This window comes from Bradyrhizobium sp. (assembly GCF_052389815.1).
In the GTDB taxonomy this organism is placed as follows: domain Bacteria; phylum Pseudomonadota; class Alphaproteobacteria; order Rhizobiales; family Xanthobacteraceae; genus Bradyrhizobium.
The window spans coordinates 172,568-228,169 of record NZ_JBQTHN010000005.1; the positions used below are offsets into that span (position 1 = coordinate 172,568).

The 55,602-nt window shown below is 63.9% G+C and carries 55 protein-coding genes and 1 tRNA gene (2 of these 56 only partly in view); 31 read left to right on the forward strand and 25 right to left on the reverse strand.

Annotated features, from left to right (window positions below):
• Together ACT4OC_RS01630 and ACT4OC_RS01635 are read left to right on the forward strand one after the other, a co-directional pair.
• Positions 1-2,392, forward strand: the final stretch of a protein-coding gene (locus tag ACT4OC_RS01630; RefSeq protein ID WP_444837256.1) for an AAA domain-containing protein. Its footprint begins 3,650 nt before the window's first position; the window shows 2,392 of its 6,042 coding nt (coding positions 3,651-6,042); its start codon lies off the left edge, out of view; its stop codon occupies positions 2,390-2,392.
• Complete coding sequence (locus tag ACT4OC_RS01635) at positions 2,389-3,744, forward strand: hypothetical protein (protein WP_444837257.1); 1,356 nt, start codon at positions 2,389-2,391, stop codon at positions 3,742-3,744. Before ACT4OC_RS01630 ends, ACT4OC_RS01635 begins: the two co-directional genes overlap by 4 nt.
• A 270-nt stretch (positions 3,745-4,014) precedes the next feature.
• Here the strand turns inward: ACT4OC_RS01635 and ACT4OC_RS01640 are convergent, their stop codons facing one another.
• The gene (locus ACT4OC_RS01640; RefSeq protein WP_444837258.1) at positions 4,015-5,310 is read right to left on the reverse strand and encodes a hypothetical protein; all 1,296 of its coding nucleotides are present in this window, start codon (positions 5,308-5,310) and stop codon (positions 4,015-4,017) included.
• 122 nt (positions 5,311-5,432) lie between these two features.
• On the opposite strand from ACT4OC_RS01640, the gene ACT4OC_RS01645 reads away from it, so the two are divergent.
• Complete coding sequence (locus tag ACT4OC_RS01645) at positions 5,433-6,053, forward strand: hypothetical protein (RefSeq protein ID WP_444837259.1); 621 nt, start codon at positions 5,433-5,435, stop codon at positions 6,051-6,053.
• 200 nt (positions 6,054-6,253) lie between these two features.
• On the opposite strand, the gene ACT4OC_RS01650 is transcribed toward ACT4OC_RS01645, so the two are convergent.
• Both ACT4OC_RS01650 and ACT4OC_RS01655 read right to left on the reverse strand, forming a co-directional pair.
• Positions 6,254-7,132: a hypothetical protein gene (locus ACT4OC_RS01650; protein ID WP_444837260.1), complete on the reverse strand. Its 879-nt coding sequence runs from the start codon at positions 7,130-7,132 to the stop codon at positions 6,254-6,256.
• Between the two features lie 26 nt (positions 7,133-7,158).
• Entirely contained in the window at positions 7,159-7,488 is a 330-nt protein-coding gene (locus tag ACT4OC_RS01655; protein WP_444837261.1) for a hypothetical protein, read from the reverse strand.
• Between the two features lie 869 nt (positions 7,489-8,357).
• On the opposite strand from ACT4OC_RS01655, the gene ACT4OC_RS01660 reads away from it, so the two are divergent.
• Positions 8,358-9,686 (forward strand): hypothetical protein, encoded by a 1,329-nt coding sequence (locus tag ACT4OC_RS01660; RefSeq protein WP_444837262.1) that lies wholly within the window; start codon positions 8,358-8,360, stop codon positions 9,684-9,686.
• 295 nt (positions 9,687-9,981) lie between these two features.
• Here ACT4OC_RS01660 and ACT4OC_RS01665 read toward each other — a convergent pair.
• A tRNA-Gln gene (locus ACT4OC_RS01665) sits at positions 9,982-10,056 on the reverse strand.
• A 436-nt stretch (positions 10,057-10,492) separates the two neighbouring features.
• On the opposite strand from ACT4OC_RS01665, the gene ACT4OC_RS01670 reads away from it, so the two are divergent.
• The 13 genes from ACT4OC_RS01670 to ACT4OC_RS01730 all read left to right on the forward strand — a co-directional run bounded on the left by ACT4OC_RS01670 (position 10,493) and on the right by ACT4OC_RS01730 (position 25,348).
• Positions 10,493-12,271: an acyl-CoA dehydrogenase gene (locus ACT4OC_RS01670; protein ID WP_444837263.1), complete on the forward strand. Its 1,779-nt coding sequence runs from the start codon at positions 10,493-10,495 to the stop codon at positions 12,269-12,271.
• 312 nt (positions 12,272-12,583) lie between these two features.
• Positions 12,584-13,345 carry a crotonase/enoyl-CoA hydratase family protein gene (locus ACT4OC_RS01675; protein ID WP_444837264.1) on the forward strand — a complete coding sequence of 254 codons (762 nt, stop codon included), beginning with the start codon at positions 12,584-12,586 and terminating at the stop codon, positions 13,343-13,345.
• Between the two features lie 126 nt (positions 13,346-13,471).
• Complete coding sequence (locus ACT4OC_RS01680) at positions 13,472-15,136, forward strand: bifunctional metallophosphatase/5'-nucleotidase (protein ID WP_444837265.1); 1,665 nt, start codon at positions 13,472-13,474, stop codon at positions 15,134-15,136.
• 66 nt (positions 15,137-15,202) lie between these two features.
• Positions 15,203-16,129, forward strand: coding sequence for a histone deacetylase family protein (locus tag ACT4OC_RS01685; protein ID WP_444837266.1), 927 nt, complete (start codon positions 15,203-15,205; stop codon positions 16,127-16,129).
• A gap of 76 nt (positions 16,130-16,205) precedes the next feature.
• Entirely contained in the window at positions 16,206-16,457 is a 252-nt protein-coding gene (locus ACT4OC_RS01690) for an exodeoxyribonuclease VII small subunit (protein WP_444837267.1), read from the forward strand.
• 128 nt (positions 16,458-16,585) lie between these two features.
• Positions 16,586-17,908, forward strand: coding sequence for a hypothetical protein (locus ACT4OC_RS01695; RefSeq protein WP_444837268.1), 1,323 nt, complete (start codon positions 16,586-16,588; stop codon positions 17,906-17,908).
• Positions 17,909-18,229: 321 nt separating this feature from the next.
• Complete coding sequence (gene dxs / locus ACT4OC_RS01700; RefSeq protein ID WP_444837269.1) at positions 18,230-20,155, forward strand: 1-deoxy-D-xylulose-5-phosphate synthase; 1,926 nt, start codon at positions 18,230-18,232, stop codon at positions 20,153-20,155.
• A gap of 175 nt (positions 20,156-20,330) precedes the next feature.
• Positions 20,331-20,882, forward strand: a complete 552-nt coding sequence (locus ACT4OC_RS01705; RefSeq protein WP_444837270.1) for a nucleoside 2-deoxyribosyltransferase — start codon at positions 20,331-20,333, stop codon at positions 20,880-20,882.
• Positions 20,883-20,884: 2 nt separating this feature from the next.
• On the forward strand, positions 20,885-21,637 hold the full coding sequence (locus ACT4OC_RS01710; RefSeq protein WP_444837271.1) for a TlyA family RNA methyltransferase: 753 nt from the start codon (positions 20,885-20,887) through the stop codon (positions 21,635-21,637).
• Positions 21,630-22,868, forward strand: a complete 1,239-nt coding sequence (locus tag ACT4OC_RS01715; protein WP_444837272.1) for a class I SAM-dependent RNA methyltransferase — start codon at positions 21,630-21,632, stop codon at positions 22,866-22,868. The genes ACT4OC_RS01710 and ACT4OC_RS01715 overlap by 8 nt, the downstream gene beginning before the upstream one ends.
• Before the next feature lie 12 nt (positions 22,869-22,880).
• On the forward strand, positions 22,881-23,705 hold the full coding sequence (locus ACT4OC_RS01720) for a nucleotidyltransferase domain-containing protein (protein WP_444837273.1): 825 nt from the start codon (positions 22,881-22,883) through the stop codon (positions 23,703-23,705).
• A gap of 213 nt (positions 23,706-23,918) precedes the next feature.
• Positions 23,919-24,950, forward strand: a complete 1,032-nt coding sequence (locus ACT4OC_RS01725; protein WP_444837274.1) for an Acg family FMN-binding oxidoreductase — start codon at positions 23,919-23,921, stop codon at positions 24,948-24,950.
• Between the two features lie 11 nt (positions 24,951-24,961).
• A complete protein-coding gene (locus ACT4OC_RS01730) occupies positions 24,962-25,348 on the forward strand; it encodes a hypothetical protein (protein ID WP_444837275.1) in 387 nt (128 codons plus the stop codon).
• A 15-nt stretch (positions 25,349-25,363) separates the two neighbouring features.
• Here the strand turns inward: ACT4OC_RS01730 and ACT4OC_RS01735 are convergent, their stop codons facing one another.
• Entirely contained in the window at positions 25,364-26,215 is an 852-nt protein-coding gene (locus tag ACT4OC_RS01735) for a DUF1194 domain-containing protein (RefSeq protein ID WP_444837276.1), read from the reverse strand.
• Positions 26,216-26,348: 133 nt separating this feature from the next.
• Between ACT4OC_RS01735 and ACT4OC_RS01740 the strand changes: the two genes are divergently transcribed.
• Together ACT4OC_RS01740 and clpS are read left to right on the forward strand one after the other, a co-directional pair.
• Complete coding sequence (locus ACT4OC_RS01740; RefSeq protein WP_444837277.1) at positions 26,349-26,570, forward strand: hypothetical protein; 222 nt, start codon at positions 26,349-26,351, stop codon at positions 26,568-26,570.
• Positions 26,571-26,607: 37 nt separating this feature from the next.
• A complete protein-coding gene (gene clpS / locus ACT4OC_RS01745) occupies positions 26,608-26,913 on the forward strand; it encodes an ATP-dependent Clp protease adapter ClpS (RefSeq protein ID WP_444837278.1) in 306 nt (101 codons plus the stop codon).
• A gap of 9 nt (positions 26,914-26,922) precedes the next feature.
• Here the strand turns inward: clpS and ACT4OC_RS01750 are convergent, their stop codons facing one another.
• From ACT4OC_RS01750 to fabI, 5 genes are all read right to left on the reverse strand, one after another.
• Entirely contained in the window at positions 26,923-27,246 is a 324-nt protein-coding gene (locus ACT4OC_RS01750) for a PRC-barrel domain-containing protein (RefSeq protein ID WP_444837279.1), read from the reverse strand.
• 77 nt (positions 27,247-27,323) lie between these two features.
• Complete coding sequence (locus ACT4OC_RS01755) at positions 27,324-28,511, reverse strand: adenylate/guanylate cyclase domain-containing protein (RefSeq protein WP_444837280.1); 1,188 nt, start codon at positions 28,509-28,511, stop codon at positions 27,324-27,326.
• 68 nt (positions 28,512-28,579) lie between these two features.
• Positions 28,580-29,665: a chorismate synthase gene (aroC, locus tag ACT4OC_RS01760; protein WP_444837281.1), complete on the reverse strand. Its 1,086-nt coding sequence runs from the start codon at positions 29,663-29,665 to the stop codon at positions 28,580-28,582.
• Between the two features lie 179 nt (positions 29,666-29,844).
• A complete protein-coding gene (locus tag ACT4OC_RS01765; protein ID WP_444837282.1) occupies positions 29,845-30,444 on the reverse strand; it encodes a histidine phosphatase family protein in 600 nt (199 codons plus the stop codon).
• A gap of 10 nt (positions 30,445-30,454) precedes the next feature.
• Entirely contained in the window at positions 30,455-31,267 is an 813-nt protein-coding gene (fabI, locus tag ACT4OC_RS01770; protein ID WP_444837283.1) for an enoyl-ACP reductase FabI, read from the reverse strand.
• 186 nt (positions 31,268-31,453) lie between these two features.
• On the opposite strand from fabI, the gene ACT4OC_RS01775 reads away from it, so the two are divergent.
• Entirely contained in the window at positions 31,454-31,942 is a 489-nt protein-coding gene (locus ACT4OC_RS01775) for a sigma-70 family RNA polymerase sigma factor (RefSeq protein WP_444837284.1), read from the forward strand.
• 54 nt (positions 31,943-31,996) lie between these two features.
• Positions 31,997-32,782, forward strand: coding sequence for an anti-sigma factor family protein (locus ACT4OC_RS01780; RefSeq protein ID WP_444837285.1), 786 nt, complete (start codon positions 31,997-31,999; stop codon positions 32,780-32,782).
• A 332-nt stretch (positions 32,783-33,114) separates the two neighbouring features.
• Here ACT4OC_RS01780 and ACT4OC_RS01785 read toward each other — a convergent pair whose 3' ends face one another.
• Positions 33,115-34,065 carry a DnaJ C-terminal domain-containing protein gene (locus tag ACT4OC_RS01785; protein WP_444837286.1) on the reverse strand — a complete coding sequence of 317 codons (951 nt, stop codon included), beginning with the start codon at positions 34,063-34,065 and terminating at the stop codon, positions 33,115-33,117.
• A 107-nt stretch (positions 34,066-34,172) separates the two neighbouring features.
• Complete coding sequence (locus tag ACT4OC_RS01790; RefSeq protein WP_444837287.1) at positions 34,173-34,580, reverse strand: RT0821/Lpp0805 family surface protein; 408 nt, start codon at positions 34,578-34,580, stop codon at positions 34,173-34,175.
• A gap of 108 nt (positions 34,581-34,688) precedes the next feature.
• Here ACT4OC_RS01790 and pdxH point away from each other — a divergent pair, with 108 nt between their 5' ends.
• A complete protein-coding gene (pdxH, locus tag ACT4OC_RS01795) occupies positions 34,689-35,330 on the forward strand; it encodes a pyridoxamine 5'-phosphate oxidase (RefSeq protein WP_444837288.1) in 642 nt (213 codons plus the stop codon).
• A 96-nt stretch (positions 35,331-35,426) separates the two neighbouring features.
• Positions 35,427-36,176 carry an SDR family NAD(P)-dependent oxidoreductase gene (locus tag ACT4OC_RS01800; protein ID WP_444837289.1) on the forward strand — a complete coding sequence of 250 codons (750 nt, stop codon included), beginning with the start codon at positions 35,427-35,429 and terminating at the stop codon, positions 36,174-36,176.
• Between the two features lie 124 nt (positions 36,177-36,300).
• Here the strand turns inward: ACT4OC_RS01800 and ACT4OC_RS01805 are convergent, their stop codons facing one another.
• A complete protein-coding gene (locus tag ACT4OC_RS01805) occupies positions 36,301-36,522 on the reverse strand; it encodes a hypothetical protein (RefSeq protein WP_444837290.1) in 222 nt (73 codons plus the stop codon).
• Positions 36,523-36,741: 219 nt separating this feature from the next.
• The gene (locus ACT4OC_RS01810) at positions 36,742-37,719 is read right to left on the reverse strand and encodes a magnesium transporter CorA family protein (protein WP_444837291.1); all 978 of its coding nucleotides are present in this window, start codon (positions 37,717-37,719) and stop codon (positions 36,742-36,744) included.
• A 334-nt stretch (positions 37,720-38,053) separates the two neighbouring features.
• Here ACT4OC_RS01810 and ACT4OC_RS01815 point away from each other — a divergent pair, with 334 nt between their 5' ends.
• Entirely contained in the window at positions 38,054-38,740 is a 687-nt protein-coding gene (locus ACT4OC_RS01815; RefSeq protein WP_444837292.1) for a L,D-transpeptidase, read from the forward strand.
• A 31-nt stretch (positions 38,741-38,771) separates the two neighbouring features.
• On the opposite strand, the gene ACT4OC_RS01820 is transcribed toward ACT4OC_RS01815, so the two are convergent.
• Complete coding sequence (locus ACT4OC_RS01820) at positions 38,772-39,836, reverse strand: extensin family protein (protein WP_444837293.1); 1,065 nt, start codon at positions 39,834-39,836, stop codon at positions 38,772-38,774.
• A gap of 84 nt (positions 39,837-39,920) precedes the next feature.
• On the opposite strand from ACT4OC_RS01820, the gene ACT4OC_RS01825 reads away from it, so the two are divergent.
• The gene (locus tag ACT4OC_RS01825; RefSeq protein WP_444837294.1) at positions 39,921-41,549 is read left to right on the forward strand and encodes a fatty-acid--CoA ligase; all 1,629 of its coding nucleotides are present in this window, start codon (positions 39,921-39,923) and stop codon (positions 41,547-41,549) included.
• Positions 41,550-41,587: 38 nt separating this feature from the next.
• On the opposite strand, the gene ACT4OC_RS01830 is transcribed toward ACT4OC_RS01825, so the two are convergent.
• Complete coding sequence (locus tag ACT4OC_RS01830; protein ID WP_444837295.1) at positions 41,588-41,812, reverse strand: RSP_7527 family protein; 225 nt, start codon at positions 41,810-41,812, stop codon at positions 41,588-41,590.
• A gap of 91 nt (positions 41,813-41,903) precedes the next feature.
• Here ACT4OC_RS01830 and ACT4OC_RS01835 point away from each other — a divergent pair, with 91 nt between their 5' ends.
• On the forward strand, positions 41,904-42,800 hold the full coding sequence (locus tag ACT4OC_RS01835) for a LysR family transcriptional regulator (RefSeq protein ID WP_444837296.1): 897 nt from the start codon (positions 41,904-41,906) through the stop codon (positions 42,798-42,800).
• Positions 42,801-43,040: 240 nt separating this feature from the next.
• Positions 43,041-43,892, forward strand: coding sequence for a DUF1499 domain-containing protein (locus ACT4OC_RS01840; RefSeq protein ID WP_444837297.1), 852 nt, complete (start codon positions 43,041-43,043; stop codon positions 43,890-43,892).
• A gap of 66 nt (positions 43,893-43,958) precedes the next feature.
• On the opposite strand, the gene ACT4OC_RS01845 is transcribed toward ACT4OC_RS01840, so the two are convergent.
• The 4 genes from ACT4OC_RS01845 to ACT4OC_RS01860 all read right to left on the reverse strand — a co-directional run bounded on the left by ACT4OC_RS01845 (position 43,959) and on the right by ACT4OC_RS01860 (position 49,235).
• Positions 43,959-44,879, reverse strand: a complete 921-nt coding sequence (locus ACT4OC_RS01845) for an MBL fold metallo-hydrolase (protein WP_444837298.1) — start codon at positions 44,877-44,879, stop codon at positions 43,959-43,961.
• Between the two features lie 109 nt (positions 44,880-44,988).
• Positions 44,989-46,203 (reverse strand): acyl-CoA dehydrogenase, encoded by a 1,215-nt coding sequence (locus ACT4OC_RS01850; protein WP_444837299.1) that lies wholly within the window; start codon positions 46,201-46,203, stop codon positions 44,989-44,991.
• A 62-nt stretch (positions 46,204-46,265) separates the two neighbouring features.
• Complete coding sequence (gene ribB / locus ACT4OC_RS01855; RefSeq protein WP_444837300.1) at positions 46,266-47,342, reverse strand: 3,4-dihydroxy-2-butanone-4-phosphate synthase; 1,077 nt, start codon at positions 47,340-47,342, stop codon at positions 46,266-46,268.
• Positions 47,343-47,510: 168 nt separating this feature from the next.
• A complete protein-coding gene (locus ACT4OC_RS01860; protein ID WP_444837301.1) occupies positions 47,511-49,235 on the reverse strand; it encodes a cation:proton antiporter in 1,725 nt (574 codons plus the stop codon).
• A 121-nt stretch (positions 49,236-49,356) separates the two neighbouring features.
• Between ACT4OC_RS01860 and ACT4OC_RS01865 the strand changes: the two genes are divergently transcribed.
• From ACT4OC_RS01865 to ACT4OC_RS01875, 3 genes are all read left to right on the forward strand, one after another.
• The gene (locus ACT4OC_RS01865; RefSeq protein WP_444837302.1) at positions 49,357-49,833 is read left to right on the forward strand and encodes a DUF3124 domain-containing protein; all 477 of its coding nucleotides are present in this window, start codon (positions 49,357-49,359) and stop codon (positions 49,831-49,833) included.
• Between the two features lie 57 nt (positions 49,834-49,890).
• The gene (locus ACT4OC_RS01870; protein ID WP_444837303.1) at positions 49,891-51,132 is read left to right on the forward strand and encodes an aminotransferase-like domain-containing protein; all 1,242 of its coding nucleotides are present in this window, start codon (positions 49,891-49,893) and stop codon (positions 51,130-51,132) included.
• Positions 51,133-51,291: 159 nt separating this feature from the next.
• Positions 51,292-51,501, forward strand: coding sequence for a hypothetical protein (locus ACT4OC_RS01875; protein WP_444837304.1), 210 nt, complete (start codon positions 51,292-51,294; stop codon positions 51,499-51,501).
• 92 nt (positions 51,502-51,593) lie between these two features.
• Here ACT4OC_RS01875 and hpaD read toward each other — a convergent pair whose 3' ends face one another.
• Positions 51,594-52,448, reverse strand: coding sequence for a 3,4-dihydroxyphenylacetate 2,3-dioxygenase (gene hpaD, locus ACT4OC_RS01880; RefSeq protein WP_444837305.1), 855 nt, complete (start codon positions 52,446-52,448; stop codon positions 51,594-51,596).
• Positions 52,449-52,754, reverse strand: a complete 306-nt coding sequence (locus ACT4OC_RS01885) for a helix-turn-helix domain-containing protein (protein ID WP_444837306.1) — start codon at positions 52,752-52,754, stop codon at positions 52,449-52,451. It lies immediately after the preceding gene.
• A 273-nt stretch (positions 52,755-53,027) separates the two neighbouring features.
• Here ACT4OC_RS01885 and ACT4OC_RS01890 point away from each other — a divergent pair, with 273 nt between their 5' ends.
• Complete coding sequence (locus tag ACT4OC_RS01890) at positions 53,028-53,258, forward strand: hypothetical protein (protein ID WP_444837307.1); 231 nt, start codon at positions 53,028-53,030, stop codon at positions 53,256-53,258.
• Positions 53,259-53,346: 88 nt separating this feature from the next.
• Here ACT4OC_RS01890 and ACT4OC_RS01895 read toward each other — a convergent pair whose 3' ends face one another.
• The 3 genes from ACT4OC_RS01895 to ACT4OC_RS01905 form a co-directional block, all read right to left on the reverse strand.
• Complete coding sequence (locus ACT4OC_RS01895; RefSeq protein WP_444837308.1) at positions 53,347-53,745, reverse strand: hypothetical protein; 399 nt, start codon at positions 53,743-53,745, stop codon at positions 53,347-53,349.
• A 119-nt stretch (positions 53,746-53,864) separates the two neighbouring features.
• A complete protein-coding gene (ccoS, locus tag ACT4OC_RS01900; protein WP_444837309.1) occupies positions 53,865-54,026 on the reverse strand; it encodes a cbb3-type cytochrome oxidase assembly protein CcoS in 162 nt (53 codons plus the stop codon).
• A protein-coding gene (locus tag ACT4OC_RS01905; protein WP_444837310.1) for a heavy metal translocating P-type ATPase crosses the window boundary here: on the reverse strand, positions 54,026-55,602 show its 3' portion. It continues 616 nt past the right edge of the window; only the last 1,577 of its 2,193 coding nucleotides appear in the window; its start codon lies beyond the right edge, outside the window; the stop codon is at positions 54,026-54,028. The genes ccoS and ACT4OC_RS01905 overlap by 1 nt, the downstream gene beginning before the upstream one ends.

The following is a 55,602-nucleotide window of genomic DNA, read 5'->3' on the forward strand; positions in this document are numbered from 1 at the left end:
AAGCGGCCTACGATGGATGAACCCGCTACATTGGATGCGAAAGCGCCGTGTGCAAGGCTTCCTTTCATCATTGCAGCTCCCGCAAGATATCCATGGAGTCAGCTCGCTTTATTACGCGGCCGAGCTTGAGCTGGCCGTGCGCGGACCGAGACGCGAACTGGCGGAATACTTTATGATCCTTTTCGGCCGAGCCCCCAATCTTGATGTGTCGCCTGGAAAGCTCGCCGATTTCGCCGAAAGCATTCATTCGTTTCTCGCCGGACTAAGCGGTCACAATTCGCTCATCGATCGGTGTCCGAGCCTGGCCGATCTCGAAAGAGCCGTCGCGACCGGAAGAATCGAAGAACTCGCCTCATTCTTTGAACGAGGCGATCGAGCGCTCCGAAGGCATGAGGCGAGAGAGGAAAGCCGCGCCTCGCTGAACCGGCTCAGGACCTACTTCGACGAACTCTGGCTCGGATCGAGACGCTCGGCGATAGAGAATGGACGCTCGAACGCGAGCGCCGTTGCCCAGATCGTGCAGGCCTTACCGATGCTCACCAACTACCAGGAATTCCGGCTTCGATCCGCGCGCCTCGACGACAAGGAGCGTGCCATCTTCACCATTCTCAGGTCCAGGGAATCCGAGTTGTCGAACTTACCGACTGACGACCTAGATTCCTGTATTCGCGCCACGATAGGGCGCGAGGCTCGTCTGGAATGGAAAGCGTCAATGGAATACCAAAATCCAGACGTACTGTTCGACGGCAATGAGGTCGAGACGAAGGTAAAGTCACTGGCGGAAGCCGACACGCAGATCCGGCACTACAACAGAGAGCTTCTCGTCCAAGGTATAGATGCCGGAAAAGTGCGTCCGACATCCGAATGGGATGCGATCACAAGACTGCGCGGCCCGAGAGCACTGCGATTGCGCGAATTCATCGATCGCTCCGTTCCGCTCGGTCTCCTCGCTCTCCGCCCGGTCTGGCTGATGACGCCGGACGTCGCCAGCCGCGTGCTGCAACCTCGAGCCGGGCTCTTCGATACCGTCATTTTCGACGAGGCTTCACAGATGCCGGTGGAATATGCCCTGCCATCCCTGTTCCGGAGCAAGCTTGTCGTCGTCAGCGGCGACGAAAAGCAGATGCCACCAACCTCCTTCTTCGCGAGCAAGGTCGAAAACGACGAAGCGGCGATCTTCGACGGTGAAGAACCCGAAGAAGGGGCGACAGAAGAGGAGCGCGAGGCGTTCGCCGAGACCTGGAATCGACGTGAGATTAAGGATTGTCCCGACCTTCTTCAGCTTGCCCGTTCGGTGCTCCGGACCCGTACTCTGCAGGTTCATTACCGATCGAAGTATCGGGAGCTCATTTCCTTCTCGAACGCATCGTTCTACGCCAATGGCCTCAGCGTCCCCGTACGCCATCCCGAAGAAACCATTCGAAAGCTCAAGCCCATCGAAGTGGTCCGTTCGGAGGGCACGTACAAGAGCCAGACGAACCAGAAGGAAGCGGCCGATGTCGTGGAATACCTCTCCGAGCTTTGGGATGATCCTTCACCTCCATCGATCGGGGTCGTTACGTTCAACCGCAAGCAGGCCGATGCCATCGAAGATGCTTTGGAAGATCGTGCCGAGAACGATGAGGCATTTCGCGACGCATTGATGCGCGAGCGCGAGCGTACCGAGAATGGCGAGGATATGGGCTTCTTCGTCAAGAACGTGGAGAACGTGCAAGGCGACGAGCGTGACGTCATCGTCTTCTCGACGACATTCGGTCGCAACGAGCATGGCACTTTCCGCAAGAGCTTCGGCGCGCTGGGGCACGCAGGCGGCGAACGGCGCCTAAACGTCGCTGTAACGCGTGCCCGAGAGAAGGTGGTCATCGTCACGTCCATGCCGATATCAGAGATATCGGATTTATTGACGAGACGGAGCGGTCCCAGGGTTCCACGCGACTATCTGCAAGGCTACCTCGAATATGCCAGGACCGTCTCCGATGGCTTAGGACAGTCGGGCAAGACTCTCTTGGAGAGGATGGTGACTGAACAGCATGCCCATCACGAAGAGGGCAATCACGAGGACGACGGTTTCACCAAATCCGTCGAAGCCTTCCTGGAGGCGAATGGCTGGAAGCCCAGCAGGGCCCGCGACGGCGGCGCATTCAGCATCGATTTTGCGGTGACCGATCCCCGGACCGGTCTCTACGCGATAGGCGTGGAATGCGATGCACCACGCCATCGATTGCTGGAGAGGGCTCGCGCCCGCGAGATCTGGCGTCCCAAGGTGTTGGGAAGAGCCGTCCCTTACGTGCACCGGGTTTCGTCGTATGCTTGGACTCACGCCGGAGACGCTGAACGACTGCGGCTCAAGAATGCCGTAGAAAACGCGCTCCGTGGGGGAGAATTGCAATGAGCGGACCCAAAGCATTCAGGATCGTTACCCGCGCCGAAATCATCGCCATCTGTCGTCGCAGTCTCGCCCGGCTCGACGCCGCGATAGAAACCTGGGCTTCCGCCGGTAGACGCAATGGGACGATCGAGCAGCAGGACATCGAAAAGGTCACAGCGCGACGGGACGAGCTTCGTCGCTTGCTCGACGCCGACCGCTTCGTCGAATTACAGAAACAAGTCGCGGGCGAGATCGCCTTCCTCCAAGCGGACTCCGAACGCCGGGTCGAAAGGGCCGCCGAAATCGTGGCCCGCTCGAAGCGCGATTTAAGACGTTCCAAAACCGCAGCCGAGGCGTTGCTGCATAGATTGCATGTTCTGAAAGTCGATATACCCGCCGATATCCGAAGCGAGCTCAGTGGATCGACCGCATCTTCAGAGCGCCTGGAAGCGGCCATGGCCAAGGCGCTGATGTTGCTTCCTTCTCAGGAGGCACCAGATGCCACGACAGATCGGCAACGGCAGCTTGCCGCCAAGCTCAGCGCTGGGGAGCGCCGCGAAACGTTGCAAGAGTGGCTCTTCCGACAACCGCGGGAGATGGAGGATCCGGCCTTGGCGCGCGTCGATGCCCTTCTCGGCGAGCTGCGCGGGCTTGGGATCGATTCCGGCCCATTTTCGGCCCACGTTGCGGCTCTGGAAGCAGAGCCACCGGCGAGAAGATCGCTAATCGCGGATAGTCTTCTGTTGGACCTGGCTACGGCCGTCAAGGATGGCCGAGCCCGTACACGACTGGTGAACCAGCTTCGCGAGCGACGCGCTGAACTCTCGGAGATGAAGTCACCGGAGGCGGCATCGCTGCTGGCCGAAATCGATAGTGCGCTTGCGATACCTTCGGCCAGTGACGAGCAAGAACTCGTCAAGCGAGCCGACTTTCTCATTGAGGAAGAATTCAAGGCGATGGCGGCCGAAGAGCGCAGGCGTGCTGTGCTCGAGGGACTCGCCAGCCTAGGGTACGAGGTGTCCGAGGGAATGGCGACCGCTTGGGTACAGAACGGTAAGATCGTTCTGCGTAAAGCAGCCAATCCTGGCTATGGAGTGGAGCTTTCGGGCGGATCGAAATCGGATCTTCTCCAGGTTAGGGCCGTGGGCATTGGCAGTTCGGCCGAACCTCGTGATGCCAACCGTGACCGGGACATGGAAACGATTTGGTGCGGCGAGTTCGATCGGCTGAAGGGATTGGTCGCAAAAGCAGGTGGAAATGTTTCGATCGAGTCCGCTCGACCTGTTGGCCAGTTCCCTCTAAAGATCGTGTCAGATCCGGGTGCAAGCCATGAGGCGGTGGTGGTCGAAAGATCACATCGATCACTACCTTACTAGCCAGCTTTGACTAGGCCGCTGGGTCGATGGATCGCGATTCGCACAAAACTTGTGCGGGCCCGGCCACACTGACAGCGAGGGGCTTGTCGTCGGCCGCACCAGTTTCGCACCAGAAACGACCTCATCAAAGCGTAACGAACGCGATCGAACTCAAACGAAAATGCAGCAAAATCAACGAAGGCGATCGATAGTCTGCCGCTCATAACGGTCTGGTTGCAGGTTCAAGCCCCGCGCAGCGCTCCATCCAAACCCTGATACTCCTTTACTGTGCTATTTCAGGCGGCATTTCTCCTTCGCCTCCTCATCATCCCGATCTATGGGGAGCTGGCAATCCAATCTGTTTGCAAGTGAGCGAAGTTTCTTATTCAGTTCGGGTAAGGACCCGGTCTTTCGTCCTGCATGGGCAGCAATGAACGCCGGATACAACGGAGCGTCAGGAACTTGGAAACCGCCGCGAGCAGGCAACAAATACCGCGATGGATAAGGCCATTCAGGGGTGAGAATGGACAAGTACACGTCCTGTGAAACAAGACGCCGAATAAACTTCAGTGCCAACTCTTTCTTCAATCCAGACAATCTTGCGTCGATTGCCAAGGCATCGACCCAACCAACACCGGCCTCCGGGGCAGAAACGCGAAAGCTCGGCAACGCGCGCACGGCAATTTCATCTTCTGGGACACACCCTGAGGAAGAGAGGCAATCGTCCACGAACTCACGCAATCCATAGTGAATAGACTCAGAATAGCCAACGAATGCAGAGGCCTGCCCCCGTACGAATGCCCGCGCGTAGAATCCTACCTTGTCATGCAGCTTGTCGCTTCGGCAGTAGCCAATGGGACACATGGCGAGCATATCCTGTAGACGATCAACCGCATCAGCGTTGATAGGTTCACCTTCCACGATATGCCTTTGGGCACCATCCACTCCGACAATCGAGACAAGCGAGGTGAAATACCATTCACCAATTGTCGATTTGCCTTTTAGATCCACAAAAAGAGATTGACCGCGGCGGTGCAATAACGTCCTGAGTTCGCCCCATGTCTTGACCTCTGCTAGTTCAGTATCCGTTTTGCGGTAGAACAGAAAGTTGCCGCACATCCAATGAGGCACGGCAAAGGTCTGACCGTTACGTGTGACCGCCTCTATACTTTCACGCAGGAAATCGTTGAACGGCAACTCTATGGCCGCGATCTTGCCTCGGGCAATAAAATCCGAAAGCAGAATGGTATCTATTTCATAGATATCTGCATCGACGTAGAGAAATCCTTCCTGCTTGGTGGGGTCATCATTGTAATATTTGTCAGTCGCGTTACTCGACGAAACGAGCACAACGTTTACACCAGGGTTTTCACACTCGAAGAGCGATTCAATCTTGTGAAAAAGAGCAAGCCGATCAGGTGTATAAGGATAAAGAGCAACGCGCAGGGTCTGCGGGACGGCAGGCTCTTCAGCATTAGGGAGCGTGCAATCGCGGGGGCTTTCGGCCCGCGTTAACGAAGGAAGCATGAAAAAAAGTAAGCCAACAAATAAAACGCAGTTGGCAAGAGCGCTCGCTACAATCCTCATAATATACCTGCCACCGCAGTGGACGTCACAGTGTTGCAACTTTCGGTTTATTCTGTCAAGCTGAGCGCGTGGCCGGCACATCGGAATTGTTTACACGTCGAGAGGGGAGCCCTCGAAAATCGATGAAACAACTCCTGTTGATCTGCCTGTCTGCGCTCTGGACATCGTCAGCATTTGCCGACGGCTCGGCCGAAATAATCTACAAGGACTGCCGAAGTCGCGACAAGGTAGCGCAGTGTTTTGTAGAGAGAGTTCTAGAAGTTTGCTCCCCGCGAGATTTGTCATGCTCAACCGCAATTGGCGAGCAGGTTTCGAAGCTTATTCATCAATGTGTATCTGAGGAGCTGAGGAAACCGCTTCCCGGAGCGACCGGCGCTTGGCACATTCAGGGGACGACTGTCAGCGGCGGAAATTTTGCAGCTCTGCTCAGGCTGTCTTTCATCATCGGAAATCCCTATGTGCCATTCCATAGCTTGATAATTTCGGTCTTTGCCGATCGAGGCCATGTGCTGGTTGATGGCAAGCGCGTTGAGCTGCACTCCGGACCGACACATCTGCTAGACCAGCCTCGAACTCCGAAGCGGCCGAGCCTCATTGCGCAGATCGAACCGGCTAAGATAGTTTCAATACAAGCGCATGATAGCGATAAGTACATTGATGTCGCGTCCGCGGGATTCGTGACCGCGTATCTCGCGCTAGAAAGAGCTCACGAAAGTTGCGGCTTTGCTATCGAAGGAAAATAATTTTTGAAGCGTTCGACGGATACTTCTCGACGGCTCGGCGACCTAGCTTGTATTACTCGGCGCAGCTGATAAATCATCTCCCTTTCTTTACCTTCTGCTCTTGGTTGCCGCGTTTGGACGCGTAGACGACATATTCGGCCTGCGTCGCCCTAAGCAGAAAGAACGTGCGGTAGATCGTCCCCGCACTGTGCAGTCTGCCGCTACGTGGCGCACGAAGCGGACAGGAGGTAATCCACGTTGCCAGCCACAATCGCTGAAAAATCTACATCCATGGAGCCGCCGCCAAGCATAGGTGCGGTTCCCGACATGTTGTAATTCACGCCCGGAATTTTCCGGCCGGCCTCATTGATCGCGTCAATCGAGCGTTTCATGCCATGGAGAGCCTTGCAGAGCATGGCCGCTTCAAAGCCGGGACGACATTGCGCTAGCCGAAAGCAAGCAGCGACCTTGCCGTAGGCATCGTCGGCCCGTGCGGCAGCGCTGGCAAGAACGCTATTGGCGCGCTTAAGACGGCCCGTTCCGGCGAGATCTGCGAGCTGCTGGCTGATCTGCTCGCCGTTCAAGCGCTGCCGCGCGAGCCTGCTAACAAGGTCATCAAGTTCGGCCTTGCTCATTGGCGGTCGTAGCTCGGCCGCCGCTTCGGCCACTATTTGCGCGCCATTAGACAAGGTATTGATTGCGCTCATGTAGTCGGAGTTGGGAGGAGCGAGAATCTCCCGTGTCAGGTTATCGGCGCGGATCATCTGCTGGTAGACATCGTAAGCCGCCTTAATGCCGACCATCGCAACGGTACCGCAGAGGGCAAGGAAACCGACAAAGATGAAGGTGTGGATTCGCATCCGTAGGTATTGTTCGCCGGTAAGCCCCCGCGGAACATCTACGCGTCCTATTTCGGCTTTGATCGCGGCGAGCCGGTCACCTTCAGGGAGTAGCTCGATGCGCTTCATCAGTTCGCGAAAGCGGTTCACGCGATACGCAATGATGGCCCAAGCGACGAGGGTTGCGAGGTAGGCGATTAGCGCCAGAGGACTTGCGGCTGCGCTAGGGATCGCCCTTATAAACGCTAAAATGACGTCCATTTTGAAGACCTCGTGGCCAAAGCCCACTAACGCGGTCGCACGGCCTCCTGCGCCGTCCAGTAACAGCTAGCGCGTTCTGATTCCTTTATGCATATCCATCGACCCCGCGTCTCGCCGACCGACAAAATTTCATTGCTCCGAAGAAAGATGCATTCGCGGGTAGCACCCGTCTCGAAATAGAGGCGCTTATAGCCTTGGTCGTTATCATTGCGCTCGAATTCCTCAAACTTTTCGACGGTCGCGGGGTCTTTGCACGCTGCATAGGCTTTAGTTACGATCACTTCGGCGGCGCGAGCTGGGCCATGGCAGACCAGCGCGGACGTCAAAACAGCTATGGAAGCTGTAAGCCGGTGCATGACGCTTCTCCGTTTGGCTGGCGCTACACTAGCACACGGTCAGGTGGTAGTGCATCGATTTCCACAACGACCCGGGCTGAAGGTTGTATGCGGCGCGCGCCCTTCTTAGGTCATTGCGACTAGTTTTGAACCGTTCATCCCGCACTGACAGCGCGCTGGGCAGGCGAAAATCAGGTCACTATCTGCCCATTGACGATTCCCGCTCATCGGCGACATCCAAGGCGTCAGCACTCGCCGAGATCGTAACCACATCGCTTCCCAACAACGAGCAGCTCCGGCTGCACATGGGAAAGCTCGGTTCGACAAACTCCTGCTGCGGCTAGCCAAGCAGCCCCTGCCATGGAAAGCTCTTGATTCCTGACGATCGCCCGCTCGCGTCAGCTTAGGCCTAGTCTTGATTTTTATGGTGGGCGCACCAGGGTGCGAACCTGGCCCCCAAAGCGGAACGATGCGGAAGCGCGGGCCGAGCTTATGAGCTTCTCCCCTCCCAGCGGCGCTCCGCCCAACGCATCCCTTTTGTACGATCTACTACCTTCTTGCGCGATCTCGCTACTGTCGCGGTTTCAGGCGTCGGCGGCGATCTGCATGATGCTTCAGCAGCATACGACTGGAAGCCGATTTCTTAGACGGGTTGCGATGCCACGTTTTGCCGTAATTCCTGCTGGTTCTTGGCCACGTCGTATGCCAGCTGCAGTCGCAGCAGGCTATTGCGGAGAGCCGACTGTCGAAGCCTTTCTCAAACGAGTCGGGACGGAGTATCCTCGACCACGTGTGAAGGAAGGGAGGCGTCAGCTGTGGTTGAGAGACGATCTGGACCGAGCTATTGCCCCGGACATCGTGCCGGGCGACCTCGCCGAGGATTTGTGACGTTGGAGCGCCCGCTTCCACGCTTCGTGGAGGTGCGTCGGCTTGCCGGCGGTTCGGTCGCGTTCTACTTCCGGATCCCGACCCATTACCGCAAGCTCGGCTGCGAGATGGCGAATGAGCCACTTGGGACGAGCTACGGAGTCGCATGCGGCGATGACGGAAAAGGCGGACGCGCCGCCACACTCAATGCCTTGTTCGATCAGTGGAACGATCAGCGCAGAGGAGAGCCGGGCGAGCAGGGAAAGATTGCGCGCTATGGCACAATCGATTGGCTGTTCCGGCAATACAAGACGGAGAAGGCCTATACCGAGAAAGTCTCTCCAAGGTCACGCCCTGACTACGAGCGGATCATGCAGATGATCTGCGATACCGTCGGTAAGAGCGGACGGCGGATCGGCGAACGGCAGATCATGGAAGTCACGCCACGGGCCGCTGACAAGATCTACGACAAGATCATCAACGGGCCGAACGGACTCAGGCTGCGGCAGGGCGAGAAAGTGGTCGGCCTCTGTCGCAAGGTCTGGCGGATCATGCGTCGGCTGCACCCGGAGCTGTTCGATAAGAAACACCCGAACCCCTGGGACGACTTCACCCTCAAGAGCCGCACCAAGACCAAGAAGCACGCGGTCACCCGCGAGGAGGTCTATAAATTTGCGTGGGGCTGCATTAAGGAAGGCCGGCCTGAACCCGCGGCCGTCGCAGTGATCTGCTTTGAGTGGCTGCAACGGCCCGAGAATGTGGTGGCCGGTTTTCTGACTTGGCCCGACTATCGCAGCAAGAATTGGCCACACGCCGTGCGCATCGAGCACCATAAGAACAAGGCGTTGGTCTGGCATCCGCTAGAAGAGACTCTCGACGGCGAGACCGTCAAGTTTTATGCCGAAGCAGAGGACGTCTTGAGCCATCTGCCCAAGCTTGGCGTCCCGATGATCATGCGTCGGATCGAAAGGGGTGAGCGCAAGGGCCACGCCAAAGTGTGGTCCTACCCCGGCATGGAAAAAGTGGTGCAGCAGATGCGCAAGAAGATCGACGGCGTGTCAAAGCTGTTCACGCTTGATGCCTGTCGACACGGCGGCATGACCGAGCTTGAGGAAGCCGAACTGACGGACGGCCAGGGTCGTGCGCTCTCCGGACACAAGACCGCACAGGCCTATCGCGGCTATGCCAAGGAAACGATGATGCGAGCGTTGGCTGCGACCCGTAAGCGACATGCACATCTCTTGGCGCAGAAGGAACTCGATCAGCAGAATGCTGATGGAGCAGCATCAGCTCGAGACGAAATTCAGCAGATCTCCCCAACGTCGAAGACTAGCGTCGGATCGCAAAGATAGACTTTGCGCTTCGTTGAACGCTGCAAAGGGTCGACGGCCTCTCGCGGCTGGCGATCCCGCACGCGACGACGTCAATGGCAACGATCGAAAGTTTGCAACCCGCAGGCAGCGCTCACGCGCTCAATTCGCATTTTTGATGAATTGAGCGTGTTCAACCTGCGACGTCCTCCGTCGGCCTTCGACCAAACGAAACCAGCACAGAATTTCCAAATGCGGGGCAAACTGAATTTCCAAATGCGCTGGAAATTCCGCCTCGAGTAAGGCTATTTATTTAACAAAATCAGTGCGTTGGCGCTGGCTGGGGCGGGAGGGATCGAACCTCCGAATGGCGGAATCAAAATCCGCTGCCTTACCGCTAGGCTACGCCCCAATGGGCCGGTCGGGTGTCGCGCGGGGGCTGCCGGCGCGAACGCCCGTTGGCCACGTGGGTCTATAGGGGGAGGACGGGCAATTCAACCCGGCTTCGCCCAAGGGGGCTACGCCGGGCGCGGCCCAGTAGCGAGGCATAATATAGGCTCGTCATGGCCGGGCTTGACCTGGCTTGACCCGGCCATCCACGTATCTTTGCTCCAATCCAGCAAGAAAGGCGTGGATGCCCGGGACAAGCCTGGACAAGCCCGGGCATGACGAGGGGAGAGAGCGGGGCCAGACCTACCCTCCCGCCTCCGGCCGAAACCCACTGGTCCCGGAACCGTAGTCTTCCCTGCCGCCCCACCCCGCCCATTGAGACCCCGGCGGTTTCGTGATACGGCGGCGTATCGTCTATCATCTCCAATCCAGTCCGAGCCCAGTTGCGAGCACGCACCATGACCTATACCGCGCCGATCGCCGACATCCTGCTTTCGCTTAACCATGGCGCGGGGCTGAAGGCCGCGGTGGAGGCCGGGCATTACGGGGATTTCGACGGCGACATCACCGCGGCGGTGCTGGAGGAAGCGGGGAAATTCGCCAGCGATGTGCTGGCGCCGCTCAACCGCGTGGGAGACGAGCACGGCATCAAGCTCGACAAGGGCATGGTGACGACCGCGCCGGGCTGGCCGGATGCCTACAGGCAGTGGGCGGGCGCGGGATGGAACGCGGTGTCGGGGCCCGAAGAATTCGGCGGGCAAGGGCTGCCGCTCGCGATCAACGCAGCGTGCACGGAAATCTGGTCGGCGTCGAACATCGCCTTCGGGCTGTGCCCGCTGCTGACGCTCGGGGCCATCGAGGCGCTCGATGCGCATGGCTCGGCGGAGCTGAAGCAGATCTATCTCGCAAAACTCGTGTCCGGCGAATGGACCGGCACCATGCAGCTCACCGAGCCCGGCGCCGGCAGCGACGTCGGCGCCCTGCGCACCCGCGCCGAGCGCGCCGGCGACGGCAGCTATCGCCTCAAGGGGACCAAGATCTTCATCACCTATGGCGAGCACGACATGACCGACAACATCGTGCATTTCGTGCTGGCGCGGCTGCCCGATGCGCCGGCGGGGACGCGGGGGATCTCGCTGTTCCTGGTGCCGAAGTTCCTGGTCAATGCCGACGGCTCGCCGGGGCAGCGCAACGACATCTATGCTTCCGGCGTCGAGCACAAGCTCGGCATCCACGCCTCGCCTACCTGCACCATGACCATGGGCGATGCGGGCGGCGCGGTGGGCTTCCTGATCGGCGAGGAAAACAAGGGTATGGCCTGCATGTTCACCATGATGAACCAGGCGCGCCTCGGCGTGGGCCTCGAAGGCGTCGGCATTGCCGACCGCGCCTTCCAGCAGGCCCTTGGCTTTGCGCAGGAGCGCAAGCAGGGGCGCGCTTTGGGGAAGCAGGGTGACGGATTGGACGCGATCATCGTGCATCCGGACGTCAAGCGCATGCTGATGCAGATGAAGAGCATGACGCATGCGGCGCGCTCGATCTGCTATGCCACTGCGGTGGCGCTCGATGTGGCGCAGCGGGCGAAGGACACCGGGGTGCGCGAGGATGCCGCCGCGCGCGGCGCGCTGCTGACGCCGATCGCAAAGGCGTTCTCCACCGACATCGGCAACGAGGTCGCCTATCTCGGCGTGCAGGTGCATGGCGGCATGGGCTTCATCGAGGAAACGGGCGCGGCGCAGCACGCGCGCGATGCGCGCATTACCACGATCTACGAGGGCACCAACGGCATCCAGTCGATCGACCTCGTCACGCGCAAGCTCGGCGCCAATGGCGGGGAAAGCGTGTGGAAGCTGCTCGGCGAGCTGGAGACGATCGTCAAACAGGTGGAGACGTCGAACGATCCGGCGTTCGGCACCACGGGCGCGAAACTGCGCGATGCGCTGGCTGCGCTGGAGCGGACCAGCAAGTGGCTGCTGGAGCGGCTTTCGTCCGCGCCGAACGATGCGCTGGCCGGCGCGACGCCTTATTTGCGGCAGTTCGGCGTGACGCTGGGCGGCTGCATGCTCGCCGGCGAAGCGCTGGCGGCGAAGGGCCATGGCGAGGGCGAGCCGCAGCGTTATGTGGCGCTGGCGCGGTTCTTCGCCGAGAACATCGCGGTCGCCGCGCCTTCGCTGGAGAAGACGGTGACGGACTCGGCCGACGCTGTCAACGGCGCGGACGCGGTGCTGCTCGGGTGATGCCGTAGGGTGGGTTAGCCGGGCCACTTCCGCTCAACGTGCTACAAGCACAGGCGAAAGGCGTAACCCACCATTCACGCACCGGCGGTGGGTTACGCCTTCCACCTCGCTTGTGGAGCGTTCGGCGCGTGTGGTCCGGCTAACCCACCCCACGACACCGTCACCCGCGCGGCATCATCGCGCATCGGCATCGCGATTCTGTTCATGGCGTTCCCCGCGAAAAAGCCTGCGCGGGCGCTTGGGCCGGCGCCGACATCATGCAAGGATATCGCCGATGACTCGCTGGCCTCGGCGGGTTTTAAGGAAACATCCATGACCGAGCACCTGATTGTCGCCGACGAGCACCACGCGCGCATCGTCACCATGCGGCGGCCGGAGAAGAAGAACGCGATCACGCAGGACATGTACCGCGCGATGAGCCATGCCATCGACTCCGCGCAGGACGACCCTGACATCCGCTGCTTCATCATCACCGGCGGTTCCGGCGTGTTCACCGCCGGCAACGATCTCGACGATTTCCTCAAAGCGGGCACGGCGAATGCCGACACGCCGCGGGCCTCGAACGCGCAGAAGTTCCTGTATTCGCTGGCGCAGAACACCAAGCCGATCATCGCCGCCGTCGATGGCGTTGCCATCGGCATCGGCACCACCATGCTGTTCCACTGCGACTATGTGCTGGCGAGCAAGACCGCGACTTTCGCCACGCCCTTCATCCATCTCGGCCTGGTGCCGGAGGCCGCCTCCAGCCTACTGATGCCGCGCACCATGGGCCACCAGCGCGCCTTTGCGACGCTGGTGATGGGCCGCACCATGCAGGCCGACGAGGCGCGCGAGGCAGGTTTCGTCAACGAGGTGGTCGCGCCCGGCCAGACCGAGGCCGAGGCGCGCAAGGTGGCGCGCGAGATCTGCGCGCTGCCGGCCGAGGCGGTGGCGATCTCGCGCAAGCTGTTGAAACTGCCGACCGAGGACATGACGCGCCGCATCGACCAGGAGAGCCATCTGTTCGGCGAGCGCATGCGAAGCAAGGAAGCGGTGGCCGCCTTCCAGGCGTTCTTTGCGCGGAAGAAGGGGTGAGGCACGCTCTTCTCCCCACCGTCATTGCGAGCGCAGCGAAGCAATCCATCGCGCCGCATCAAGAAAGAATGGATTGCTTCGTCGCTGCGCTCCTCGCAATGACGCGGAAATAGCAAGCCACCTATCATGAGATCGCTTCTTCGCTCCATCATTGCCTGTGCGACGATTGCCCTCGCCGCCGCGCCCGCGCACGCGCAGACCGCGGCCTCAATCGACCTGCGCATCCTCGCGATCAACGATTTCCACGGCTATCTCGAGCCGTTCGCCGGCGGCATCCGCATCGACGATCCCGCCGACCGCACGAAGAAGATCGCCGTGCCGGCCGGCGGCGCCGAGCATATGGCGACGCTGGTCAAAAAGCTGCGCGGGGAGCGCAGGAACTCGATCTTCGTCGCCGCGGGCGATCTGATCGGCGCAAGCCCCTTCCTGTCCGCGCTGTTCCATGACGAGCCGACCATCGAGGCGCTGTCGCTGATGGGGCTCGATGTCGCCGCCGTCGGCAATCACGAGTTCGACGAGGGCGAGGCGGAGCTGGTGCGGATGCAGAACGGCGGCTGTCACCCCGTCGACGGCTGCCGGGGCCCGCATCGCTTCGAAGGCGCCAAATTCCGCTACCTCGCGGCCTCGACGATCGCCAGGGGCACGGGCAAGCCGCTGTTTCCGCCCTACGCGATCCGCGAGTTCGACGGCGTCCCCGTCGGCTTCATCGGGCTGACGCTGAAAGGCACCGAAGGCATCGTCTCGCCGGTCGGCATCGCGAACCTCGAATTCCGCGACGAGGTCGAGACGGTGAATGCGCTGATCCCGGAATTGAAGGCCCGCGGCGCCAAGGCGATCGTGGTGCTGATCCACGAAGGCGGATTTCCCACCGGCGACTATGACGGCTGCGACGGCATCTCCGGCCCGATCGTCGAGATCGTCAGGAAATTCGACAAGGCCGTCGACCTCGTGATCTCCGGCCACACCCACCGCGCCTATCTCTGCGAGATCGACGGACGGCTGGTCACCAGCGCCGACAAATACGGCACGCTGGTCACCGCCATCGACCTCAAGTTCGATCCGGAGACGCGCAACCTCGTCACGATGCGCGGCGAGAACCACATCGTGCGCAGCCAAGCCATCGCGAAGAATCCCGTGCAGACCGCATTGATCCAGACTTACGAGAAGCTTTCGACGCCGATCGCCAGCCGACCGGCCGGCGCCGTCACCGAAACGCTGTCGCGCCTGCCCGACAAGGCCGGCGAGAGCGTGCTCGGCGACATCGTCACCGATGCGCAGCTGGCCGCGACGAAGGCCGAGACGCGAGGCGGCGCCGTCGTCGCCTTCACCAATCCCGGCGGCATCCGCGCCGACATCGTCAAGCGCGACGGTGGCGACGTCACCTTTGCCGACGTCTTCGCCGCGCAGCCGTTCCGCAACCAGCTGGTGACGATGACGCTGACGGGACGACAGATCAAGGATGCGCTGGAGCAGCAATGGGCGGATCCGAAGCGCCCGCGCATCCTGCAGGTATCGAGCGGGTTCAGCTTCGCCTGGGACGGCGGCAAGGGCCACGGCGAGCGCATTATCGCCGAGCGCATGACGCTGAACGGCGCCAGAATCGATCCGGCCGCGCGCTACCGCGTCACCGTGAACAACTATCTCTCCGTCGGCGGCGACGGGTTCACCGTATTCACCGAGGGGACCGACCAACTCACCGGCGTCTACGACGTCGATGCACTATTTCACTACTTCCTCAAGCACAGCCCGATCGGCCCCGCCTCGGGCGGGCGCATCGCCAGAATCGATTGATTTGCAGGGCCGATCTGGCCTACCTACCCTTCCTAAGCCGCCGCCATCGCCCTAGATTGCCTCGAAATGACGCTGTTCCTTACTCACAAGGCCTGCCTCGACCACCTGACGCCGCCCGGCCATCCCGAGCGGCCCGACCGGCTGCGCGCGGTCGAGGCGGTGCTGGCGCAGGACAAGTTCGACGCGCTGGTCCGCGACACGGCGCCGGAAGGCAATCTCGACCTGGTCGCACTCTGCCATGGCGAGCATTACATCACGGAACTGCGCCACGTCGCGCCGACCTCGGGCATGATCTATATCGACGGCGACACCTCGATGTCGCCCGGCACCTGGGAAGCCGTGATGCGCGGCGTCGGCGGCGCGGTATGGGCCACCGATGCCGTGATGGCGGGCAATCATCCCAACGCGTTCGTCGCGGTGCGGCCGCCCGGCCATCATGCCGAGGCGTCGAAGCCGATGGGCTTCTGCTTCTTCGACAATGCGGCGATCGCCGCAAGGCACGCGCAGCGCAAATACGGCATCGCGCGCGCGGCGGTGGTCGATTTCGACGTCCATCACGGCAACGGTACGCAAGACATCTTCTGGGCCGATCCGACCGTGATGTACTGCTCGACGCACCAGATGCCGCTGTTCCCGGGCACCGGCGCCATCGGCGAGCGCGGCGAGCACGACACCATCGTCAACGCGCCGCTCGCCGCCGAAGACGGCAGCGCCAAGTTCCGTTCCGCCTTCGAAAACCTGATCCTGCCGCAACTGACAAAGTTCAGCCCGGAATTGATCATCATTTCCGCGGGCTTCGATGCGCATTATCGCGATCCCCTCGCCTCGCTGAACCTGAAGGCCGAGGATTTCGGCTGGGTCACGAACAAGCTGATGGACCTCGCCGACCGGACCGCCGGCGGCCGCGTCGTCTCCGTGCTGGAAGGCGGCTACGACCTGCAGGGATTGCAGGAATCGGTCGCCGCCCACGTCACCGCATTGATGGGCAGCTAGATCGCCGCCACAATGCAGCAAATTCCTGTCTGATTCCGGGTCGGGCCTTTTGGCCTTTCGCTTTGGGAAACCGCAAATGGCCGATAACAACCAGGTGGACGTCAAGAAGCTGACCTTCGAGCGCGCGATCGAGGAGCTGGAATCGATCGTCAAGCGGCTGGAGGAAGGCAAGGTGCCGCTGGAGGAATCGGTTGCCATCTACGAGCGCGGCGAAGCCTTGAAGCGGCGCTGCGAGGAATTACTGCGCCAGGCCGAGGCCCGCGTCGACAAGATCACCACCGATGCCTCCGGCCAGCCGACCGGGACCGAACCGCTCGACGTGCAATAAGGCGCCGCCCGCGCCGTCCTCATCCGGTCCGCCACCCCTGGCCGTTCCTGCCTCCGCCGCGACCGAAATAGGTCTTTCCGCCCGGCGCGGACTGCTATAGTCCCGCCTTCATTGGGGAACCGACCTTAGTGCGCGTCCAGCACCGCCATATCATCTACATCGGGGGATACGATCCCCGCGGGCTAGCGCAGTACTACCGCATGTTCCGGACCGAGCTGCGCAAGTTCGCACGGCTCTATGGCATTGCCGCCACCACCACCAGGCCGCAGACCGCCGCCAGCGGCGAGATCGCCTCCTGGACCATCGAGACCAAGGCCCAAGACCAGGATCAGGACCAGGATCACGGCTGGCAGACCCGCACCGACTACGACTTCCTGCGCTTCGAGGATTTCATCCAGCGCGATCTGGCGCAGCCGATCTGGAGCACCGTGTTCAACGCGGTGTGGATCTACTGGCGGCTGGTGCTCCGCGGCACCGCCTTCCGCTTCTTCAGGGCGAACTGGCGCTTTTTCACCTTCATCACCTGGCCGCATTTGATCCTGCTCGCCGAAGCCATCTGCTGCGCGGCGATCGCCTTTGCCGTCGAATGGGGGCTCGACGCGCTCGGCGTGCCCAACCTCTTCAGCATCGTGGCTGCCGCCGCGGTGTTCGTCGCGCTGCTCGGTACGTTGCTGAAATACACGGAAAAGCAGACCTACGTTCTTTACCTGCTGGCCGACACGATCTGGACCTGGCAGTTCTCGCACCGCCAGCGCCCGGAATGGGATGAGCGCATCGACCGCTTCGCGCAGCATCTGGTCAAGGTCGCAGCTACGAGCCGCACGGAAGAGATCGTGCTGGTCGGCCACAGCTCGGGATCGTTCCTGGGCGTCGAAATCCTGGCGCGCGCGCTGGAGCTCGATCCTTCGCTCGGCCGCCACGGGCCGCGCGTCGTGCTGCTCACCATCGGCGGCAATTTCCCGATCGTCGGCTTCCATGCCGCCTCGACCGGCTTCCGCAACCATCTGCGCCGGCTCGCGGTCGAGCCCTCGATCGACTGGATCGACTGCCAGGCCCGCAAGGACGTGATGAACTTCTTCCAGTTCGATCCGCTCGCCGCCCACGGCATCGACGCCGGCCCGGCGCGCCGCAACCCGACCATCGTGCCGGTACGGTTCCGCGAGATCATCCTGCCCGAACACTACAAGAGCTTCCGCTGGCAGTTCTTCCGCGTCCACTTCCAGTTCGTGATGGCCAACGAGATCCCGCACCCCTACGACTTCTTCATGATCGCCTGCGGACCGGTGCCGCTGGCCGAACGCATGGCGGTGCCGCAGGCCGCGCTGGCGGTCGCCACCGGCGACCCCACTGCCCGGGAATGGGCCTGGAAACAGCTCGAAAAGGCCCGACCCGGCCCAAATGACGCCGAAGAACTGGGCACCTTGGAACCGACGGCGCGCCGCCGGGGTTAAGGCTGTCACGCGCTTGCGACCCGACCCGAGGCCGATTCGACCGCGGGCGGGTTGGCTTTGCGGGGGGCTTTGGTGTAAAGCTTGCAGTTCTATGGGCTTTTGGGACTGGTGTGCCACCGCATGGGCGCGGCGGCAAGGGCTTCAAAAAGCTCACGAAAATTGACCGGGACGGGTGGAAGTCGCCTTAGGTGATGCAAGTCACATTGAACAATTTGGACTGCCGCTAAGGCTAAGCAATCAGGCTCCTCGCTGCGCGCTGAATGCGCGAAACCCAATTCTCGTCGGATCGTTCGCTCCGACATGCAAAACTGGAATATCGCTGTGACCGCATTTAGCAAGACGCCGCTTCTCGACACCATCAAAACCCCCGACGATCTCCGCAGGCTCAAGATCGAGCAGGTACGCCAGGTCGCCGACGAGCTCCGTCAGGAAACCATCGACGCGGTCTCGGTGACCGGCGGCCATTTCGGCGCCGGGCTCGGCGTGGTCGAGCTGACCACCGCGATCCATTACACCTTCGATACGCCCCGCGACCGCCTGATCTGGGACGTCGGCCACCAGGCCTACCCGCACAAGATCCTGACCGGCCGGCGCGACCGCATCCGCACGCTGCGCACCGGCGGCGGCCTCTCCGGCTTCACCAAGCGCAGCGAGAGCGATTACGACCCGTTCGGCGCGGCGCACTCCTCGACCTCGATCTCCGCAGGCCTTGGCATGGCGGTCGCGCGCGACCTCTCCGGCGGCAAGAACAACGTGATCGCCGTGATCGGCGACGGCGCGATGAGCGCCGGCATGGCCTATGAGGCCATGAACAATGCCGGCGCGATGAACTCGCGGCTGATCGTCATCCTCAACGACAACGACATGTCGATTGCGCCGCCGGTCGGGGCGATGAGCGCGTATCTGTCGCGGCTCTACTCCGGCAAGACCTATCGCACGCTGCGCGAGGCGGCCAAGCAGATCAACAAGCGTCTGCCCAAGATCATCGCCAACCGCGCCAACCGGGTCGAGGAATATTCCCGCGGCTTCATGATGGATGGCGGCACGCTGTTCGAGGAACTCGGCTTCTATTACGTCGGCCCGATCGACGGCCATAACCTCGATCATCTGCTGCCGGTGCTGAAAAACGTCCGCGACATGGAAGAGGGCCCGATCCTGGTCCACGTCGTTACGCAAAAGGGCAAGGGCTACGGCCCGGCGGAGGCTTCCGCCGACAAGTATCACGCAGTCGTCAAGTTCGACGTCGCCACCGGCACCCAGGCCAAGGCCAAGCCGAACGCGCCGGCCTACCAGAACGTGTTCGGCCAGAGCCTCGTCAAGGAAGCCGAAAAGGACAAGACGATCGTCGCCATCACCGCCGCGATGCCTTCCGGCACCGGCGTCGACATCTTCAACAAGGCGTTCCCCGACCGCACTTTCGACGTCGGCATCGCCGAGCAGCATGCGGTGACCTTCGCGGCGGGCCTCGCCAGCGAAGGCTACAAGCCGTTCTGCGCGATCTATTCCACCTTCCTGCAGCGCGGCTACGACCAGGTCGTGCATGACGTCGCGATCCAGTGCCTGCCGGTGCGTTTTGCCATCGACCGCGCCGGCCTCGTCGGCGCCGACGGCGCCACCCATGCAGGTTCCTTCGACAACGCCTATCTCGGCTGCCTGCCGAACTTCGTGATCATGGCCGCTTCCGATGAAGCCGAGCTGGTGCACATGGTGGCGACGCAGGTTGCGATCAACGACCGCCCGAGCGCCGTGCGCTATCCCCGCGGCGAAGGCCGTGGCGTGGAAATGCCCGAGGTCGGCATTCCTCTCGAGATCGGCAAGGGCCGCATCATCCGCGAGGGCAAGAAGGTGGCGCTGCTCTCGTTCGGCACGCGCCTCGCCGAATGCGAGAAGGCGGCCGACGAGCTCGCCGCGCATGGCCTCTCCGCCACCATCGCGGACGCGCGCTTCATGAAGCCGCTCGACGAGGAGATGGTGCTGAAGCTGGCGCGCGACCACGAGATCCTCATCACCATCGAGGAAGGCTCGATCGGCGGCTTCGGCTCGCATGTCATGCAGTACCTCTCCGACAACGGCATGCTCGACGGCGGCCTGCGGATGCGCTCGATGATCCTGCCCGACGTGTTCCTCGACCACGACTCGCCCAACGCGATGTACGGCCGTGCCGGCCTCGACGCCAAGGGCATCGTCGCCAAGGTGTTCGAGACGCTCGGCAAGGATTACAAGGCCGAGAGCGTCAAGCTCGCGTAAGTATCGACGGCTGACCCTTCACCTCTCCCGAAGGGAGAGGTCGGATCGCGCAAGCGATCCGGGTGAGGGGTTCAAGTGCCCATTTGCGACCGCAACCCCTCACCCGGCGCTTTGCGCCGACCTCTCCCTATGGGCCCCTATGGGAGAGGTGTCCGACCTCACTCCAAGGTGATGCATGAAGATCTATCTGGCGGGACCCGACGTGTTCCTGCCGGACGCTCTCGCCATCGGCCAGCGCAAGCAGGACATTTGCAGTCGCCACGGCCTGACCGGCCTCTATCCCCTCGACAATGCGATCGACCTCGCCGCGCGGGATTGCTCGCTGCATATCTTCAAGGGCAACGAAGCGATGATGGATGCGGCGGACGCAATCATCGCCAACCTCACCCCGTTCCGCGGCCCCGGCGCCGATCCCGGCACGGTTTACGAGCTGGGCTACATGATCGGCCGCGGAAAGCCCTGCTTCGCCTATAGCAATGATCCCTCCATCTATGTGGAGCGCGTGGCGCGCTTCACGAAGGTAACGGCGTCCTCCGACAATCGACTGGTCGATCCCGATGGATTGACGGTTGAGGATTTCGGCCTGTCGGATAATCTGATGATGATCCATGCGCTCGACCTGCATGGCCGGCCGCTGTTATTGCCGCGCAAGAGGCCGGACGATATCTGGCACGACCTCACCGCGTTCGAGGAATGCGTGCGCCTCGCAGCAGGAAAGCCGGGCTGATCGTGGCAAAGAGAAGCAATGGCGAAGCCGTCCGCAAGCGCGCCGACGTGGTGCTGGTGGAGCGCGGCCTGTTCGAGAGCCGGGCCCGCGCCCGCGCCGCCATCGACGCCGGCCTCGTCATCGCCGATGACAAGCAGGTAGCGAAGGCCTCTGAAGTCATCTCCGCGGACGCGGTGCTGCAGGCGCAGCCGGCACACCCTTGGGTGTCGCGCGGCGGCGTCAAGCTCGCCGGCGCGCTGGAGCAGTATCCGATTCCGATCGAGGACCGCATCTGTCTCGACGTCGGCGCCTCCACCGGCGGCTTCACCGAGGTGCTGCTCGCCAATGGCGCGGCGATGGTGTTCTCCATCGACGTCGGCCACGGCCAGCTGCACCATTCGCTGCACGGCCATCCCAGGATCGTGTCGATGGAAGGCACCGATATCCGCAAGCTGGAAAACACCCGCCTGCCCGCCCGGCCCGATGTCGTGGTGATCGACGTCAGCTTCATCTCGCTGAAGGCGGTGCTGCCGGCGGCACTGTCGCTGGCGGCAGCGCCGGCCCATCTGCTGGCGCTGATCAAGCCGCAATACGAGGCGGAGCGGAAGAACTACAAGGGCGGCATCATCCGCAACGCCATGGTGCACCAGCAGATCTGCGACGACATCATGGCATTCGCAGGCACGTTGGGCTGCACCGACATGCAGGTGTTTCCCTCCTGCATTGCCGGCGGCGACGGCAACATCGAATTCTTCCTCGGCGCGCGGCGTGGCTGAAACGCTCCGCATCGATCACGTCGCCTATTTCGGCGACGGCGTGTCGCCCTCGCCCGGCGGCAACATCTATGTGCCCTACACGCTCGGCGGCGAGATCGTGGAAGTCGCCGAAGTCCACGGCCATCCCGACCGCCGCAAGCTCGTCGAAGTCAGGCAGGCAAGCCCGGAACGCATCGCGCCGTTCTGCCCGCATTTCTCCGTTTGCGGCGGCTGTGCGATCCAGCATTGGGACGCGGCGGCCTATCGCGCCTGGAAGCGCAACATCGTGGTGGAGACGCTGGCGCAGGCGGGCATCGCTGCCGAGGTCGCGCCGCTGCTCGACGCGCATGGCAGCGGGCGGCGGCGCATCACCCTGCATGCGCGGATGGGTACGCATGAGGTGCTGAAGGTCGGCTATGCCGCCGCACACTCCCACGACATCGTCCCGATCGACCGCTGCCCGATCCTCGATCCCGCGCTCGGCGGCGCGCTCGACGCGGCCTGGGCGATCGCCGAGGCGCTGAAGCCGGTGCGAAAGCCGCTCGACATCCAGTTCACCGCCACGCGCGGCGGGCTCGATGTGGATGTACGCGGTTCCGGGCCCGTCAATGCGGCGATGACCACGAAGCTCTCTGCCATCGCGCAAGCGCACCGGCTGGCGCGGCTGACGCGTCACGGCGAACTGGTGCTGCTGCGCAATCCACCCGTCGTCGCCATGGGCACCGCTGAGGTCACGCTGCCGCCGGGTTCGTTCCTGCAGGCGACCGATGCCGGCGAGGAAGCGCTTGCCGCGCTGGTGCTGGATCACAGCAAGCGCGCCAGGCACGTCGCCGACCTCTTCTGCGGCGTCGGTCCGTTTGCGCTTCGGCTCGCGGCCAAATCTCGCGTGGCGGCATTCGACAGCGACGCAGGCTCGGTGGCGGCGTTGCAGAAGGCTGCGACCTCGACGTCAGGACTGAAGCCGGTGAAGGCGGAAGCGCGCGACTTGTTCCGCCGCCCGCTTGTGCCGCAGGAATTGCGCGACTACGACACGGTCGTGTTCGACCCGCCGCGCCAGGGCGCGCAGGCGCAGGCGACGCAGCTTGCCGCGAGCAAGGTGCCGGCGGTGGTCGCCGTCTCCTGCAACGTCGCGACCTTCGCGCGTGATGCGAGGATCCTGATCGACGGCGGTTATCGCATCGAGGGCGTCACGCCGGTGGACCAATTCCGCCACACGCCGCATGTGGAGCTGGTGGCGAGGTTTGCGCGCTGAAAAGGAATTCGCATGCAGCTCGACCCTTTCCTGCAGCGCCTGGTGTCCGCCTTCACCGAGGTACCGGGTATCGCGGCAATCGTGCTGGGCGGCTCTCGTGCACGCGGCATGGCGCATGGCAAATCCGACTACGACATCGGCCTGTACTACGCCGCGGCTGCCCCGCTTGATACCGACCGTCTGCTCGAGGCCGCAAAGCGCCTCGCCGACCGGCAATCCAGCATCACCGTGACCCCGGTCGGCGAGTGGGGGCCATGGATCGTGGGAGGTGCCTGGCTGTCGATTGAAAGACGGAAGGTCGACCTGCTCTACAGGAACGTCGAGGCGGCGTCGCAGGTCATCGAGGCTTGCCGCTCGGGCGACATCACGATGAACTACCAGCCGGGACATCCGCATGGATTTTGCTCGGCGATCTGGGCGGGCGAAGTTGCGCTGTGCCGGCCGCTGCACGATCCCCAGGGCGCTGTCGCCCGATTGAAGTCGCTTGCCCTGCCCTATCCGCCGCGCCTGCGCGAGGCGCTGGTTCGCCGCTTCCAGTGGGAGATCCTGTTCAGCATCGAGAATGCCGAGCTCGCCGCGTCCCGACGGGAACAAACGCATGTCGCAGGCTGCGTCTACCGGGCGCTGGCATGCATCGCGCAAGTGCTGTTTTCGCTCAACGAACGCCACCTCATCAACGAGAAGGGCGCGTTGAAGGAAGCCGAGAGCCTTCCGCTGACGCTTCCGGAACTGGAGGATCGCGTCGCCGACATCTGGCAGTTCATCGGCGACAGCGAGCTTGAAATCGCACTCGCGATCCTGCGCGAATTGCAGCAGGAGCTGAAAGCCCTGGCGTGAACCGCTAGCGGCGCCTCCCTGCCCTGCCGGATTTTTTCGCCGGCCAAGCATTGACGCGGCTCGCAACCTTGCACCGCGGACGCCGGCTTTGACGCCGGTCAACAGTCTCGGCCCAGGGCGGCGCTACACAGACCCCACGGGATTTCCGTGGAGCCGCCGATGCGGATCGACAGGCGCCAAATGCTTGCTGCGCTTGGATGCTCAGCCGCCGCAATGACCGGACTGAGGCCGTCCGCTGCGGTGGCGTCGCTGACCTATGAGGAGGCGGCGCGGATGGCCCGCGTGCCCCTCCAGGCCACGCCGCGAAACCGGGAGCTGGTGCGCTTCGCCACGCTGGCGGCCAACAGCCACAATACCCAGCCCTGGATCTTCACGGCCACCGCCAACAGGATCGTCATTGCACCGGATTATGAACGCCGGTGCGCGGCAGTCGATCCGGACGATCACCACCTCTTTGTCAGCCTCGGATGCGCCGCCGAAAATCTCGTTCTGGCGGCTTCCGCGCTCGGGTTGAGGGCGCACCCACGCGTCGATGGCGAGAAGATCGTTGTCGAGCTTGAAGTGGCGCCGCCGACCAGATCACCGCTGACCGAGGCAATGACCGTCCGCCAGAGCACCCGGGCCAATTTCGACGGCAAATCCGTGCCCGCCGACGCCTTGCGGCTTCTCGAGAGCGCCGGCCGGGAGCCCGGCGTGTCGGCGATCATGCTGACGGATCGGACCAGGCTCTCCAAAGTCGCCGAGTACGTGGTCGAAGGAAACTCGGCGCAAATGCGCGACAAAGGCTTCATGGACGAACTCGTGAGCTGGCTGCGTTTCAGCGAGAGGGACGCGCTAGCGACGATGGACGGACTGTCCGCTCGCGCCTCGGGCAATCCGGAGCTGCCCGCGTGGATCGCGCGGCGGTTGCTGAAATTCGCCCTGACCGAGAACGGTGAGAACAGGAAATATCGCGAGCAGATCGACAGCTCGGCCGGCATTGTCGTCCTTGCCGCTGATGCCAACGACAGATCGGGATGGATCGCAGCCGGCCGCGCCTGCCAGCGCTTCGGACTGCAGGCGACCGCGCTCGGCCTCAAATACGCCTTCATCAACCAGCCGGTCGAGGTGACGGCGCTGAGAAACCAGTTCGCGGCGTTCCTCGCCATTGGCGAGCGGCGTCCCGACATCGTCATGCGGTTTGGCGCGGGACCCGATCTGCCGAAATCCTTAAGGCGGACGCCGGAACAGGTGATGCGCGAATGATACTCAGGATCTTGCGCGCAGCACTCCTCTATCTCATCATCGTCTTCGGCGCCGGATTCCTGCTCGGGCCGATCCGGGTGCTCTGGCTGGAGCCGCGCATTGGCGCTTTCAAGGCGGTGCTCTACGAAGCTCCACTCCTGCTCGGAGTAATGCTTATCGCCTCGCGTCTGTCCCCGCGCACCGCTGGCCTTGAGCTGCGCACGGATGCCTTGCTGGCCATGGGAGGAGCCGCGCTGGCGATGCAGCAAGTTGCCGATATTGCCGTCGGTCTCTGGCTTCGGAGCATCAGCCTTCGAGAACAGCTCGTGCGGTTTGCGACCGCGGAAGGCGCGATCTATGCCGCGTTGCTTGTTCTGTTCGCCGTCATGCCGGCGCTGACCAACAGAGCGTCCCGTTGACGACCGGCGACGCCTCTACCTCCCCCACCGATCCTGCCAGATCTTCTCCCCGATCATGCAATTGACCCGCGGCTCCCGGGCCTGCGCTGCGGCCGGCACCACCCGATCCTCCGGCGTGCGGCCGGCGACCTCCATGACCAGCTTGGTGCGGATCGCTTCCTTGAACTTGTCGCGGTCCTTGATGGTGACGACGAAGGAGCCGGGGCCGCCGATCACGCAGTCCTCGAAATAGTAGTCGAGGTTGTCGATATCCATGGTGGAATAGGATGGCTCCTTCGCCATGATCGGCAGGCCGTTGATGATGATGCCCTTCTCCAGCGCCGCGTCGCGCGCCAGCGTCACGGGCATGCCGTTGTTGTTGGGGCCGTCGCCGGAAATGTCGATCACACGCCGCAGGCCGCGATAATGGTTCTCCTCGAACAGCGGCATGGCGAAGTTGATCGCGCCCGAAATGGAGGTGCGCGAGGCGCGGCGGATCGGTGTCCTCATGATCTCGGCGGAGACGGCGTCGGCAGATTCCGGCCCGTCGATCAGCCGCCAGGGAATGATCAGCTTCTGGTCGGTGGCGGCGGCCCATTCGAAATAGGTCACGGCGATCTTGCCGTTCGGTCCGTTCTTCAGCGCCTGCAGGAATTCCTTGGAGATAATCGCCTGGGCATAGCCCTCGCGCTGGAGCGCAAGCTCGTCCATGTCCATGGAGTAGGAGACGTCGACCGCGAGGACGAGTTCGACATCGACGCTCGCCTCTTTCGCGGCGAGACGGGGGCCGTTCTGGCCTCCAGGGCCGGGCGCGGCAACACCCGCCACGTCTCCGCCAGCCAGCATGCCGGCGACAAGCACCGCTCCGATCGAGACATACCAGCGCATGGCGGCCCTCCCGATTAGGTCTTGCGATGGTGACATGCAAACTGCGTCGCGAAAAGCGATAACGTGAATTGTCCATCACAATCGGTTTAGCCGCTTGCCCGTCGTTGGCCGGATTGCCTCGAGGATTCCCGCTTTGAACGAAAGCGGCCACAAAGCCGACCAATGCGTGGGGCTGGCAATCGCAGGTCTTGCTGCGTCGCTGCTGCCCGGCGCGCTCGCCGCGCTGGTCGAGCTGAAACTCTCCGACAACGCCCAGTTTCGGCACCTCCCCGGAGCCTGTAAACTGATGGGGACCGCGGTCGTCAGCGGCGATCAAACCTGGCGCTCTCGCCTTTCGGGGTGCCGCGGCTCCTGATCTCTCTGCGACGGCGGCCGCGGGAGCGAGCGCCGCCATGACCAATACCGACGTCAAGCCGAAGACAAAGGTCAAGACCAAGACCGAGCGGCCGCGCCTGCACAAGGTGATCCTGGTCAACGACGACTACACCCCGCGCGAATTCGTCGTCACCGTGCTGAAGGCGGAATTCCGCATGACCGAGGACCAGGCCTACAAGGTGATGATAACAGCGCATCGCCGCGGCGTCTGCGTCGTCGCCGTCTTCACCAAGGACGTCGCCGAGACCAAGGCGACGCGCGCCACCGACGCCGGCCGCGCCAAGGGCTATCCGCTGTTGTTCACCACCGAGCCGGAGGAATAGACCGGCTCGTCAGACCGTCCAGTAGTGCGGGTGCGGCTGGGAACGCTCGCCGAGATCGAAGGAGTCGTCGTCGAACTCGCACGGGCCGGCCTGCAAATCTTCCAGCGTCAGTCCGGTTTCGAATGCCTGGCGCGTGGAATCGTATTTGAGCGCGTTCCACTGCACCGGATAATGGTGGCTGCCGCCAAACAGCCCGCCGGTCTTGAGCACCGCGTAGGCGACCGTTCCGCTGACCTTTTCGAGCATCAGCCGCTCGATCGTCCCGAGCTTGGCGCCATCGCGCCCATAGACGCTGACATGCTCGACGCGGTCGCTGGGAACCAGGGTGTGCATGGTTACCTCCCTGTGTCTCGTTCTAGTCCCATATATAGCATGGAACGGGCGGCCCCGCCGCCGGTTCCCGCAGAATTTCACGCCGCTTCTGCCGCCTCCTCGTCGAACAGCCCGTAGACGCGCTGGGCCCTGGCGAAACCCGCGATCGGGAACTCGCCGAGATCGCGCCAGCCGCCGCTGCAGATGCCGGCAAAGCCTTCCGACGCCACGATGGTGCGGCGCAGCCTGCTGGTGAGCTTTTCCAGACGGGCTGCAAGATTGACGGCAGGTCCAATGCAGGTGAAGTCGAGCCGCGCGCCGCCGCCGATATTGCCGTAGAGGATCGGGCCGACATGCAGCGCCACGCCGAAGCGGAAGCGCTCGATGGTGTCGCCGACCGGATACTGCAGGGCCCCGACGCCGGCCCGGGTCTCGCGTGCGGCGGCCAGCACGCGCGCGCAGACCTGTTGGGAGTCGCCGACATATTCGTCGATCGGAAACACCGCGAGCAGGCCGTCGCCCATGTACTTCAGCACCTCGCCGCCATGCGCCTTGATGGCGGCGACCTGGCAGTCGAAATAGGTGTTCAGGATGTCGACGATGGTCTCCGGCGGCAGGCGGTCGGACAGCGAGGTGTAGCCGCGCAGATCCGATAGCCAGATCGCCGCGTTCATGTTCTCGGTGTGGCCGCGCCTGATCTGGCCGCCGAGGATTTTCTCGCCGGCGCGATTGCCGACATAGGTGTCGAGCAGCGTGGCGGCGACGCGGCGCAGCCCGATCACCTCCACCAGCCGCGCCAGGGGCGCCATGATGGAGCGCAGCGCGGCGATCTGCTCGTCGGAAAAGCCGCCCTCCTGCCTGGTGGTCCAGCTCGTGGCGTGCGCCGAGCCCTCGATGAACAGGATCGGCAGCGCGATATAGTCGGTGACGCCCTCGGCGCGCAGGTCGTCGATGATGGGATATTTGGCGCTTTCGGGATCGTCGACACGGCAGCGCACCTCGCGACCCTGGCGAAACACGATCGAGAGCGGGCTTGCGTTGAACTCCGGCGTGTCCTGGATGTCGAAATCCACGGTGCCGAGCGCGACTTCCTCGCCGGGCTTCCAGATGAAGTTGCGACCGAAGATATCGGGATGGAGCGTGCGGATGAAGAAGGCGACCCGCCATAACGGGATGCCGGCGGCCGTCAGCCGCACACAAAGTTCCTCGATCATCTTCGCAGGAACGGGCGACGAGCGGCCGCCGTCGATCAGCCATTCCCTGATATTGCTGACATCAATCGCCATTCGCGGCCCTGCCACTTCTCTTTAGGGGAGAATATGGGCGGCTTTGCGCGCGGAGGCTAGCCCCGCGTCTAACCCACCTGCCCGCGATGGCGCAGCAGATGATCGGCCAGCACGCAGGCCATCATGGCTTCGCCGACGGGAACGGCGCGGATGCCGACGCAGGGGTCGTGGCGGCCCTTGGTCATGATCTCGGTCTCGCCGCCCTGGCGGTCCACGGTGCGGCGCGGGGTGAGGATCGAGGAAGTCGGCTTCACCGCAAAGCGCACCACCACCGGCTGGCCGGTCGAGATACCGCCGAGGACGCCGCCGGCATGGTTGGAGAGGAAGCGCGTGCCGTCGTTGCCGGTGCGCATCTCGTCGGCGTTCTCCTCGCCGGACAATTCCGCCGCGCCAAAGCCCGCGCCGATTTCGACGCCCTTGACCGCATTGATGCTCATCATGGCGGCGGCCAGATCGCCGTCGAGCTTGCCGTAGATCGGCGCGCCGAGCCCGGGCGGCACGCCCTCGGCCACCACTTCGATCACGGCCCCGATCGAGGAGCCGGACTTGCGGATGCCGTCGAGATAACCCTCGAAGAACGCGGCCTTGTCCTTGTCGGGACAGAAGAACGGATTCTTCGCGATCTCGTCCCAGTTCCACTTCGCGCGGTCGATCTTGTGCGGGCCCATCTGCACCAGTGCGCCGCGCACCTTCACCTCGGGCAGGATCTTGCGCGCGATCGCGCCGGCGGCGACGCGCGTTGCGGTCTCGCGCGCCGAAGAACGCCCGCCGCCGCGGTAGTCGCGCAGGCCGTACTTCGCTTCATAGGTGAAGTCGGCATGGCCCGGGCGAAACTTGTCCTTGATCTCGGAATAGTCCTTCGAGCGCTGGTCGGTGTTTTCGATCAGAAGCGCGATCGGCGTGCCGGTAGTGACCTGCACGCCCGTTTCCGGATGCGCCATCACGCCGGACAGGATCTTCACCGCATCCGGCTCCTGCCGCTGGGTGGTGAAGCGCGACTGGCCGGGACGGCGGCGGTCGAGATCGAGCTGGATGTCCTCATTGGTGAGCGGGATCAGCGGCGGACAGCCGTCGACCACGCAGCCGATCGCGACCCCATGGCTCTCGCCGAAGGTCGTGACGCGGAACATGTGGCCGAAGGTGTTGAAGGACATTGGTGCTCGGTTCGTAAGTCAATGCTGACTTAACGCGGGGGGCCATAAGGGTCAAATGACCTCTCGACTCGTCATGGCCGGGCTTGACCCGGCCATCCACGCCTCGAGGTGACGCGCGCGCGAAAAGACGTGGATGCCCGGGTCAAGCCTGGTCAAGCCCGGGCATGACGGTGGTTGGGTTAACTATACTTCTTCAACTCCCCGTCCCCGAACACATAGACGGCGCCCTGCTCGATATAGAGGTCGGCCGCGCTTTGCGGCGTCTCATGTCCGAGCGCGACCATCAGCGCCCGGCAGGTGCCGCCATGGGCGACCGCGACGGTGTCGGCCTTCAGGGAATCGTACCAGTCGCGCATCCTGAGCTGCACGGCGGCATAGGTCTCGCCGCCCGGCGAGGACATGGTCCATTTCTCGGTCAGACGCCTTTCGTAGAACGCGGGGTCCCTGGCCTGCATCTCGGCAAGCGTCGAGCCTTCCCATTCGCCGTAGCCGATCTCGCGCAGGCGGTCGTCGAGCGCATATCCGTCCGCCGAAAGCCCGAGCACCTCGCGCACGAAGTCCATGGTCGACCGTGCGCGGCCCAGGGGGCTGGCGACATAGGCGAGATCGTTCCTGTCGCGACCGTCGCGCGCGATCAGCTCGGCGAGCACGTTGCCGGCATGCGCCGCCTGCTTGCGGCCGAGCTCGTTGAGCGGGATGTCCAGCGTGCCCTGCAACCGCCCTTCCGCATTCCATGCCGTCTCGCCGTGGCGGATGTAGTAGATGGTCGGCGCGGGCATGGTGGCGGCGTCAGTCCGTCGTCCGGGAGATGTCGGGCGCGTCGGGATGCTTCATGCCGACGATGTGATAGCCGGAGTCGACGTGATGCACCTCGCCGGTGACGCCGCGCGACATGTCGGAGAGCAGATACAGCGCGCTGGCGCCGACCTCCTCCAGGCTCACCGTCCGCCGCAGCGGCGAGTTCAGCTCGTTCCACTTCAGCATGTAGCGGAAGTCGCCGATGCCTGCGGCGGCCAGCGTCTTGATCGGACCCGCCGACAGCGCGTTGACGCGGATATTGTCCTTGCCGAGATCGGCGGCGAGATAGCGCACGCTTGCCTCGAGCGCGGCCTTCGCCACGCCCATCACGTTGTAATGCGGCATCCACTTCTCGGCGCCGTAATAGGTCAGCGTCAGGATCGAGCCGCCGCCGGTCATCAGTTTTTCCGCACGCTGCGCCACCGCGGTCAGCGAGTAGCAACTGATGAGCATGGTGTTGGTGAAGTTGTCGGCTGAGGTGTCGAGATAGCGGCCGTCAAGCTGGCTCTTGTCGGAGAAGGCGATCGCATGCACCACGAAGTCGATCTTGTCCCAGTGCCGGCCGGCCTCGGCGAACACGGCGTCGATGCTGGCGGGATCGGTGACGTCGCAATGGCCGAGAAGGATACCGCCGATCTCCCGAGCCAGCGGCTCGACCCGCTTCTTCAGCGCCTCGCCCTGAAAGGTCAGCGCGATCCCGGCGCCGGCGTCGTGGCATGCCTTGGCGATGCCCCAGGCGATGGAGCGGTTGTTGGCAACGCCCAGGATCACTCCCCGCTTGCCCTGCATCAGTTTTGGCGACATCGGTTTTCCAGTTGCCCTTGACCTGTTGTCTGGAGGTACACCAGCACTCTGCGGGGGAAAAGCCCAAATCGGCATGGGCCGTTAACGCTGTTCGCAACAGCGGCGAGGCGCGGAATAGTTCCGTCATTCGGGTGTTATGTTGCTGAAAGCTTAGCTAGCGCGCGAGCCCACCTGACCGGTTGAAGCATGAGCCCGTTTCGCCAGAGTGTCGAAGCCATAATCCCGGCGCTGCGCCGCTACGCGAGGGCGCTGGCGCGCGACACCGACATCGCCGACGACCTGGTGCAGGACACCCTGGTGCGCGCGCTGCGCTCGGAGAAGCTGTTTCTCGGCGGCGACGTCAGGAGCTGGCTCTACACGATCCTGACCAACCTCAACAAGAACCGGCGCCGCTCGCTGGCGAGGCGCCCGCAATTCATGCCGCTGCTCGACAACAATCCCGACGCCAGCGGCACCGAAGCCGAAGGCCGCGACATCGCACGCGCGCTGGCGACGCTGGTGGAGGAGCAGCGCGCGGTGCTGCTGCTGGTGATGCTGGAAGGCCTCTCCTACCGCGAGGTCGCCGACATTCAGGGCGTGCCGATCGGCACCGTAATGTCACGGCTTGCCCGCGCCCGCGCCCATGTCAAAGCTGTTCTGGAGGGCGAGCGCACCGCGCTGCGCCGGGTCAAGTAGCGGCAGGATTCTTCATCGAAGAGATTTGAACAGGACTGGACAGAGACGACGACAATGAACGACCCCAAAATTCCCGTCACCGAAGACGAGCTGCATGCTTACGTCGACGACGAGCTGCCGGCGGAGCGCCGCGGCGACGTCGAGGCGTGGCTGGCGGCGCGTCCCGAGGATGCGGCGCGGGTGCAATCGTGGCGCGCGATGGCCGAGATGCTGCATGCAAGGTACGATTCGGTGCTCGACGAGCCGGTGCCGAAGCGGCTCGGGCTCGAGCAGCTCTCGAGCCCGCCGCGCCGCTGGATGTATGGCGCAGCGGCAGCGGCGCTGATCGCCTTCATCGCCGGCGGCGGCATCGGCTGGATCGCGCATGGCGCCACCACGACGCCCTCGGCATTCCAGAGCCTGACCGTCGAGGCGCTGGATGCGCACCGGCTGTACGTCGTGGAAGTGCGCCACCCCGTCGAGGTGGCGGGCAGCGAGCGCGCGCATCTGCAGCAATGGCTGACCAAGCGCTGCGGCTGGAAGGTGCATGCGCCTGAACTGGAGTCCGCAGGGCTGAAGCTGGTGGGCGGACGGTTGTTGCCCGGACCGGCGGGACCGGCGTCGTTCCTGATGTATGAGGGGCCGTCCGGCGAGCGCTTCACCGTCTATGCCGCCAGGGCGACGGTGGAGACGACCCAGATGCGCTATGCCACGCAGGGCCGCGACAATGCCTTGTTCTGGGCCGAGCACGGCGTCGGATTCGTGGTCTCGGGCTCGAGCGACCGCGATCGCCTGACCCAGGTTGCCAAGCTCGTCTATGACGAGAGCGAGAAGCTCGGCGGCGACGTGCGCACCCGCTAGGGATTGTTGCCGGCGTCCGGCGAAATTCTTGCCGGATCAAGACGATTGGCGGCCGAATTGCGGCGTAGCGAATTGTCCCAATTTGGACATTGAATATCTGAAATCAGACCACCGACGCGTCTCATTATCGCACCGGATGATCACGCGAAAATGAGTGGCGCTCGATCCGCCGATCGACGCAAGCGGCCTCGATCGGGGTTTGGTACCGCGCTGGTCCCCCTTTCGAGGCCGCACCCCTTTAGGGGGTCACGTCAACTGGCTCGCGAAAACCTCCCGGCTTTCGCGATCGAAATACGGCCTCTGCCCGCCCCGGTTTCGTGGAACCGGCTGGGTCAGCCCAAGTCGCTACGCGGATTGTAAGGGTGTCCGTCGCGCCACTTTTCCATCAATTGCTCAAGTTCGCTGTCGTTCCCGTCGGGCAGGATAATTTTTGTGGTCACGAGCAGATCGCCGGTGCCGCCCGATTTGGGCAGGCCTTTGCCCTTGAGGCGGAAGGTGCGGCCGCTGGAGGTGTTTTTTGGGATCGACAGTTCCACCGCCCCGCCGAGGGTGGGCACGCGGACCTTGCCGCCGAGCACCGCCTCGTAAAGCGTGATCGGCAGATCGACGCGCAAGTCGCTGCCCTCGACCTTGAAGAACGGATGCGGGGCAATGCTGACGGTGATGAGCACGTCGCCCGGGCGGTGGCCGGGCGCAGTCTCGCCCTGCCCCTTGAGCCGGATCTGCTGGCCTGAAGTCACGCCGGCCGGAATCCTGACGTTAAGCTCCTTGCCGGTCGGCAGGCGCACCCGCTTCTCGGCGCCCTTGACGGCGTCCTCGAGCGAAACGGTCAGCGCGGCATTGATGTCGAGGTCGAGCCCGATGCCGCCGGTGTCGAATTCGAACTGACTGCCGCCGCCGCGCGCGCCGCGGCCGGCCGCGCCGCCGAACATGCTGTTGAGGATGTCCTCGAAGCTGCCGCCGGCAGCGCCCGGTCCGCCGCCGGAGCGGAAGGTATAGGTTTCGAAGCCGCCCGGGCCGGCGCGGCCGCGCGGGTCGCCGCCGAATCCCTGGAAGCGCGGCTTGCCCTCGGCATCGATCTCGCCGCGGTCGAACTGCTTGCGCTTGTCCTCGTCGCCAAGGATCTCGTTGGCCGTGTTGATCTCGGCAAAGCGCGCGGCGGCCTTCGGGTCGCCCTTGTTGCTGTCGGGGTGATGCTTCTTGGCGAGCTTGCGAAAAGCGCTCTTGATGGCCGCAGCGCTGGCGCTCCGCGGCACCCCCAAGACCTCATAGGGGTCGCGCATCCGTCAAATCTCCTTATCGGGAATCGGTCTGTCGAATTCAGGCAAGATACCCAATTTGACCTCATGTGGGTGCCCGTTGCATTTCTGCAACGGGGTGGCCAAGGGAATTAGCTCCGTCTCCACGGCTTTAGCGTATGGATTTCCCAGCGGCCATGGCCGGCCTGGCAGGCCGCGCCCTGCAGCCAGCTTTCGCTTCGGCCGTTGACGTAGCTTGCCAGGAAATCGCGGCAGGTGCGACCTTCGTTGGTATAGGCCTGCGCGAGCGGGGTCACCGAGCCGCGGGCGCCGGTCTCCGGGTTCGCCCATGGCTGGCTGGTGTCCTTGTTGCCCTTGGTCAGCACGTCGGAGGCCGCCGTGCGGGCAAAGGCGAGATCGCTTTCCGTCGGTACCGCCTCCTGGACGGCGATCGAGCCGGTCACCACCTCGCTCTCCTCCGCCCTGGAGAAGAAACCGCCGCCATCGCGGGAAAAGCTGCAGCCACCGGAGCTGGCGCCGATCAGAAACAGGGTAACCATCGTGCCGAGGGGCCGGATCGCCGATAGGCCAATGCGTTCCCATGTCCTATATTGACGGGACTGCAGCGCACTCTGGGACGCTGACGCACGCAACTCGGTACTCCGGACATGACAGACACAACCTCCATCAAAACCCCAACACCGTTAACATCCGGTGATTTTACGGCCGCGGAGGAGCCCTTCGCGCTGTTCGGGGAATGGTTTGCGGAAGCTGTGAAGTCCGAGCCGAACGACCCCAATGCGATGGCGCTCGCCACCGTCGATGCCGACGGCCTGCCCGACCTGCGCATGGTGCTGATGAAGGGCTTCGATACCGACGGCTTCGTATTCTACAGCCACATCGCCAGCGCCAAGGGCCGCGAGCTCGCCGCAAATCCCAAGGCCGGTTTACTCTTCCACTGGAAGTCGCTGCGCCGCCAGGTCCGCATCCGCGGGCCGGTCACGCCGGTGACCGACGCCGAGGCCGACGCCTATTTCGCCACGCGGCCGAAGCAGGCGCAGATCGGCGCCTGGGCGAGCAAGCAGTCGCAGCCGCTGGAAAGCCGCTTCGCCTTCGAGCAGGCGATCGCGCTGGTCGCCGCCAAGCATGTGATCGGCGAGGTGCCGCGGCCACCGGGCTGGAGCGGCTGGCGGATCGCGCCGACGCGCATCGAGTTCTGGCACGACCGCCCGTTCCGCCTGCACGACCGCATCGAATTCCGCCGCGACGCGCCAGGCCAGCCCTGGAGCAAGGCGCGGCTTTATCCCTGAGAAGCCGTCATGCCCGGCCTTGTGCCGGGTCGCAACGACGCAAGACGTGGATGGCCGGGACAAGCCCGGCCATGACGAAGAACGAAAGAGCTGTTGATGGTGACCTCCAACCTGCCGCGGCGCACGCTGCTCCTGACCGGCGCCAGCCGCGGCATCGGCCATGCCACCGTGATCCGCTTCTCCAGCGCCGGCTGGCGCGTCATCACCTGCTCGCGCCACCCCTTCCCTGAAGACTGCCCGTGGGATGCCGGGCCGGAGGACCACATCCAGGTCGACCTCGCCAACCCCGACGACACCGTGCGCGCGATCGGCGAAATCCGCCGCCGGCTCGAGGGTGGCACGCTGCACGCGCTGGTCAACAATGCCGCGATCTCGCCCAAGGGCCTGGGCGGCTCGCGCCTCGGCAGCGTCGACACCGACCTCGACACCTGGACCCACGTCTTCCAGGTCAATTTCTTCGCCCCGATCATGATCGCGCGCGGGTTGATCGACGAGCTGAAGGCCGCCAAGGGCTCGGTGGTGAACGTCACCTCGATCGCGGGCTCGCGCGTGCATCCCTTTGCCGGCGCCGCCTACGCGACGTCGAAAGCCGCGCTCGCCTCGCTGACCCGCGAAATGGCGTCCGACTTCGGCCGGGTCGGCGTCCGCGTCAACGCGATTGCCCCTGGCGAGATCGACACCTCGATCCTGTCGCCGGGAACCGAGAAAATCGTCGAGCAGCAGATTCCGATGCATCGCCTGGGAACGCCGGACGAGGTGGCCAAGATCATCTATGTGCTGTGTACGGAGACGAGCTCCTACGTGAACGGCGCCGAGATTCACATCAACGGCGGGCAGCACGTTTGAGACGGCACTCGAACTGAATTGGCACCTCAACAGGCCGAGCTATCGCCCATGATCCGGAGCCGTTTCCGGTCATCGCCTGGCGCTTTGAGGCCTGCCGCATTTCCCACCGGCAGACCGGCTCTCTTCAAACCAGCTCACGCAGGATCTGAGCGGCCTGCCAGCGCAGCTGGGCCGCCTCGACATTGAACGTGCTGGAGCACTCTTCCTCGCGCTCGCCGTCGGCCAGCACCGCGCCGCAGTGCCGGCAGGTGCGCACCGAGATCGCCGGCGCGCGGGCGCCGATGCGTTCGCGGTAGCTGGCGAGGTCGATGACCGTGCGCGTTCCAGTTGTTACTTTGTCAACCATTGTGCCCTCGCGGCGTGTGGCAGCGTTATCGCAGACAACGTTCGATCAAAGGTTCAGGGCACAGTTCAAATTTTAGCGGAGCGATAGCGGCGGATGGAACGGCTCGAAGCTTGACGAATTTGGCGTTACCGCAACTGGGAACAAGGCTGAAAAGTTGCCGGCACCTTGCTCGATAACCATGGCGTATCCGAATGAAAATTCATCCTTCGGAAACGCAGCTCACAACCATTTCTTCCAGCGGAAGAGCAAGTACGGAAGAATCGCCGCCGCCAGCATCATGATCAGCGCCATCGGATAGCCGTGCGCCCATTCCAGCTCCGGCATCTTCCTGAAGTTCATGCCGTAGATCGAGGCGATCAGGGTCGGCGGCATCAGCACCACCGCCATCACCGAGAACAGCTTGATGATGTTGTTCTGCTCGAGATTGACCACGCCCAGCATGGCGTCGAGGGTGAAGGTGATCTTGCTGGAAAGATAGGAGGCGTGGTCGGTCAGGGAGCCGACGTCGCGCTGCATGGTCTTGAGCTGCTCGCGCATGTCCTTCGACCATTTGACGCCCTCCATGACGGCGGACATGAAGGTGACGACGCGGCCGATGGAGACGAGGCTCTCGCGAATCTTCGATACCAGGTCGCCCTTGCGCCCGATCTCGATCAGGATTTGCGAATACAGCTTGGCGTGGCCGTGGCGCTGGCTCACGGGCTCGAAAATGTCGTGAGAGACCTGGTCGACGTCGGCGCCGCACCGCTCGAGAATATCGGCGCAGCGGTCGATCACGGCATCCAGCAGCTCCATCAGCACCATCTCGCCCGATATCGAGGGCGAGCAGGAGCGCGCCAGCTTGTTCTCCACCAGCGGGAATGGCTTTGGGGTGTCATAGCGCACCGTGACCAGGCGATGGCCGGCGAGGATGAAGGTGACGGCGGTGGTGCGGGGCATGTCGGTGTCGGAATGACACATCAGCATCGCCGTCATGTAGCGGGCGCCGTTCTCGATATAGAGGCGGCTGGAGATCTCGATCTCCTGCATGTCCTCGCGGGTCGGCACCACGATCCCGGCAAGCCGCTCCACCGCCTTGTCCTCCTCCGCCGTCGGCTTGACGAGGTCGATCCAGACCGCGTTTTCCGGCAGCGCGGCGAGATCGACGGCGACGGCTTTCTTCAGCGAAAATTCGGCAGGAACGAAAACCGAGAACATCCACGACTCCGGAACCAGTTACGAAGAGGACACCGACTTAGCCCGATTCTGGCAAGCGCTTCATGACTGCCGTATTAACCAGCCTTCAAGCTTTGTGGCGCCCGGGTGGCGTCACCATGGCACGGATGCGGCCGATGTGGCCGATTTGCCCAGTAACTGGGCCGGACCGCCCCACCCTTGCGGCAGAAAGGACACAGCTGGCCGTCATCGACACGGGATAAGTGGCTAAGTTCTGGAATTCTGGAAGGTTTCGGAGATAATGCAGCCAATGGGTTTCGGGCGTTTGCGGCGCATCGTCTGAGCGTGCATGCAAAACATTTCGATTGGAATGAACATGTCGTCCTTGAAGGCAAAGTTGGGAATTCTGGCTGCCGGCCTGATGCTCTCGGGCTGCATGCAGGCCACGACCTATCAGCCGGCTCCCGAGGCATCGCTCAAACCGGCCGACAAGGCGCAGCTCGCCAAGGCGCGTTACGAGAAGGTTGCCGTGGCAGAGCCGTTCCGCCGCGCGATCGTCGACTATCATCGCAAGGAACTCCCCGGCACGATCGTGGTCGATTCCGACAACCACTATCTCTATCTGGTGCAGGACAGCGGCAAGGCGATTCGTTACGGCATCACCGTCGGCGAGGATGCGCTCGCCTTCTCCGGCATCGCCAAGGTCGGCAACATGGCTGAATGGCCGAAATGGACTCCGACCAAGGACATCCACAAGCGCATCGAGGGCCTGCCGGCATCGGTGCCCGGCGGCGTCGACAATCCGCTCGGTGCCCGCGCGCTCTATTTGTATCAGGGCGGCCGCGACACCATGTTCCGCATCCACGGCACCAACCAGCCGGAGTATATCGGCGCGTCGATCTCCTCGGGTTGCATCCGCATGACCAACGAGGACGTCATCGACCTCTACAGCCGGGTGAAGGCGGGGACGATAGTGGTCGTGCTCGAACCCAAGCACGGCGACTCGCCCTACAATTCCAAGATGGCCCTGCAGGGCAGCAGCGTTAATCCCATCTTGCAGTAAACCTCCGGGCAGCGAGGTAAAGCGCCGGTTCTCACCGGCGCTTTTTTGTTGCCTTCTGCTTGGCGGGGGCGGGCTCGGCTTCAGGCGCTTCGCGATCGGACTTCGCAGCCTCCGGTTTCGCCGGCTCGTCGGACTTGGCGGCGACCTCGCGCGGCGGCGCCTCCGGCGGACGTTCGGCCGGCAGCAGCGGCGCTACCTGCGGCAGCGGGTCCCAGACGTTCCATTGACATATCCGGTAGTTGTTGCGCCGCTCGGCGACGTCGAGATGGATGTGATCCTCGTGGTACCAGTCCGATCCCGGCCCCAGCACCGTCGCGAATCGCGCGCAGACCGAATGCAGCACGCTTTCGCGCAACTCGCGCGGCACGGTGCGGTCGGTGAACTGGATCGACTTGCCGCCGACGAGCTTGACGGCGCGCACGTCGAGCGCATTCGCCCTTCCATGCTCGGAAAGCTGCGCGCCGGCGACGCGGTTACGGCCGCGGCACTCGTAGGAATCGAAATTGTCGAGCTCGCTGATCTGGCTGCCGAGCCTGGCGGCGATCGGCGCCATGTCGCTGCGGATCCAATCGGCAATCGCGCTCGCCATCCTGCAGCGGAGGATCGCCGCCGGCTTCACCGGCACCTTGCGCTTGTCCGGCAGCACGACGGCCTCCAGCCGCACCAGGTCCTCGCCACCGCAGCCGCCCGGTCCCTTGATGTCGGGGATGGAGGGGGCGATCGCGATCTCTTCGGTCAGCGCCAGGCGGCAGGCCGAAGGCGGCGGCGGTTCGGCCGGCTTGGCGGGCTCGCCGGGCGGCTCGGCCTTGTCCGGCGCAGCCTTGCTTTCAGACTTGCTGTCATTCTTGGGCGCCTCGGCCGGACGGGGACGCGGCAGCGGGACTCCCGGACGGTGGATGGTGCCGCGCAGCTTCGGCTTGCCCGCGAACAGGTCCAGCGGCGGGACCGGCTTCGTTTCGCGCGCCGATTCGCGCCCCGCAGCCGGCCCGGTCGCGACCGCCAGCGCGAGCACAGCGGCGGTAACCATTGCCGCAGCCCGGCCGTCAAGGGCGCCGCCAGCCAATTTCCGGCTTGATTTCTCCGCGCTAAAGTCCATGACAATTCCAAATCTTAGTTCCCATTCGCCCGTACTTTGGGGCGAAAGCGCGGAAGCAGCACAACTATCAGGAGGGACGTTCGAATGCGTGGTTTGATGCAAGACTGGCCGCTTTTGTGCCACCGGATTATCGAGCACGCGGCGAGGTATCATGGAACGCAGGAGGTCGTCACCCGCTCGGTCGAAGGCCCGATCGTCCGCACCACTTACGGCGAAATTCACAAGCGCGCGCTGAAGGTTTCGCAGATGCTGCAGCGCGACGGCATCAAGCTCGGCGACCGCGTCGCCACCATCGCCTGGAACACGGCGCGCCATCTCGAATGCTGGTACGGCATCATGGGAATCGGCGCGATCTGCCACACCGTCAATCCGCGCTTGTTCCCCGAGCAGATCGCCTGGATCATCAACCATGCCGAGGACCGCGTGGTGATGACCGACATCACCTTCGTTCCGCTGCTGGAAAAGATCGCCGGCCAGCTGCCCAGCGTCGAGCGCTACGTGGTGCTGACCGACAAGGCGCACATGCCGCAAACCACGCTGAAGAACGCGGTCGCCTATGAGGAATGGCTCGCCAAGGCCGACGGCAACTTCGCCTGGGAAGATTTCGACGAGAATACCGCGGCCGCGATGTGCTACACCTCGGGCACCACGGGCGATCCGAAGGGTGTGCTTTATTCGCACCGTGGCAACGTGCTGCACGCGCTGATGGCCAACAACATCGACGCGCTGGGCGCCAGCGCCTCCGACACCATGCTGCCGGTGGTGCCGCTGTTCCACGCCAACAGCTGGGGCATTGCCTTCTCCGCGCCCTCGATGGGCACCAAGCTCGTCATGCCCGGACCGAAGCTCGACGGCGCCTCGGTCTACGAGCTGCTCTCGACCGAAAAGGTCACCGTTACCGCCGGCGTGCCGACTGTGTGGCTCATGCTGCTGCAGCACATGGCCGCCAACAACCTGAAACTACCGCACCTGCGCATGGTGGTGTGCGGCGGCTCGGCGATGCCGCGCACGATGATCAAGACCTTCGTCGACATGGGCGTCACCACGCGCCACGCCTGGGGCATGACCGAGATGAGCCCGATCGGCACGCTCGCGGCCCTCAAGCCGCCCTTCGCCGAGCTCAAGGGCGAGGCGCAGCTCGACGTCCTGCAGACCCAGGGTTTTCCGCCCTACGGCGTGCAGATGAAGATCACCGACGATGCCGGCAAGGAGCTGCCGTGGGACGGCAAGACCTTCGGCCGGCTCAAGGTGGCCGGCCCTGCGGTGGCAAAGGCCTATTTCAAGATCGACACCAACATCCTCGACGAGGAGGGCTATTTCGACACTGGCGACGTCGCCACCATCGACCCGCACGGCTATATGCGCATCACCGACCGCTCCAAGGACGTGATCAAGTCGGGCGGCGAGTGGATTTCGTCGATCGACCTCGAGAACCTCGCGGTCGGCCACCCCGCGGTGGCGGAGGCCGCCGTGATCGGCGTTTATCATCCCAAATGGGACGAGCGTCCGCTGCTGATCGTGCAGCTCAAGCAGGGCCAGTCGGCCACGCGCGAGGACATCCTGAAGTTCATGGACGGCAAGATCGCCAAATGGTGGATGCCCGATGACGTCGTGTTCATCGATAGCATCCCGCACACGGCGACCGGCAAGATCCTGAAGACGGCGCTGCGCGACCAGTTCAAGGCCTACCGGTTCCCGAACGCGGCGGCCTGACGCTCAGGCAGGGGCGCATTCGACAGGATGCGCCCCCGTCATGTCGCGCGATGCCTTGCGGCCGGCATCGATTTGCCGGCAAACTGGCCGGCGAGCAGCGAAAATGCCGCCCGGAGTAAGGCGACGACCGCCGCGCTTCGGGCGCGGCGCGCCCTCGCCGTGTAGGCGTCGAAATCGATGCTGCCGTCGGGACGGCGAAGGACGACTTCATCAGCGAACACAGCCGACGTGGGGCGGCCTTCGAAGTTGCTTTCCCGGAACATGGAGAATCTCCTTTCTTGAAGGAGACTGATATATTTTGCATATTTCCAGATATAATATGCGAGATTTTCCGCTTATACGTGAATCGAATTCATGAATGGCGCCGCATCCGCCGAAATGAACGCCTTTGTCCGCGTCGCCGAGCGCGGCAGCTTTGCCGCGGCCGCGACCGATCTCGGGCTGACGCCATCGGCCCTGTCCAAGCTCGTGACCCGGATCGAGGACCGGCTCGGCGTACGGCTCCTGACCCGGACCACGCGGAAGCTGGCGCTGACCGCCGAAGGCGAGCTGTTCGTCACCCGCAGCCGGGAGATCCTGGCCTCGATCGAGGCGGCGGAAGCCGAGGTGACGGCGGCGAGCGAGCGGCCGCGCGGCCATTTGCGGATCAGCGTCGGCACGGCGATCGCCAAGCAGATCCTCGGTCCTGCCCTTCCGGCCTTTCTCGATCGCTATCCCGACATCACCGCCGAGCTTCACGTGTCGGACCGACAGATCGACCTCGTTGCCGAGCAGGTGGATGTGGCCATCCGATCGGGCGCGCTTGGTGACTCCACCCTCGTGGCACGCAAGATCGCCGAGGCGACACGCGTCATCTGCGCCAGCCCCACCTATCTGGAGAAACGCGGCACGCCGCGCCTGCCTGCCGATCTTCTCCAGCATAACTGCCTGACCCTGCCCGGGCCGGCGTGGTCGCGATGGCCCTTCCACACCCACGAAGGCATCAACCGGCTTGCCATCTCGGGCAGCTTTACCAGCGACAATGCCGACCTGTTGCTGGACATGGCGGTGGCCGGGCTCGGCATCGCGCGGCTGGCGGATTTTATGGTTGCGCGCGCGGTGCAGCACGGGGCGCTCGTACCGCTGCTGATGGACAATCACGTACCGGAAGCCTTCCCGATCCATGCGCTGACCGTGCCCGGCCGCCACCGCGCCCCCCGCGTCAGGGCCTTCATCGATTTCCTCGCCGAGCAGTTCGGCCGCACCGATTGATGCGCAGCGCATCACGATTTGGACGGATTTTCCGGTGCAAGTTGCTTTCCACGCAGACGCTAAATGCGCTAGAGCTTCGGTTCTGATTGAATCAGAACCGAAGCTCCAGAATCTTGGTTTGACGCGTTTTCTTCACGCGAACCGGTATGCACTTCGCTTGAAAACGCTCTAGCTCAGGGCGCGCCGCCCGCCGCAACGAGACTGCGGCCGGCGCCACAATCCACGATGGAACATTGACCGATGGCCCGCAGGTTTTCCGCCCCCTACCAGACGGAGCCGGTGTCCGCGCTCGCCACATGGTCGCGGAACCTTGCGGTGTTTTCCGTCGTCGCGGTCGTGGTGTCGATCCTCATCGTCCGCTTCGGCTTTCTCGAGATCAAGCCGGCGCTGGCGACGTTCTTCGGCGGGCTTGCCATTGCCGGCCTTTCCGTCCTGGTCGGACTCGGGGCATTCGCCGCGATCTGGCAGAACGGCTCGCGCGGCATGAGCCGCGTGCTGCTGGCGCTGTTGATCGACGCCGTCGTGCTCGCCTATCCCGCCTATCTCGGCCTGCAATACCGCAGTCTGCCGAAGATCTACGACATCACCACCGATCCGATCGACCCGCCGCGCTTCGAGGCGTTGGCGCGGCTGCGGACCGGCGAAGGCGCCAACTCCGCCGTTTACGCCGGCCTCTATTCCGCAGAGCAACAACGCATCGCTTATCCCGATATCGAGACGGTCGAGCTCGAGTTCCCGGCGCAGCGCGCCTACGACGTGGTGCTGCAGGTCGTCAACAAGCGCAAATGGCGCATCGTTGACGAACGCGCGCCGCAGCCGCGCCGCGAGGGCCATATCGAGGCGATCGCGCAGACGTTGATCATGGGATTCCGCGAGGATGTCGCGATCCGCATCAAGGCCGACGGCGATGATTCCCGCATCGATATCCGTTCCTCCTCGCGCTATTTCGAGAGCGACCTCGGCAGCAACGCCTCGCGCGTGGCCAAGCTGATCGAAGACATCAAGACGGCGGCCGAGGCGGCCGCGCTCAAGCCGGTGAAGAAGGCGCCCGCGCCTGCGCCGAAGGGGCCGGCCAAGACGGTGAAGAAATAGCGAGTGGCGAATGGCGAATGGTAGCGCGCGCGCCTTATTCGCTACTCGCGACTCGCCATTCGCCCCTCACGACGCCATCCTGTAGGTGCCGCCGATCACGGGATCGCCATCGGTCGCGACGATGCCGCGTGCGACCAGATCTTCCAAATGCGCCAGCACGGAGTAGCCCGCCGCATTGGTCAGCCGCGGGTCGATCCCGATATAGATCGCGCGCACCATGGTCGGGATGTCGGCCTCGCCCTTGGAGAGCCGATGCAGGATCGACGCCTCGCGGGCGCGGCGGTGCCGCTCCAGGAAGCGGACATAGCGCGCACCGTCGGGGATTTCCGGGCCGTGGCCGGAGAAGTACAAATCCTCCTCGCGACGGGCGAGGCGGTCGAGCGAAGCCATGTAGTCGATCATGGAGCCATCCGGCGGCGCCACGATCGAGGTCGACCAGCCCATGACGTGGTCGCCGACGAAATTGATCTTCCGCTCCGCCCAGGCGAAGGCGAGATGATTGGCGGTATGGCCGGGGGTGGCGACGGCTTCCAGCCGCCAGCCATTGCCTTCGATGAGGTCGCCGCCCCGCACCGTCACATCGGGCTTGAAATCGCGGTCGGCGCCGGACTCCGGATTGTGCTTCTCGCTTTCGAAGCGCGGCCGCGAGGCGCGGTGCGGACCTTCGGCATAGACAGGCGCGCCAGTCGCAGCCTTGATCCGCGCAGTGTTCGGCGAGTGGTCGCGATGGGTGTGCGTCACCAGGATGTGCGTCACGTTCTCGCCGCGCACCGCGTCGAGCAGCGCTTTGGCATGCGCCTCGTCATCGGGACCTGGATCGATGATCGCGACATTTCCCTGGCCGACGATGTAGCTGACCGTGCCGGTGAAGGTGAACGGGCTCGGATTGTTGCAGAGCACGCGCCGCACGCCGGGGCGGGCTTCCTCGGCGACGCCTGGCTGCAAGGGAAAGTCGCGGTTGAAGGGGATGTCGTCGTTGTCGGCCATGGGCGGCTTGCTCGCAGCGTGCGGTTCTTGCTCCGTTATGCCCGGGCAAAAGCGCGAAGGCGCGCTTCGCGCTCTTGCCCGGCCATGACGAATTGGACAGAGTTTGGCCTTACGAAAACGCCTGAATGCCCGTGATCGCGCGGCCGAGGATCAGGGCGTGGACGTCGTGGGTGCCCTCATAGGTGTTCACGGTTTCCAGATTCGCCGTATGCCGCATCACGTGATACTCGATCTGGATGCCGTTGCCGCCGTGCATGTCGCGCGAGACGCGGGCGATATCGAGCGCCTTGCCGCAATTGTTACGCTTGACGATGGAGATCATTTCGGGGGCGAACCTGCCCTCGTCCATCAGGCGGCCGACGCGCAAGGACGCCTGCAGGCCGAGCGCGATCTCCGTCTCCATGTCGGCGAGCTTCTTCTGTACCAGCTGGGTCGCCGCCAGCGGTCGGCCGAACTGCTTGCGATCGAGCGTGTACTGCCGCGCGCGGTGCATGCAGTCTTCGGCGGCCCCCATCGCGCCCCAGGAAATGCCGTAGCGGGCGCGGTTGAGGCAGCCGAACGGCCCCTTCAGGCCCGACACGTTGGGCAGCAACGCGCTCTCGGGAACCACGACGTTGTCCATCACGATCTCGCCGGTGATGGAGGCGCGAAGCGAGAGCTTGCCGCCGACCTTCGGCGCGGAAAGGCCCTTCATGCCCTTTTCGAGGATGAAGCCGCGGATCTGGTTGTCATGCGCGGCGGATTTCGCCCAGACCACGAAGACGTCGGCGATCGGCGCATTGGAGATCCACATCTTGCTGCCGTTGAGCTTGTAGCCGTCCGACACCTTCTCGACGCGGGTCTTCATGCCGCCGGGATCGGAACCGGCATCCGGCTCGGTCAGGCCGAAGCAGCCGACCCACTCGCCGGTCGCAAGCTTCGGCAGGTATTTCTTGCGCTGGCTTTCGTCGCCATAGGCATAGATCGGATACATCACGAGGGACGACTGCACCGAGTTCATCGAGCGATAGCCGCTATCGACGCGCTCGATCTCGCGCGCCACGAGCCCGTAGGCCACGTAGCTGGCGTTGGCGCAGCCATATTCCTCCGGCAGCGTCACGCCGATCAGCCCGAGCTCGCCCATCTCGTTGAATATCTCACGGTCGGTCTTTTCTTCGAGGTAGGCCTTGGTGACGCGCGGCGCGAGCTTGTCCTGCGCGTAGGCGCGCGCGGTGTCGCGGATCAGCCGCTCGTCCTCGGTGAGCTGATCGTCGAGCAGGAACGGATCATCCCACTGGAAGGCAGCCGCAGCCGGCTTGTCCTTGGTCCGGGGTTGCACGCTCATGGGAATTCCTTTCGCATAATGCGGCCAAAATACAACGTGGCGGCAGGTTAGGACGTTGGCCTTCAGCCTTCAAGGCGCTCGTTGCCGACGATCTCGATGCCGAAACCCGACAAACCCTTGTAGTCGTGCACCGACGAGGTGAGGTTGCGGATCGAGGTGATGCCGAGATCGCGCAGGATCTGCGCGCCGACGCCGACCTCGCGCCACTGCCTGTTGCGGTCGGCCTCCGCGCTCTTCTGCTCGCCGACGGGCTCGACGGGAACGCCGGCCGCGCCATCGCGCAGATATACCAGCACGCCGCGGCCGGCGCGCTGGAAGTGGTTGAGCACGAGGCGCATGCGTTCCTGCCCGGTGAACAGGTCCTTCACGATGTTGGGCTTGTGCAGGCGCGTCAGCACGTTCCTGCCGTCGCCGACGCCGTTGTAGACGAAGGCGGCATGCGCGATCTCGTCGAACGGCGAGCGGTAGGCATAGCCCTGCAGCGTCCCGATCGGGCTTTCGATCGCGAAGGTGGAGACGCGCTCGATCAGCTTCTCGCGCGCCTGGCGGTAGGCGATCAGGTCGGCGATCGTGACGTGTTTCAGCTTGTGGGCGGCGGCAAAGCGCGTCACCTGTTCGCCCTTCATCACGGTGCCGTCGTCGTTCATCAACTCGGAGATGACGCCGACCGGCGGCAGGCCGCTGAGCCGGCAGAGGTCGACCGCAGCCTCGGTATGGCCGGAGCGCAAGAGCACGCCGCCGTCGCGCGCGATCAGCGGAAAGATATGCCCGGGCCGGGCAAAATCGTTGGCGCCGACATTGGGATTGGCCAGCGCGCGGCAGCAGGAGGCGCGCTCGTCGGCGGAAATGCCGGTGCCGCCATCGGGCTTGTAGTCGATCGAGACGGTGAAGGCGGTGGTGTGGCTGGAATCGTTGTGCGCCACCATCGGGTCGAGCCGCAGCCGGCGCGCGTCGTCGGTGGTGATCGGGGCGCAGACGATGCCTGAAGTGTGGCGGATGATGAAGGCCATCTTCTCGGCCGTGCAGAGCGAAGCCGCGACGATCAGGTCGCCCTCGCCTTCACGGTCGTCGTCGTCGGTGACGACGACCAGCTCGCCCTTGGCAAAGGCCTGCAATACTTCCTGAATCCTGTCGGCCATTCCTCAACACCCGCTTCTTGTGCCGGGATGGATTACCCGGTCTCCCCCGCCCGCGCCAGCGCCATAACGGGAGGGCGGCATGCCGCCTGCGGGGGCCTGAAGAACGATATTTTATGTGGGGATGCGGCGGTGGGATGAAAGACCGTCCGCCAGGCCAAACGTTCCGCCTTACGGCAGAACCTCCTTGCGATCGGCAAGCTGGGCGTCCATCTCGGCGCGCTTGTCCTCCAGAAGGCCGGCGTCAACCGCTTCGATCACGGTATAGAGCTCGCCCGCGTCAGTCAGCCGGGTCACCGTCACGTAGTCGGCGCCGGCCTCATAGAGGTCGGGCACGTTGGCGAGCAGATCGGCGGTCGCGACGATTTTGGCGGTGGGGTTGAGCACACGGACATGGCGCACCAGCTTTTCGTTGTTGGCGCCGACGAGAAGCGAATCCGGCACGCTCAGGATGATCATCTCGGCCTTGCCGATGCCGGCGTGCACCAGAGTATCGACGTTGCTGATATCGCCGTAGATCACGTGCACACCGCGCTCGTTCAGGATGCGGAACACGTTCGGATTGAAATCGATCACCGTGATCTGCTCCAGCAGCGACTCGTTCTGCCGTTCGATCTGGCTGAGCAGCGCGCTTGCGGCCCGGAAGAAGCCGAGGATGACGATGCGGTTGGTCTCGCCATGGCCGCCCTCGTGGCCCTCGGCGTGATGGACGTGGTCGAGATCGCGCAAGCCGATCTTCTTCAAAGGTCCGATCAGGCCCTTGGTGATCTCGCCGCTGCGCACCATGAAGAAGGTCGAGAGCACCGCCAGCACCACAAAGGCGAACGAGGCCGCACTCGCCGTCTCGGTCTTGATGTGGCCGGTGGTGATGCCGGTCTGGATCACCACCAGCGAGAATTCCGAGATTTGCGCGAGGTTGATGGCCGGCAGGAGGCTAGCGCGCAGGCCCTGCTTCATCAGATAGAGCGGCGTGAAGGTGGTCACGACGCGGCTTGCCACCGTGAAGGCTGCGATGATCAGCGCGAGCACGATCACCGAGCCGGTGGGGATCGGGATGGTCATGCCGAGCGCGACGAAGAACAGCGTAATGAAGAAGTCGCGCAACGTCGTCACCTTCGCCGTCACGTCGAGCGCATAGGGGAAGGTCGACAGCGACACGCCCGCCACCAGCGAGCCCATCTCGCGCGACAGATGCAGCTTTTCCGCGATTTCGCCGATCAGAAAGCACCAGGCCAGCGCGCCGAGCATGAGCAGCTCGGGCCTGCGCGCGATCTGGTGGAACAGCTTTGGCAGCACATAGCGGCTGAGGATCAGCGCGGTCGCGACCAGCGCGCCGACCCGGGCGATCGAGAGCAGGATCACCGAGACCTGCAGGTTGGCGAGAGACGGCTGCACCGCCAGGAACAGGATGGCAAAGATGTCCTGCAGCACCAGGATGCCGAGCGTGATGCGGCCCGGCAGCGTATCCAGCTCGCGCTTCTCGTAGAGCACCTTGACGATGATGACGGTCGAGGAGAGCGCACAGGCCACCGTCAGATACAGCGCGTCGAACGCGCCGCCGCCGAGCGAAAGGCCGACCGCCATGAAAAACAGGACGCCGAGCAGGCATCCGCCCAGCAATTGGCCGCCGGCCGCAAACAGGATCACCGGACCGGCGCGGATGATCTTCTTCAGGTCGATCTCCAGCCCGATCATGAACAGCATGAAGATCAGCCCGAGCTCGGAGATGACGCTGATCGATTCCTGGGACTTGACCCATCCCATGCCGAATGGCCCAATGAAAAAGCCGGCGACGAGGTAGGCGAGGATCAGCGGCTGGCGGGAAAAATGGGCCAAAAGCCCAAGTCCCCAGGCAAACAGGATGCTAAAAGTGATATCGCCAATGAGTTCGTGCATGAATCGAATTTACCCCTTGCCGCAACCTATTGGCAGGCGCCACGGGCTTAAACAAGCAATCTGTCATATCCTGACCAAGGCTGCCAATTTCGGGCTTCTCACTTGCCTACTGGCGGTGCAGATGCCGGCCGCCAGCGCACAGGGCGGCAGCATCGAGCAGACCTTTGCATCCTCCTTGACCTCGGTTCCCGCAGAGCCCCTCGCCGTCTCCGGCGCTTTTTACGTGCCGGTCTATTCCAGCGTGTCGATGGCCCAGGGCAAGCTGCGCGCCGATTTCTCGGTCACGCTGAGCGTGCACAACGCCTCCGAGACCCGGCCCCTGGTGCTGAAGCGGATCGCCTATTTCGACACGGCAGGCAAGATGGTGGAGAGCTACCTCAAGGCGCCGATCGCGCTAAAACCGTTCTCCACCATCGAGGTCTTCATTCCGACCTCCGACGTGCGCGGCGGCACCGGCGCGAACTTCGTGGTGAACTTTGCCGCGACGGGCGAGATCGCCGAGCCCGTCGTCGAAGCCCTGATGGTCGGCGGCGTCGGCGCCGGCCATTATGCATTCATCAGCCAGGGGCGGCCGATCCGGCTGGTAGGCAAGAACTGAGAAGAACGGGGACGGCGCCGGCCGCCCCGACAACAAGAAAACGGGAGACAAACGTCCATGAGCCCAACCCCATTCAACTACGCCCCGCTGCTGCCGGCCGGGCTGCCGGCGCCCGCAGCACGCTGGACCGGCCTTGCCAGATACAGTTTCGTCGGCGGCAACAACGATCCCGACGGCGTTCCGGTCGAGGGGCTGGTCGACGCCGTCACCGCCGTGCTGAACCGCGAGGGCAAGTCGCTCGCCACCTATGGCCTCGCTCACGGCCCGCAGGGCTACGGCCCCTTGCGCGAGTTTCTGGTCAAGAAGCTGAAGCGCGATGCCGGCATCGTTTGCACTGCGGACGAGCTTCTCATCGTCTCCGGCTCGCTGCAGGCGCTCGACCTCGTCAACAACACGCTGCTGGCGCGCGGCGACACCGTGCTGATCGAGAAGGAAACCTATCAGGGCGCGATCAACCGCCTGACCCGGCTCGGCGTCAAGGCGATCGGCGTTCCCCTCGACGACCAGGGCATGCGCATGGATGCACTGGCGAACACGCTCGACGATCTCAAGGGCAAGGGCATCACGCCGAAATACATCTACACCATACCCACGGTGCAGAACCCGACCGCCACCATCATGCCCGAAGAGCGGCGCCGCGAGATGCTGCGCCTGTCGGAGCAGTATGGCGTTCCGATCTTCGAGGACGACTGCTATGCCGACCTGACCTGGGACGGCAGGCGGCCGCCGGCGATCTACGCCATGAGCAGGAGCGGCAGCGTCATCCATATCGGCTCGTTCTCGAAATCGATCGCGCCTGCTTTGCGCGTCGGCTTCATCGTTGCGCCCTGGGAGGTGATGTCGCGCATGCTGGCGCTGAAGACCGACGCCGGCTCCGGCGCGCTGGAGCAGATGGTGCTAGCAGAATATTGCGCGCCGCATTTCGAGACCCATGTGCCGAAGCTGACGCGCGGCCTGCGCGCCAAGCTCGATACGCTGATGGATGCGCTCGGCGAGCAATTCGGCACCGCGGCCGAATTCGAGGCGCCGAAGGGCGGCATCTTCCTCTGGGTGAAGCTGCCCGACCGTGTCGATACGCTGAAGCTTTATCAGGCCGCCCTCGCCGCAGGCGTCGCCATCAATCCGGGGCCGGAATGGTCGGTCGACAAGCCCCATTCGGGCTGCCGCCTGCGGCTCTGCTTTGCCAGCCCCACGCATGAGCAGATCCGCGAGGGTGTCGCCGTTCTCGCCGACGTCTGCCGCAGGGAGTTCGGCGTGCCGGCGCGCAGCGCCAACGTGGAGAAGCGCGCGCTGGGTTAGCGGGACGCGCGACGGCATCTTGCGCATGAGACCGACTAGCGGCGGCCGTTGAACCGGACGGCTGGCCGCGGTTGCGCGAGATCAACGCCGAATGGAACGGATGGAGCAGATTCGAGGCGTCACCGGCGGGGTGGCCGGTGCAGCATGTTGGAGATGCCCATGTTCAAGATCGCAATCCTCATCTGGGTGATGCTCGGCACCGCGGTGGCAGGCACCGCCATTACCGCGGTGCTCGCCGCGGGAATCGCTTCCAATCCGATGAAGGCGATACCGCTGGCGGCCTTGGCCGGCTTTGTCGTGGCGATGCCGCTGTCGTATCTCGTCGCAGCGAAGATTGCGCGCGAGCGGGCAACCAAGCGAGTCGCCTGACTTCAAGCGTTAGCCATTCAAGCGTGAGCCATATGTCCGCTTCCGGCAGGAGGCGGACATATGCGCAGGACGGACCGATCAATACCGATCAATCACGCCGCAAGGTGAAACTCGACGTTGACCTGCCCGCTGCCGCTGGACGGAAAATAATCGCAGAGCTGCTCGGCCCTGCCCTGGTAGCCGTACCAGCCGAGCGCCGCGAACAGCATGATGGTGTCGGCCATGCCGCCCTCGCCGTTGCATTTGGTGGCGTAGTCCGGGAGCATGTCGATGAATTCGCGGTAGCGGCCCTGCTGCCACAGCTCCAGCACGCGCAGGTCGACCTGGCGGTTGAATTCGCTGGCAACCGAGGTCCAGGCATCCGCGCCGAGTTTCTTGTTCGGCCATAGCCGGTGCGACAGCGATCCGCTGGCGATCACCGCCACGCGTTCGCCGGACTGCTCGATCGCACGCCTCGTCGCTTCACCGAGAATGCGGCTCTCCTCCGGCGAGGTGAACAGGGGCGTAGCCACCGACACGACCTTGGCGCGGCCGTCCGCGTTCATGTAGTGCATCGGGACAATAGTGCCGTACTCAAGCCCGAGGCTTTCGACCCGGTGCGCCAGCACGTTCAGTCCGACCTTCGCAGCCTCGGCAGCGATCGCTTCCGCAAGGGCTGGATCGCCGGGCAGGTTGTAGCGCAGGTCCTGGATCATCTGCGGCGCTTCGTGGCTGGTGAAGGCGCCGCGATGATGCGCATTGGCGTTGATGTGGTAGCCGAAATTGGACAGCCAATGGGTGTCGAACACGACGAAGGTCGAAACCTCGCGCTCGCGGGCGCGGCGACCGAGTTCGCGCAGCGCGGCAACGGGGGCCTCGCGCGCCTTCTTCAGCAGGCTGCCCTCGGCCTCCGACAGCATCAGCGACGGCACGTGGCTGACCTTGGCGGCGAGAACGAGCTGTCCCATCTACTCCTCTACCGCCCTTGCGAAGGGCTCCCAACGAATCACCTGGGCGAGCCGCAGCAGCAGCACGATCGACACGTTGCCGCGGCCGGCTTCGATCTGGGCGATGTAGCGCTCGGAAATGCCGGACTGGCGCGCAAGCTCCCGTCGCGACATGTCGCGCTGCGCCCGCAGCGTGCGCACCCGCTCGCCGAGTTGGCTCAGAAATTCGCTTTCATAGAGGGAAAGTACCGTGCCGCCAGCCGAGATCGCCCCGGCCGGCTGGCCCGGGGACGTTTCTGCGCAGAGATGTGCTTCGTTTCGTGCCACGCTCGATCCTTGCAACGCCATGATCGCCGGACGCGGGCCGCCGCACATTGATCGAGCGCAAACTCGGGTCAGGAAAAATGCCCGCGAATCACCATCCCCGACGATGCGAAGCAACTTCCGGAAACGGCGCGCGGACGGCGCAACACGGAATCGCCGATTCCGAATCGTCGTCGGTGAACTTCCCTGGACAGACGTTCAGAAAACTCTTGCGGCTCCCTGCGGAACGGTCCGTTGCACCCGGCTGTTTCATCCTCATTACGTGAGGAGAACAACATGCGGAAGTTTGCTTGTGTGCTGGCAGCGCTCGGTGCGATGGCGATCGCCGTGCCGTCAACGGCCAGCGCCCAGACGGTCGTGATCAAGCGCGGCCATCACTACAATCATGGCTGGCACGGCGCGCACGCGCGAATGCACCATGACCACGGTTGGCACAGGGGCTGGCGTCACCGCCATCACCATGGCGACCGCGTGGTCGTGATCAAGAAGCGCTATCACCATTACTGACGGCCGACACAGCAAAATGGCTCCTCGCAGGAGGAGCCATTTTTTGCGTCAAGAACCGCGATGTGACGCGAGCCTTCCAAAGGGGAGTTCAGCGCTTCCAGTTGCAGATGCCGCCGGACTTGCAGGGCCAGGTCTGGATGCTGCGATCGAAGGCCTGCGCGTCGAGCGGGTTGCCGTGGCGACGCACCACCTTGGCGCGGGCCGCGCCGCGCGGTTTCGCCACCGGCTTCTCGGTCATCCTGCTCGTTCGCACCGCGCGCTGCTGGTCGGCTTTCGGCTCAACCACGACATGCGTGCTCTCGGTACGGGCTTGTACCGCAACCGGCGCGAATTCCGTCGGCGGTCCGAGCCGCTTCGGCGACAGCACCGCGCGCGAGAGATCGAGACTGAGGAACTCGTGGGGCCGGTATTCATCGGCCGGCGCAGCCGTACTCAACACCACGAGCGTGGCGCCGACTACAGCGGCAAGAACGTGTTTGGCGGCCATGCAGCCTCTCGAATGATCGGAACTGGGAACCCCTATAATCTAGGAAAGATTATACGCAATTCCAGCGTCCGCCGCCATCAAGGTTACCGGGAACGCAAATTATCCGGCCGCTTTTCCAGCTATTTTTGCGGCAGCTGCGGCGGATCGTCGTCAGCGATGGCGCGCCAGGCAGCGCCGTCGAGATCGTCGAACTGGCCGCTCTTCAGCGACCAGAGAAATCCGGCGAGCCCAAGCCCGCCCAGCGCCAGCGCCAGCGGAACGAGATAGACCAGGACTTCCATCAGCGCACCTCCTGCCGCGCGCGGCGGGCGCGCAGCGCGTTCAGCATCACCAGTACCGACGAGCCGGACATCGCGGCCGCCGCGATCAGCGGCGTCGCCAGGCCGACGATCGCCACCGGCACCGCAAGCGCATTGTAGCCGACGGCGAGCCAGATGTTCTGTTTCATCAGGGCCACGGCCTTGCGCGAATAGTCGATGGCCGCAACCACCGGCGACAATTCCTTGCCGAGGAAGACGAGATCGGCGGTGGCCTGGCTGAGATGCGTGGCGCTGACCGGCGACATCGAGACGCTGGCCGCCGCCAGCGACGGCGCGTCGTTCATGCCGTCGCCCACCATCATCACCTTGCGGCCCTGCCGCTTCAGCTCCTCGATCCGGGCGATCTTCTCCGCCGGCGTCACGCCGGCGCGCCAGATGCCGACGCCGAGCGTTTGCGCCGCGTGCCGGACCGCGGGCTCACGGTCGCCCGAAAGCAATTCCACCACGATGCCGCGCTGCTTCAGCGCCGCGACGGCCGCGGCCGCATCGGGACGCAATTGCTGGCGCACCGCAAAGACGTGGCACTGCGTGCCGCGGCGGAACGCCACGACCGAGACTTCGGGATCCCGGCTGAGGATTGCGTTGGCGAGCCCGCCGGCATCGCAGAAGGACGGGCTGCCGAGCCGAACCTCGAGGCCGTCGACGATCGTGCGCACGCCCTTGCCGGGCTCCTCGACCGCGCCCGGCAGCGGCGCCTTTGCCCCGGCCGCACGCGCTACCGCCGCCGCAACGGGATGATGGCTTGCCAGTGCGAGGCGGCCGGCGAGGCCAAACACATCGGCCGGGATGCTTTGCGCGTTCACGACATCGAGCTCGGGCAGCGTCAGCGTGCCCGTCTTGTCGAACACGACGGTATCGACGTCGGATACCCGCTCGATGGCATCGCCGGAATTGATCAGCACGCCCGCGCGGAACATGGCGCCCGCCACCACCGTCTGCACGGCGGGAATGGCCAGCCCCAGCGCGCAGGGACAGGTGATGATGAGCACGGCAATCGCCGTGACGATGGCATCGTGCCAGGTAGCACCGAGCGCGACCCAGCCGAGCATGGTGAGCGCGGCGGTGACGTGCACGACCGGCGCGTAGAGCCGCGAGGCACGGTCGGCGAGCTGCACATAGCGCGAGCGCACCTGCAGCGCGTTTTCCAGCAGCCGGGTGATTTCCGCAAGCAGCGTGCCTTCGGCGGCGGCCGCGACCTTGACCCGCAGCGCACCGGAGACGTTCATGGTGCCGGCATAGACCAGCGTGCCCTTTTCCGCCGCGACATGCTGCGTCTCGCCCGTGATCAGGCTCTGATCGATCTCCGAGCGGCCCTCGATGACCTCACCGTCGACCGCCGAGCGTTCGCCCGGACGCAGCAGCACGACGTCGCCGGCGCGGATGCTCGCCGCCGGAACCTCGCTGATCTCGTCGGGACCGACGAACTTGGCCGCGGTCTCCGCCTTCAGCGCGGCGAGATTGCCGGCGACCGCGCGGGTGCGCCGCCGCATGTTCTGGTCGAGATAGCGCCCCGCCAGCAAGAAGGTCAGCAGCATCA

Bases quoted from the DNA above. Each gene is read 5' to 3' on its own strand.
- ribB (WP_444837300.1), bottom strand. From the start codon at position 47,342: ATGGCCGACAGGATTCAGGAAGTATTGCAGGCCTTTGCCAAGGGCGAG.
- aroC (WP_444837281.1), bottom strand. From the start codon at position 29,665: ATGTCCTTCAACACCTTCGGCCACATGTTCCGCGTCACGACCTTCGGC.
- ACT4OC_RS01840 (WP_444837297.1), top strand. From the start codon at position 43,041: ATGGCCCGCAGGTTTTCCGCCCCCTACCAGACGGAGCCGGTGTCCGCG.
- ACT4OC_RS01645 (WP_444837259.1), top strand. From the start codon at position 5,433: ATGAAACAACTCCTGTTGATCTGCCTGTCTGCGCTCTGGACATCGTCA.
- ACT4OC_RS01800 (WP_444837289.1), top strand. From the start codon at position 35,427: ATGGTGACCTCCAACCTGCCGCGGCGCACGCTGCTCCTGACCGGCGCC.
- ACT4OC_RS01895 (WP_444837308.1), bottom strand. From the start codon at position 53,745: ATGGCCGCCAAACACGTTCTTGCCGCTGTAGTCGGCGCCACGCTCGTG.
- ACT4OC_RS01785 (WP_444837286.1), bottom strand. From the start codon at position 34,065: ATGCGCGACCCCTATGAGGTCTTGGGGGTGCCGCGGAGCGCCAGCGCT.
- ACT4OC_RS01860 (WP_444837301.1), bottom strand. From the start codon at position 49,235: ATGCACGAACTCATTGGCGATATCACTTTTAGCATCCTGTTTGCCTGG.
- ACT4OC_RS01835 (WP_444837296.1), top strand. From the start codon at position 41,904: ATGAATGGCGCCGCATCCGCCGAAATGAACGCCTTTGTCCGCGTCGCC.
- fabI (WP_444837283.1), bottom strand. From the start codon at position 31,267: ATGTCGCCAAAACTGATGCAGGGCAAGCGGGGAGTGATCCTGGGCGTT.
- ACT4OC_RS01765 (WP_444837282.1), bottom strand. From the start codon at position 30,444: ATGCCCGCGCCGACCATCTACTACATCCGCCACGGCGAGACGGCATGG.
- ACT4OC_RS01735 (WP_444837276.1), bottom strand. From the start codon at position 26,215: ATGCGCTGGTATGTCTCGATCGGAGCGGTGCTTGTCGCCGGCATGCTG.
- hpaD (WP_444837305.1), bottom strand. From the start codon at position 52,448: ATGGGACAGCTCGTTCTCGCCGCCAAGGTCAGCCACGTGCCGTCGCTG.
- ACT4OC_RS01755 (WP_444837280.1), bottom strand. From the start codon at position 28,511: ATGGCGATTGATGTCAGCAATATCAGGGAATGGCTGATCGACGGCGGC.
- ACT4OC_RS01825 (WP_444837294.1), top strand. From the start codon at position 39,921: ATGCGTGGTTTGATGCAAGACTGGCCGCTTTTGTGCCACCGGATTATC.
- ACT4OC_RS01640 (WP_444837258.1), bottom strand. From the start codon at position 5,310: ATGAGGATTGTAGCGAGCGCTCTTGCCAACTGCGTTTTATTTGTTGGC.
- ACT4OC_RS01690 (WP_444837267.1), top strand. From the start codon at position 16,206: ATGGCCGATAACAACCAGGTGGACGTCAAGAAGCTGACCTTCGAGCGC.
- ACT4OC_RS01650 (WP_444837260.1), bottom strand. From the start codon at position 7,132: ATGGACGTCATTTTAGCGTTTATAAGGGCGATCCCTAGCGCAGCCGCA.
- ACT4OC_RS01720 (WP_444837273.1), top strand. From the start codon at position 22,881: ATGCAGCTCGACCCTTTCCTGCAGCGCCTGGTGTCCGCCTTCACCGAG.
- ACT4OC_RS01750 (WP_444837279.1), bottom strand. From the start codon at position 27,246: ATGCACACCCTGGTTCCCAGCGACCGCGTCGAGCATGTCAGCGTCTAT.
- ACT4OC_RS01830 (WP_444837295.1), bottom strand. From the start codon at position 41,812: ATGTTCCGGGAAAGCAACTTCGAAGGCCGCCCCACGTCGGCTGTGTTC.
- ACT4OC_RS01790 (WP_444837287.1), bottom strand. From the start codon at position 34,580: ATGGTTACCCTGTTTCTGATCGGCGCCAGCTCCGGTGGCTGCAGCTTT.
- ACT4OC_RS01890 (WP_444837307.1), top strand. From the start codon at position 53,028: ATGCGGAAGTTTGCTTGTGTGCTGGCAGCGCTCGGTGCGATGGCGATC.
- clpS (WP_444837278.1), top strand. From the start codon at position 26,608: ATGACCAATACCGACGTCAAGCCGAAGACAAAGGTCAAGACCAAGACC.
- ACT4OC_RS01870 (WP_444837303.1), top strand. From the start codon at position 49,891: ATGAGCCCAACCCCATTCAACTACGCCCCGCTGCTGCCGGCCGGGCTG.
- ACT4OC_RS01780 (WP_444837285.1), top strand. From the start codon at position 31,997: ATGAACGACCCCAAAATTCCCGTCACCGAAGACGAGCTGCATGCTTAC.
- ACT4OC_RS01725 (WP_444837274.1), top strand. From the start codon at position 23,919: ATGACCGGACTGAGGCCGTCCGCTGCGGTGGCGTCGCTGACCTATGAG.
- ACT4OC_RS01820 (WP_444837293.1), bottom strand. From the start codon at position 39,836: ATGGACTTTAGCGCGGAGAAATCAAGCCGGAAATTGGCTGGCGGCGCC.
- ACT4OC_RS01635 (WP_444837257.1), top strand. From the start codon at position 2,389: ATGAGCGGACCCAAAGCATTCAGGATCGTTACCCGCGCCGAAATCATC.
- ACT4OC_RS01705 (WP_444837270.1), top strand. From the start codon at position 20,331: ATGAAGATCTATCTGGCGGGACCCGACGTGTTCCTGCCGGACGCTCTC.
- ccoS (WP_444837309.1), bottom strand. From the start codon at position 54,026: ATGGAAGTCCTGGTCTATCTCGTTCCGCTGGCGCTGGCGCTGGGCGGG.
- ACT4OC_RS01805 (WP_444837290.1), bottom strand. From the start codon at position 36,522: ATGGTTGACAAAGTAACAACTGGAACGCGCACGGTCATCGACCTCGCC.
- ACT4OC_RS01850 (WP_444837299.1), bottom strand. From the start codon at position 46,203: ATGAGCGTGCAACCCCGGACCAAGGACAAGCCGGCTGCGGCTGCCTTC.
- ACT4OC_RS01775 (WP_444837284.1), top strand. From the start codon at position 31,454: ATGAGCCCGTTTCGCCAGAGTGTCGAAGCCATAATCCCGGCGCTGCGC.
- ACT4OC_RS01655 (WP_444837261.1), bottom strand. From the start codon at position 7,488: ATGCACCGGCTTACAGCTTCCATAGCTGTTTTGACGTCCGCGCTGGTC.
- ACT4OC_RS01875 (WP_444837304.1), top strand. From the start codon at position 51,292: ATGTTCAAGATCGCAATCCTCATCTGGGTGATGCTCGGCACCGCGGTG.
- ACT4OC_RS01670 (WP_444837263.1), top strand. From the start codon at position 10,493: ATGACCTATACCGCGCCGATCGCCGACATCCTGCTTTCGCTTAACCAT.
- ACT4OC_RS01685 (WP_444837266.1), top strand. From the start codon at position 15,203: ATGACGCTGTTCCTTACTCACAAGGCCTGCCTCGACCACCTGACGCCG.
- ACT4OC_RS01865 (WP_444837302.1), top strand. From the start codon at position 49,357: ATGCCGGCCGCCAGCGCACAGGGCGGCAGCATCGAGCAGACCTTTGCA.
- ACT4OC_RS01815 (WP_444837292.1), top strand. From the start codon at position 38,054: ATGTCGTCCTTGAAGGCAAAGTTGGGAATTCTGGCTGCCGGCCTGATG.
- ACT4OC_RS01845 (WP_444837298.1), bottom strand. From the start codon at position 44,879: ATGGCCGACAACGACGACATCCCCTTCAACCGCGACTTTCCCTTGCAG.
- ACT4OC_RS01810 (WP_444837291.1), bottom strand. From the start codon at position 37,719: ATGTTCTCGGTTTTCGTTCCTGCCGAATTTTCGCTGAAGAAAGCCGTC.
- ACT4OC_RS01680 (WP_444837265.1), top strand. From the start codon at position 13,472: ATGAGATCGCTTCTTCGCTCCATCATTGCCTGTGCGACGATTGCCCTC.
- ACT4OC_RS01675 (WP_444837264.1), top strand. From the start codon at position 12,584: ATGACCGAGCACCTGATTGTCGCCGACGAGCACCACGCGCGCATCGTC.
- pdxH (WP_444837288.1), top strand. From the start codon at position 34,689: ATGACAGACACAACCTCCATCAAAACCCCAACACCGTTAACATCCGGT.